The sequence below is a fragment of the Streptomyces sp. NPDC006384 genome (assembly GCF_042870695.1).
GTDB lineage: Bacteria > Actinomycetota > Actinomycetes > Streptomycetales > Streptomycetaceae > Streptomyces.
Genome location: NZ_JBIAHR010000011.1, coordinates 54,641 through 110,973, shown reverse-complemented (window position 1 = coordinate 110,973; position 56,333 = coordinate 54,641). Strand labels below are relative to the sequence as shown.

Sequence of the window (56,333 nt, the reverse complement as noted above, 5' to 3'; positions counted from 1 at the left end):
AGGTCTGCTACGCACACGTCCGGAGACAATGAGCGCGCTCGAGCCGACGCCGTGCGCCATCGCGTATGGAAAACCTCCAGGTCCGGTTCTCGGGTCATCCAGTCCGCGAGAGCCGACCGCAGCAGACGTTCGTCGTGCACCAGAAGTACCCGGATCACGCCCCGTCCTTCGGCAGTTCCCCCTGGACCATCCCCTCGCCCCATGTGCTGCCCGGACTGACGGGTGGTTACCCGCCGCTGCACGTCGGCCAGGGTGCGGTAAGGCCGAGAGTCACCCGTTCGGGTGGTGAGGTGTGCGGTTCGTTGACGAGGGGGTCGCCGGCCGGTGTGGTCTGAGCAGGGTCTGCGGGTGATGTGAGGGACTCGGCCGGGTGGCACAGGTGGTCCGGCTCACTCGGGGCCGCCGCGCTCCGCGACCTATACCCTCCGGTCACGTCCCTTCCGTCTGCCGTTGGATCGTCCTCCAGCGCGGGGTGTCGTCATCGGGGACGTCCGGAGAGGCGAAGTGGAAGGGCACGTGAAGGTGGTCGGCCAGCGTCCGGCCGGCCACGGCGGCGAGACGACCGGGTGGAGGGCCGTCGGGTCGGTGGTGGACGGTTGCCAGGTGGCCCTCCGCTTCCGGGGCGTCCAGGACAGCGACCAGGAGCACGGACCAGTCGTGCACGGTGTCGCCGTCCCAGAATGCCTCCACCGCCGCTACACGGCCTGGGAGGGCGCGGCGCGGGCTGCGAGCGAGGGGAGATCCAGCGGATGGGACGGCGTGCGCTGCACGCGGTCGCCCAGCGCCTCGTAACGCGCCTGGACCACCCGCTCGGCTTCGTGCAGGCCCACTCCCAGCGGACGCAGAGCCTCCTGGACGTGCCTGACCGCCGACAGCCGGCAGTCACGCAGTACGTCGGCGTCCACCTCCCGGCAGGTCCGTTCCTCCAGGTAGGCCCACCAGCCGCTCACCGGGCCACCAGTTGGGTTTTCAGGGTGCGCGCCATAGGCATCGAACATACGGCAGGGGCTCGGTGCCCCTCACTCGGCCGCCCGTCCCCGGACGTACCCCCCGCAGGGAGAACGCCTGACCGGGAGAGCGAGCCCGGAAACCCGCTTCGCGGACTGGACTGGACTGGAAGCCGCGGTATCGCCCTATTTGCCGGAATCTGCAAAAGTCACGGAAAGCGCGCCCCAGTCACCGTAAAATCGCAGGCCAATCAGTCTGCTCCCCGCACCCGCGGGGATGGTCCCATCGCCAAGTCGCGTCCGGAGATCCTCGACCGCTGCTCCCCGCACCCGCGGGGATGGTCCCCTCACCTCACGGTGAGGCGACCACGGCGCGTCCTGCTCCCCGCACCCGCGGGGATGGTCCCCGCGCGGCGACGGCCTGCGCCTCCTCGTTGGGCTGCTCCCCGCACCCGCGGGGATGGTCCCCCCAAGGCGGGTTACTGCCTGCTGACGTTTGTCCTGCTCCCCGCACCCGCGGGGATGGTCCCTGCCCGCCGGGCACACGGCGGAGGCGGGAGCACCAGGCGTTGAAGACCGATCACATCATGATCTTGGACGATCGGATCCCCGCATACTGATGTCCGTGTCGTCAACGATTCCGCCCGAGCCGAAGCGCGCGTCCTTGACGGTGGCCGGGCGTCGCCTGTCCTTCCTCGACTTCGGCGGTCCGGGGAGGCCTCTGTTCGCCCTGCACGGGCACTTCGGAGAAGGCCGCATGAGTCCCTCTGCGGCAGGTGACCGGCGGGCGGTGCGGGAGGCGCTGGGAGCGGCACCCCGGGACCGGCGCCTGGGAGGTCGTCGGCATCGACGAGGGCCTGCGCCGCCACTTCTCCCGCGACCGGATCGCCACCCACCTTGTGGCTGTCCGCCGACGCCGTCGAGAACGACGAGACCCGCCGCCGCCTCGGCGAGGCCCGCAGCGACCGGGAGCTGCTCGACCGCGCGGTCGCCGCGTACGCCGCCTCCCTGGAGCGCGACCACGACGACCGCCTGCTGCAGCCGCACCCCGGTGAGGGTCATCGCGGCGCCTGACCACGCCCGGCGAACGTTGCCGGGTCCACCGGCTGTTGCGCCTTCGGGAGATTGGCGACCACCAGCAGATAGGAATCGGTCACCAGCTCCTCGATCAGGCTGCGATCGAGGGAGCCGCCGCCCTCCAGGGTGATCCAGTGCTTCTTGTTCATGTGGTAGCCGGGGGTGATCTCGGAGTGCTGCTCGCGCAGTGCCGCCGCCTCGTCGGGGGCGGATTTGACGATCACCATCGGCTTCCCGGTGACGTCGGTGATCAGCATGAAGACCTTGCCGCGCACCTTGTGCACGTCCCACTCCGGACCGAAGGGATGCTCCAGTGCGGTGCCGGGCAGACCCTCGGCGCACTCGGCGGCCAACTGCTGCAGCTTCCTGCCGTTCATGATGTTCAGCTCCTTGCTCCGTGTACGACGGGCCCCGCCCTCGGCGGACCGCCGCGCCCGCTGTCCCGGACCCCTCTTCCGAGACGCTCACGAGGAGTCCCCTGCTGCGCCGCAGAGGGGCGCGCCGGCGGCCTGACGCCCCCTCGGTCCCTCCCGGTCAGGAAGCGATGTTTTCCGTCACGGTCTGGGCGAAGGCCCAGTTGGAGTGTACGATGCGCCACTGGCCGTCGATGAGCTTGTAGCCGTGGGTGGCGTTCCAGGCGCGCAGCTGCTTCTCCTTGCCGTTCTCGTCGAGAACGAAGGTGTTCAGGTTGTACGCCAGGACGGCGAGGTCACCGCTGTCGCTGACGTGAACCTGCGGGTTGAGGTACTCGTTGCGGACGATGTTCGGGTTGGAGTAGATGGAGTCGATCCATGCGATGACCTTGTCCCGGCCGACCAGGATGTTCTCGAGAACCGGGTCGAAATAGCTGACCTCCTCGGCGAACGCGTCGAGGTAGCCGCGGTTGTCGCCGACGCTCCACCGCTCGTTGAAGGACTTCTCCAGCTCGATGACGGTCTTGCTGATCTCTTCCTTGTCGACGCTCATCCGGTGTCCCTTTCAAGGGTGCTGTCACCGGCCGCATCCGGCCCGGTGCTCCTGGTGGGTATCCCCGGCGCCGTGCGGCGCCGGCGGCCCGGTTCACCGGGCCTCACCAGCCATGATTCCCTGAGGCCGGGCATTTCGGACGGTAGGCTGCGGACACATGATGGTCAGTAGCGGACAGACGAGCAGGCCTGAGGCAACCGCTCCTCCCTCAGGCGCGCCCACTCCGCTGTACGGCTTCCAGCCCCCGGTCGGCACCCCGTACAGCCTGGAAGTCACCACCGTCGAGGACTTCCACGCCCACCACGACGACTGGCCGTGGAACCCGCCCCTCCCCGGCCGGGCCACTTTCCACTACCTCATCCTCGTGACCTCCGGCGTCCTCGAGCACGACGTCGACCACGTCACCCGCACCGTCACCCCAGGCCAGTGGCTGTGGGTGCGGCCCGGCCACACCCAGTGCTGGCACCCGCCCGGCACCGCCACCGGCCCCTTCATCCTGTTCGAGCCCGCAGTCCTACGCGCCGAGACAGCCCGCCTGCTCACCACCGTCACCGCACACGTCGCACCCGCCGTCCTGACCCCGCACCCGGATGACGCCCCCTGGGCCGAGCGCACCGCCCTCCAGCTCCTCGACGAACACCGGGCCCTGGGACGACGCCCCCTCGACCACCACCACGCCCTGCGGCGCAACCTGCTGGAAGCCCTGCTGCTCCGCCTCGCCCACAGCCCGGGCAGCGCCCCGCCGCAGCCCGACGGCCGCGGTGGCGACCGGCGCGCCACGGTCCACCGGCGATTCCTCGACGCGCTGGAACTGCACTTCCGCGAGCTGCACCACGTGGAGGACTACGCCCGCCTGCTCGGCTGCTCGGTCCGCACCCTCACCCGCGCCGCACAGGCCGCAGCCGGCGCCGGAGCACGGCAGGTGATCGACGAACGCCGACTGCTCGAAGCCCGCCGACTGCTCGGTCACAGCGGCTGGACAGCCCGCGCCGTCGCCGCCCACCTGGGCTTCCCCGACGCCGCCGGCTTCGGCCGCTTCTTCCGCAGCCACACCGGCCTCACCCCTGCCGCCTACGCGGCGCGGAAAGAGCACCAGGAAGCCTGATCCGGTCCACCTCAGACCGGCATCGATCTTCAAAGAACCTCGTTTTCCGAAGACCCTCTCCAGCGGAACCGGCCCGGCCTGCCCAGGGCTTTCGGAACGAGTCAGGCGCCGGTGGCCGCGACCAGTCGGGCGAGCGAATCGCGGGTCAGGGCCAGGCGGTCCATCTCCTGGTCCACGCCGCGCAGTTGCTCGAGGAGCAGCGGGCTCAGGCAGGGTTCGATCTCCGCGTCGCTGCCGCAGACGCAGCTGAGGATCTCGCCGATGATGCGGGTGGACAGGCCCGCGTCGAGGAACTGGCGGATACGCCCCACGATCCGCGGCGCGTCGGCGTCGTACACGCGATGGCCGCCCGGTGTGCGCGCGGAGGTGAGGAGCCCCTGCTCCTCGTAGTAGCGCAGGAGCCGTACGCTCACGCCGGTCGTGGCCGACAGCTCACCGATCTTCATCATCCGCGCGGCCCCACCCGGCGCCTCACTCGGCATCCCGCTCAATGTGATCCCCCTCACGGCGACTTGAACCTCACACCGGTGTCAGCTCGTAGCGTCGCTGCCATGACGAACGACACGACGTACACCGTAACCACCGCCCCGCGGTTCAGCCCGGTCTTCCCGGTGGGCGGCGACCTCGAGATCCGGCGTATCGGATACGGCGCCATGCGGCTCGCGGACGCGCCCGACAGCCCCGGCGGCACGGCGGCGCCGATCTGGACCGCGCCGGCCGGGCGGACCAAGGCGATCGAGCTGCTGCGCGAGGCCGTCGACCTCGGGGTGAACCTGATCGACACGGCCGACGCCTACGCCCTCGGCGCGAACGAGGAACTGATCGCCGACGCCCTGCACCCCTACCGCGACGATCTGGTCGTCGCCACGAAGGTGGGCGTGGTGCGGCCTTCGCCCGGCGAGTGGGTGCCGCTGGGGCACCCGGCCTACCTGCGGCAGCAGGCCGAGCTGAGCCTGCGCCGGCTGCGCACCGACCGGATCGACCTGCTCTATCTGCACCGCCTCGACCCGGACTTCCCCGTGGCCGAGCAGATCGGCGCGCTCAGGCGGCTTCAGGAGGAGGGCAAGGTACGGCACATCGGTCTGTCCGAGGTGTCCGTCGCGGAACTGGAGGAGGCCGAGCGGACCGCGCCGATCGCGGCCGTGCAGAACATGTACAACCTGGCGGACCGCACGCACGAGCCGGTCCTGGCACACACCGCGGCCAGGGGCATCGCGTTCGTGCCGTTCTTCCCGATCGCCACCGGCACCCACGCGCAGCAGGAAGGGCCGTTCGCCGAGGTCGCCGCCGAGCTGGGGGCCACGCCCTCGCAGACGGCCCTGGCATGGCTCCTGCACCGCTCCGCGCACGTCCTCCCGATCCCGGGCACCACCTCGCCCGCCCATCTCGCCGAGAACGTCAAGGCACTCGAGCTGCGTCTGACGGACGAGCAGTTCACCCGGATCGAGGAGGCGGCCGGCGCCTGAGGCGTCCTGCACCCCCTCGACGCGCAACGCGGCCCTGTTCTCCCGAAGTTACGGCGAAGTCGCCCCGAGCACGCTCGTCGGTATCGGGGTCCGCACGGTCATCCTCGACACCGTCGGCTGCTTCGAGCCGTGCGAGCGCTTCAACGGCGGGCGCTTCCTCCCCCACGTCCCCGATGCCGGTTTCGAGCACGGCGGCTCGGTGCTGCGGACGGCGGACCTGATCGCTGCCGACGGCTGGAAGGCCGACCTGCCGTTGTGGGCGGACGCCGCCGCGTGCGGTCCCTGCCGTCCCGGCAGCGACTCGTACTGATCCCGCACGGTGACCACAGGCCCCGGCCGGGCGCCGGGGCCTGCCGACCGGGGTGCGCCGGCCGGAGCCTGCCGGCACATCCGCGGATGACATTCCGCCGAACCGGCCCGCCGGCCGCCGGCGCCCGCCAGGATGGGCGGGGTGACCACCCCCACCGCAGACCTCTGGCACCACTACGGCCGCACCCGTCACGCCACCGACCGCGCCGTGCCCGGCCGCTTCTCCTGGAGCTGGGGCCAGGACAGCGGACCCGGTGCCGAAGCCCTCGGCGACCTCACCGGGCGCCGCGTCGACGACCTCGGCGCCGGGGCCGCCCGGCACGGCCCCGGACTCCCAGCTCTGCCCCCAGGGGCAAAGTAGCTACGGGTGATGCTCAGGCCGTGAGTCGACGAGGGCGTTGACGCGGTTCTCGTACTCGCGGCGGGCCTTGCGCTGGGCGGGGATCGCCCCGACGCCGTCGAGGACCTGGCAGCGGGCGAGGAGTTGGCGATGGACCGCGGGCACGGCGGTGACGCGGAGGGTGTAGCCCGTGCCGCGTCGTACGGCCTGGCCCTCGTCGAATGCGGCCCGCTCGGCGTCGTCCAGCTCAGCGGTGCGGAGGAAGTCGGCGACCTTGCCGGGCATGTCGAGGGTGACGAGCAGCTCCGGGGCCGGGGCAACTTCGTCGGCGACGTGCTCGGGCAGAAGATGGGCGATGGCGGTGCGCACGGCGCCGCGGCTGACGCTGTGCTCGCGGGCCAGGGCGGCGATGGACTGGCCCTCCAGGTAGGCGGTGCGCACGTCGGCGATCGTCTCGCCCGCGAGGGCGGGGCGGCGTCCGCCCTTGTTGCCCTTGGCCTCGGCGGCCCGTAGTCCGTCGTACGTCAGCTCCCGTTGGCTCTCGCGCTGGTTCTCGCAGGCGTGCCCGCAGAAGCACGCCCCGCCCGGCGCGAGAGGCTGGACGTGCTCGGCGCCGTCCTGGCAACCGGTGGAGCCGGGCTGCTGGTGCTCGGGGTTGTCCGCACCGACACCCAAGGATGGGCTTCCCCTGCCACATGGGCGGTGCTCGCCGCCTCGGCCGCGCTCCTGGCCGCCTTCATCGTCGCCGAATCCCGGGCTCCCGCACCGCTGCTGCGCCTCGGCCTGCTACGCAGCCGCTGGGTCGCCGGCGCCAACGTGCTGGTCTTCTTCTCCACGGCCGGGCAGTTCGCGGCGTTCTACTTCGTTTCCCTGTACATGCAGCAGGTGCTCGGCATGGGGGCCGCAGCAACCGGCACCGCATTCCTGCCCTTCTCCGCGAGCCTGGTCACGGGCAGCATCGTCGCGACCCGCGTCACCGCGGCACGCACCCCCCGTACATCCCTGGTGCCCGGCGCCCTGCTCGCCGCCGTGGGCCTGGCCTGGTTCGCCTTCATCAGTCCCGACGGCGGATTCCTCACCGACGTACTCGGCCCCTGCATCATCACCGGCATCGGCGTCGGACTGGTCATCGCCCCGATCGTCGCCGCCGCAACCACCGGCGTCGCCCCCCGCGAGGCCGGCATGGCCTCCGGCCTCATGAACAGCTCCCGCCAACTCGGCGGCTGCATCGGCCTGGCCTCCCTGGCCACCATCGCCGCACACCGCACCGGCGCGGCCACCGACCCTGCCGCGCTCAACGACGGCTACGCACTGGGCTTGGCCATCGCCGCCGCCCTCTTCGTGATCGCGGCGGCCGTGGCGATCGGCGTGCTGCCCCGCCGCCGGACCGAAACACCTGCGCCACGACCTGCCACCCCCGCAGAGAACCGACTGGAAGGAACGCCGTCATGACGACGACACCCCTCTCACCCATCGACCTGTTCGCCTCGGCGCTGCACATCCACCCCGACGGCGACGTCAAAGCTGCCGAACGGCGGATGACGAGCAGTGACTCCGGCGCCTGGCAGATCGCGACGTTCCACGTGAAGACCGACGCCGACGTTCACACCGATCACTGGGAGATGCACCCGGAGGCGGAGGAGGCGGTGTGCTGTCTGACCGGCGGCGTCCGCCTCTACTTCCGCGCCGCTGGGCCCAGTGGCGACGAGGACATGGTGCAGTTGCAGGCAGGCACCGCCGTGATCGTCCCCCGCGGCCGCTGGCATCGGCTGGAGCTGGACGCCCCCAGCGACCTGATGTCGATCACCCTTCGCCACGGCACCCGCCTCGAAAAGCGCACTGACACTCGCTGAGCGGAATGTGGCCCGGCAGACACCCTGCCGGGCCACCACAACCTCACCCAGTACGCGCTCAGCCGGGCGTCTCCGCAACGGCCTCGGATCGCGCCTGCCGAGGCAGATTGACCGCAAACCCCAGGTCGAGGCGCTTTTCCATGTCGAGCCGGAAGGTGCCATAGGGGTTGACGTTGGACCAGAACAGCGCGGTCAGTCCGCGCCGGTCCTCGTCCGTCAGCATCTTCGCCCACTTCGGCTCGGCCAGGACCTGCTGGAGCAGCAGCGTGTTGACGTGCACGAGCGCGGATTGGAGCAGGTGCAGGGCGAGCATCGAGGTCTCCGCGTGTTCTTTGTCCGGGCCGGTCAGGGCGCCGTCCTTGCCGTAGTGGAGCACGGTGTTCGCGCTGTTCCAGTTCTCCACGACCTGGAGCCCGCCGTGGATCTCGCGGCGCAGGCCGGGGCTGGCCAGGTAGTCGCAGGCGAAGATGGGGCGCACGGCGCGGCCGAGTTCTTCGAGCGCGGCGTAGGTGGGGTGCTTGGGGCTGCCGCGGGTGAAGCGCCGCAACACCTGCTCGGCCTCCGCAGTGCCCAGTCGCAGGGCGGTGGCGTACTTGACCATCTGGTCGTACTGCTGGGCGATCAGGTCCCACTTGATGGCCCGGGTCGTCAGCGACCCACCGAGTGCCGGCCAGCCGGGCGGGGTGTCGTCCGGCCGGTACAGGCGGATGCTGCCGATGTTCTTCAGCCGGGGCAGCAGGCGGAAGTTGAGCAGCTCGGTGAAGGCGAACCCGACCACGGAGGCGCCGTGGGTGTCGACGTAGTTGGACTCGATCTCGGCGTCCGTGCAGTGCCGCAGCAGGCCCTCGATCATCGCCGCGACCTCGGACGACGAACAGGACTTCAGCTGGGAGCAGATGCAGACGTTCTTCTTCTCGACGTGCCAGTACACCATCACGCCGTTGCCGCCGTAACGGGCGTGGTACTCGGTCATGAAGTTGCTGGACCAGGACCCGAACTTCTTCGAGTCCGACGCGCACGCCGTCCCTTGCCCCCACCATGCGGTGTCCCGGGCGGCGAAGGTGGCGTTCACCAGCTTCGTCACGGCGGCCCGCAGGTTGTCGACGGTGATGAAGTGCCGGCGCACGTGCCGCAGCGCCGCCTCACTCTCGCCGTGCTCGCCGGTCGCCACGATCGCGCGGATGCCCATGTTGGTGCCCAGCGCGAACAAGGCGAGCAGCAGGCGGCGCTGGAGGACGGCCCGGTCGATGCGCTCGTACGCGGCGACCGAGGCGAACTCGTCGGTGAAGCCGGTGAGGAAGTCGGCGTTCTTCAGCACGTCCAGCAGATCGAGCACGCCCCAGCGGCGTACGACCTCGTCCTTGAGCGCCTGGAGGCCGGTGGGCTCGTCCAGCTTCTCCAGCTTCGGCACCTTGATCCACGGTTCCCCGTGCCGGGTGGTGACCTTCACCCCGCCCGCCGAGCCGTCCGCGAGCGCCCCGGACAGCCGGTCGAGGGCCTCGGTCATCCGCCGCTTCAGGTCGGTGATGAACGCCTCGGGGTCCGTGGGCTGGCGGATCGCCGCGTAGTGCACGGTGCGGGTGGCCTCGAAGTCGCCGGGCAGGTCGTCCTCCGGGTTGCGCCAGCGCAGGCCGCCCTCGATGTAGATCTCGTGGCGGCGGATTGCGTCTCGTAGCGCGACCAGGACGCACAGCTCGTACGGGATCCGCTCGACCTTGCCCTTGTCGTCCACGACAGCCTCGCGCCAGTCCTTGCGTACGACGCCGTCCATCGGCACCACGTCGCCGGCGTCGTAGAAGCGCGTCTTGCCGTCGACGCCGGCGTACTTCTCCAGCAGCGCGAGCGCGTCCATCACCGGCCGGTAGGCGGTGTTGTTGCACCTGAAGCCCAGCGTCCTCAGCAGCGGCGGCAACATCTGCCGGTAGTAGTTGCTGTACGACGAACGAAGCGTGGTGCGGACCTTGGCCTTGAACACCTTCTCGTTCGCCTTCGCCTCGGCGGCCAGGTCGCGCAGCGTCTTCTCCCCGACCACCGGGTACAGCGCCGTACGCACCACCTCGTCGGGCTTGTCGATCGCCGCATCAGCGAGCTTGAAGAGGATGCCCTCCTTGCCCCGCACCTTCTTCAGCTCCGCCGTCAGCTGCCTCTCCACCCGCCGCTCGGCACGGGCGTTGATCTTCTGCACCAGGGCAATCAGCAGATCCCCCAGGGCATCGGTGATCTCCGCCTGCCGGGACGAACACAGCGCCGCGAGCAAGGTGATCCGCACCTCCTCGGCAGTGTCGCGGAAGTCCGAGGGGTACATCTTGATCGCCCGCGCCCGCCACGCGGCCAGCAGCTTCTCCTCGTCCGCCCGGGTGGCGAGCCGGAACTTCAGCGCCTCACGGATCTGCTTGCGGTGGTTCTTCACTGACCGGCTGGCCAAGTCGTACTTCGCGAACTCGGCCGCCGGCACCTTCACCAGCCCGGCGACGTACTCCACCGCGGCCTGCGGAACCTCCTCCAGCAGATCCGGGAACCGGCCCTCCGACTCGAAGAACTTCAGCAACAGCGAGAAGCCGAGCCGTGTCGATCCGCTCTTGTTCGCCACCAGGTCCCAGTCGCCGTCCACCAGCGTCCAGCTCGCCAACAGCTCTTCCGGCGACCACTCTTGCCGCACACCCGCCCCTTCCCTCGCCCTGCCCCGGGCTTCACCCGGACGGCCCAATGAGGCGCCCGAGAGCGAGGAAACGGGTCACCTGACTATCCGAAAGCTACCCGCTGGTTACTTTGCCCCTGGGGGCAGAGCTGGGAGTCCGGGGCCAAGTCGTCCGCCACGGGCATCAGCCGGCCGCACGGTGCAGGAGGCGCGCGCCGGCAGCCTGTGGCGGGAGTGACAACTCAACGGCCCTGTTCAGGCGCTGGGCGTGAGGGTGATGGTGAGTGTCGCGCTGTTGTTGACCGCTCCGTTCGACCAGATTGCGGTGCTCGTGTACTGGCGGGTGGGGTCGATGAGTGACTGCCAGGGCCCGAAGTAGAGGTTCCGTTCGAGGAACGGCTGTCCGACCTCCCAGAACACCGCCCTGAACTGCGCGTTGGGGTTCGAGTCCTGCTGCTGGAACTGGTACCCGACGTACCAGCTTCTGCCTTTGGTGGGCTCGTTCGACGGGCCCGGTGCCGTCATCGGGTAGTCGATGATCAGCTGTTTCGTGCTGTCGTTCGGGTCCGGCAGGTAGGAGAAGTTGTTCGGGTTCGTCTTCGGGTCGGCGTTCGCGTTGTCGGCCGCCAGGTCGGCCGTGACGGTGCTCCCGCTGTAGTCCTCGATGGGATTGACGTCGGGGTCGACGGTCAGCGTGTAGCTCCCGGTGGCCGAGAAGACCTCTGCCGACAGTGTCATCGTGCAGTCGCCTGTCGAGAACGGCACGTTGACGGACGCGAGGGTGTCGGCGAGTCCCCTCAGCTCGTACATCGTCTGGCCGGTGAGGGGCGGTGCGTCGCTGGAGCAGGCCGCGAGGTGGAAGCTGATGTTCTGCTGCCAGGTCTGGTCGGCTGCGCCGACCCACTGGTACTCGTAGGTCGGGTCGGTGGTGGTCGGCTGGTTCGTCAGCTGCCAGTTGGTGGTGCCGCCGCTGCCGTCGTCGTCGAAGGTGAGCGTCGGGGCGGCGGACATCCCGGTGCACATCCACTTCGGGAAGGTCAGTTTGAGGGTGGTCGTCTTTTCGCCGGTCTGGAACTGCTTCGACGGCACGTCGTCCCGCTGCGGGCAGGAGATGCTGCCGTGGACCAGGGGATGAGCGGCGTCGGACCCGTCGTACTGCACGCGGGTCTGCAGGTTGGTCGGGGAGACGTTGTACGTGGCGAGGTCGATGCCGCCGGCGGTGGTGATCTGGCGTCCCTTGCGGACGAGGCCGATCGCCAGGTGCAGACCGGCCTCGGCAACGATCCGGAACCCGGTGAGGTACTTCCACACGTCGCTGATGAGGGAACTAGGCTCGGCGGAAGCCCCGGCTCCGGACGGCGGGACATCCGGCACCCATCCGAACAGCTCGATCCGTGCACCGCCGAAGACCAGCGGGATCAGCAGTGGACCGAGCGGCGGCCCCTCGTACCCCACATAGGCCCCGACCAAGTGAGAGGTGCTCTCCGGCGGCAGGAACCAGAAGCTCAGGTCGAACGGGAACGGCGCCGGTGTCGCGCTGTAGCCGATGTCGACCCCGATGGTCTCCGTGTACCAGGCACGACCCACGACCCGGTTGGGCGTCCGGAACGTGCCGACCTTGTAGGGCCACAGCCACACCAGTTCCGCCCCCGCCTGGGCGCCGATGACGACGGCCGCCTCGGCGTTCGCGGTCACCAGCCCCATCCCCTTGCAGCCCTGGCGTGCGGCCGATGCGCCGAGCGCCGCCACTGCCGGCAGCTGAGTCAGGCGCTCGGCCCGTTCCAGTGCTTCGGGTCCGAGCCGCCCGTCCGGGCCGATCCGCAGCGGTTCGAGATCCCGGAGGTCCGGGTGCTGACGCAGCTGCCGCTGGACGGCCACCGCCTCCCTGAGCAGCGGACCGTAGGCGTACTGGAAACGCCGGATCTCCTCCGCCACGTCCTCGACCTGGCGTACCCATGCAGGGTCGCCCGTCGGCACCACCCCGGACCGGACTTCACGGAGAGCTTCTTCCAGTGAGCTGAGCATGCTGCCTGCCTTCCGTGTGCGTGTGTTCGAGTGGCGTGGCCCGCCGGTCACCAGAAATGTCGCTATACGTGGCAACGGGGACAAATTATCCAAAAGTTGAGAACCGGGTGAGCCGTGGAGCCCGAACGGGGAATCGGTGTGCCGGCCGGAGCCTGCCGGCACATCCGCGGATGACATTCCGCCGAACCGGCCCGCCGGCCGCCGGCGCCCGCCAGGATGGGCGGGGTGACCACCCCCACCGCAGACCTCTGGCACCACTACGGCCGCACCCGTCACGCCACCGACCGGGCCGTGCCCGGCCGCTTCTCCTGGAGCTGGGGCCAGGACAGCGGACCCGGTGCCGAAGCCCTCGGCGACCTCACCGGGCGCCGCGTCGGCGACCTCGGCGCCGGGGCCGCCCGGCACGCCGCGCACCTGGCCGTCCACCACCGGCCCGCCCGCGTCGTCGCCGTCGACGCCTCACCCGCACAGCACGCCATGGCCGGCGACCTCTACGGCCATCTCACGCCGCGGCTGCGGCTGGTCCGCTCCGACGCGGTCAGGCACCTGCAGGCGGCGGCCGGCACCTACGACGTGCTCTACAGCGTCTTCGGCGCCGTCGACTTCACCGAACCGCGCCGGCTGCTGCCGGCGGCGGCCGCCGCGCTGCGCCCCGGTGGCCGGCTGGTGTTCTCCACCCTCGCCCACCACCTCGGCGGCGCACCCGCCCACGCCGACGTGCGGCACACCGGGATCGGTGCGAGGACCCCCGACGGCGAGGCGGCCGGCATGCGCCGCTGGGTGCTCCGGGAGCAGGTGTGGAGCAAGCTCCTCGACGAGGCCGGCTTCACCCGGATCAGCACCGGGACACTGCCCGGCGGAACCGGACCGCGCGCCGCCGGCACGCTCCTGGTGACCGCGTTCCGCACGGGCCGGCCCGCCGTGTGACCCGACCGGGTGCCGTCGTCGAGTGCCGGTCTGCCGCAGGGGCTCACGAGCTCGGCGGTGCAGGCCGCCGGCGTGGGAGCGCGGGGCTCACTTCGCTTCGACTCGTCCCACGGAGCGGGGGTCGGCCGTCAGTTCCTCGCACGCGTCCTGCCACGTGCGGGCGCCGGGGTGGAGCCGGGTGTGGAGGTAGGCGGCGGTGAGCCGGGCGAGGGCGGCGACCCGTTCGGGATTCTCGTCGGTGGTCTCGGCGGCGTCGTATCCGGCGATACCGCCGAGTCCGTGCTCCGCGTCGAACAGGGTGAGCAGGGTTTTGGGGCCGGGGGCGAGTGTGTAGGGGTCGGTGTGCCATCCCGGCCCGATGTCCGTGAAGTGCCGGGGGTCGTCCTTGTCGCCGGCGACGACCAGCGTGGGTGCGGCCATGGTGGAGAAGTCGACGGCGCCGATGACCGGCCACTGCTTGGCCATGGGCCCGTTGAAGGAGTCGCCGCCCCTGCCGGGCGCGGCGAGCAGGACGCCGGCCCTGATCCGGGGATCGGCGAGGTGCACCAGGTTCCCGGTGCCGGGATCGGTGAGTCCGGCGCCCAGTAGGAGAGCGGCGGTGAAGCCGCCGAGCGAGTGTCCGGCGACGGCGACCTTGGCGGGGTCGATCCGCCCGGCGAGCTGCGGCACGGTGCGTTCGATCGTGTCGAGCCGGTCGAGGATGTGGGTCATGTCCTCGGCTCGGGAGCGCCAGAAGTCGGGTGCGCCGGGTGCGTCGGCGACCAGGTGGCTCAGTGTCCTGGAGGTGAGGTGGGTGGGCTGGACGACGGCGAACCCGTGGGCGGCCCAGAGGTTGGCGAGGGGCGCGTAGCCGTTGAGCGAGGAGAGGTTGTTCGAGGGCCCGTGACCGTGGGAGAGGAGGATGACGGGCAGGCCGGTCCCGGTGGCGGGTGCGGACACGCGTACCTGGAGGTCTACGGGGCGCCCGGGCACCGGGAGGACCACGGGGCTGTAGGACAGGACCGGGACGGGCGCGTCGAAGACGTCGGCGTCGGCGTCGGTGTATGTGCTCACGAGGGGGTTTCCCTTTCGGTGGCACCTGCCTGCCGCCGGTCTGCTGCGACCGGCGGCAGGCAGGTGCGGGCAGGGGCGAACAGGGGTGGCCGCTTCGGCTAAGCTGAAGCGGAACACTGCTCCATTTAATATTCGGAGCACTGCTCCGTTTTGTCAATCGGTATGAAGGGAGCACGCGGTGACCTCCGACAGCCCCGCGACCTCCGACAGCCCCGCGGGGAAGCCGCCGTCGCGCGGCGAGCGGGCCGACGCCCGGCGCAACCGGGAGACGGTGCTGGCCGCCGCCGCCGAGGTGTTCGTCACCGCCGGCGTCGACGCGCCGATCCGCCGGATCGCCGCCCGGGCGGGCGTCGGCATGGCCACGATCTACCGCCACTTCCCGACCCGGGCGGATCTCGTCACCGCCGTCTACCGCCACCAGATCGAAGCGTGCGCCGAGGCCGGCCCGGACCTGCTGGCCGGTACGGACTCCCCGTTCGACGCGCTGCGCGAGTGGATCGACCTCTTCGTCGACTTCCTCGTCACCAAGCACGGACTCGCCGACGCCCTGCAGTCCGACGACGACCGCTTCGCCGCGCTGCACGACCACTTCCTCGACCGCCTGCTGCCCGTCTGCGCCGAACTGCTCGACGCCGCGGTCGAGGCCGGCGACATCCGGCCCGGTACGCAGCCGTACGAGCTGATGCGCGGCATCGGCAACCTCTGCATCGGGCGCGACGACGACTCCCGCTACGACCCCCGACGCCTGATCGCGCTCCTGCTCCAGGGACTCCGGCAGCCTCACGCGTCCTGACGCCGGCGGGCGGCAGCACCGTGCGACCGGGCAGACGCCCGCCCACCCCACGGCGGTCCTGCGGGCGGAGCAGAACCTGCCGGCCGGGGACCGCGGTGGAGGGGGCGGCGGGGGAGCGGACCCGGCAACCTTCTTCCGCCCGGCGGCAACACCGGACCAAACCGCTCCCGACGGGACGAGGCACTGATGACCGGACCGAGCCGCACACCCCACCGTCGCACTCCTCACCGCCGCCCGCTTCGTCACCCCGGCGGGCTCCTCGCCGCAACGCTCGCCGTGCTCCTCGCCGGCGGCGGCACGCCGGCACTGGAGCACACCGCCGGCGCCGCCGCACCCGGCATCCCGACGCCCGCCGGCCAGGCGACCGAGGCGCTCGCCGCCGCCCGCGTCGCCGAGAGGCTGGACCGCGGCCCCGTCGCCGTCCCCGCCACCGGCGGCGTCCTCGTCAGCTGGCGCATGCTCGGCGACGACCCCGAGAACGTCACCTTCCGCGTCTACCGCGACGGCACGCGCGTCCACGAGACCGCGAAGACCAACCACCTGGACCCCCAGGGCACTTCGACGTCCCGCTACGAGATCCGCGCCGTCGTGAACGGCACCGAGTCCCCCGGCGACACCGCCCGCGTCTGGGCGGACGGCCGCCTCGACATCCCCCTGTCGAAACCCGCCGGCGGCACCACCCGCGACGGCGTCGCCTACACCTACTCCGCGAACGACGCGAGCGTCGGCGACCTCGACGGCGACGGCGGCTACGAACTGGTCCTCAAGTGGGTCCCGTCCAACGCCACCGACGTCGCCGACTCCGGCACCTGCACCGGGCCGACCGTCTTCGACGCCTACGAACTCGACGGCACCCGGCTGTGGCGGATCGATCTCGGCACCAACGTCCGCAGCGGCTCCCACTACGACTCGTTCCAGGTCTACGACTACGACGGCGACGGCGGCGCCGAGATCGCCGTCCGCACCTCCGACGGCACCCGCGACGCCGCCGGAACGGTCATCGGCGACCCGGACGCCTCCCACCTCGCCGCCAACTGCGCCGTCCTCAGCGGCCCCGAGTACCTGTCCGTGTTCAACGGCCGCACCGGCCGCGTCATGGACTCCGTCCCCTTCGAACCGGCCCGCGGCGCCGTCTCCGACTGGGGCGACACCTGGGGCAACCGCGAGGGCCGCCTGCTGTCCGCCACCGCCTACCTCGACGGCACCCGGCCCGGCATGGTGTTCAGCCGCGGCATCTACGAGCGCATCGCGCTGGCCGCCTACACCTGGAACGGCACCGACCTCACCCGCGTCTGGAAGTTCGACACCAACTCCTCCACCAACTACGGCAAGGGCTACGACCGGCAGGGCAACCACAACCTCGCGGTGGCCGACGTCGACGCCGACGGCAGGGACGAGATCCTGTACGGCGCGATGGCCGTCGACGACAACGGCCGCGGCCTGTGGACGACGAAGCTGGGCCACGGCGACGCCCTGCACGTCGGCGACCTCGACCCGGCCCGCCCCGGCCTCGAGTCGTTCAACGTCCACGAACACACCGACGCCGCCCACGGCTTCGAGATGCACGACGCCCGCACCGGGCAGATCCTGTGGGGACAGCGCACCGGCACCGACGTCGGACGCGGCATCTGCGCCGACCTCACCCGCGACCACGCGGGCGCCGAGTGCTGGTCCAGCGGCGGAGGCCTCTACACCGCGAAGGGCACGAAGATCAGCGACGGCGTGCCCGCCTTCGGCGGCGCCGCCTCCTACAACTCCGCCCTCTGGTGGGACGGCGACGCCCACCGCGAACTCCTCGACCACCGCTGGTCCGGCAGCGCGGGCACCGGCTACGCCCAGATCCTGAAGTACACCGGCGCCACCGAACTGACCCGCCTCTGGTACGACCAGGACGCCAAGTCGAACAACTGGACCAAGGGCAACCCGGCCCTCACCGCCGACCTGCTCGGCGACTGGCGCGAGGAGATGCTCTGGCGCAACGCCGACTCCACGGCCCTGCGCCTGTACTCCACCCCGTATCCGACCGACTTCCGCCTGCCCACGCTGATGAGCGACCCGGTGTACCGGCTCGGCGTGGCCTGGCAGAACACCGGCTACAACCAGCCGCCGCAGGTGAGCTACTACCTCGGCACCAGGTAGCGCGGGAGCCGACGGGGCCTGTCGCACAGGGAAAGGCGGCGACCGGCGATGCCGACGAGCCCGAACCGCACGTCGGCACGGGAACTCCCGCCTCCTCGCCGCCTTCGCTCCCGGCTTCCGGGGCCGCTTCCGGCCAGGGCTCCCGGGCCCCGGCCTGGAGCGGCGTGATCACCTCGCCGGAGGCCACGACGGCCGGGCATTTCTGCCAGACCTCGACCGGCGGCCCGCCGCTGCGGACGGGCTCAGGCCGCGGCTTCGCCGTGAGGGCCGGACGCGAACGCCAGGACGTGAGGCACTGCCTCGCGCAGACTGGCGAAGTGACGGTGCACGCCCTCCACAGCGACGGCGGCGTTCACCCCCCACACCGTCATCCCGGCGCGTAGCCCGGACCGCACTCCGGACGGGGCGTCCTCGATGACCAGACAGTCCTCCGGCTCGGCCCCGAGCCGCTCGGCGGCCAGCAGATACGGGACCGGGGAGGGCTTGCCCTCCTCGACAACGGCCGCGTCCACGATCAGGCTTGGCACCGGCAGGCCCGTTCGCAGGAAACGGCCGCGGACCCGGTGCTCGTAGTTCGAGGTCACCAGCGCCCACGATCCCGGTGACAGGCCGTGCAACAGCTTTGACGCCCCGTCGAAGGCCGTATAGGCGCCCGATCGGACGTCTTCGTCCTCCAGCTCGTGCAGCGTGGCCAGGCACTCGTGCGGATCTCGGTCCGCAGCGACCTGGGCGAACGTCTCCAGCGGCCGCGTTCGCAGAGCCACCCGGTAGACCTCGTCCGCGTCCAGCCCATACCGCTTCGCCCAGGTTTCCCAGACTCGACGCTGGTTGCTCACCGCGTCTATCAACGTGCCGTCGACGTCGAAAAGCACGTACTTCTTGCGGCCTGGCCGCAGAGGTGCATCGGTCACCCGTCGATCATGTCAGACGGCCGACAGGCGATTGCGGAACAGCTCTTGGCCCGACTCTGCCGGGGATCGGTGACCTGGTGTCCACGTGCGGCCTGTTCCGGGTGAGGCAAGGAGATGCGGTTGCTGCCGATCAGGTGCCCGGCGGGCGGCAAGCCGCGGCGGCGCGGACAGTCCGGTGGCACGGAAGAGTACGGCGACGATCCTGATGCATGTCGCCGGCTACCGGTCCCTGACGTCGAGGCCGACGAGTCTGGCCAGCGCCGGCGCGAGTTCCACCATCTGCGCGCTGGTGACGGTCGCCCCTTTCAGGGCGTCGAAGCCGTCGGTGATGCCCAGGCTGGTCACCTGCCGGAGATCGACGTTCCTCATCCGTGCCTTGGTGAACCGGACGTCGTCCAGATCGGCGCCGGGGAAGGACACGTCCTGCAGTCCGGCGCCCGCGAAGTCCACGTCCCGCAGGAGGCAGTCCACGAAAGCGACATCGTGCAGGGTGGTGGCCCGCATGTTGACCGAGTCGAACTTGCAGTCGCGGAAGACCACACGCCGCAACCGGGCGCTGAAGAGTTCGAGGCCCGCGAAGTGCCCGGCGGTGACTTCCACGTCCCTCCAGTCCGTCTCGGACAGATCGGTTGCCACCCACCGGACGGTGTGCATCCACACGTCGTTGAAACGGGCGCGACGCATCCGTCCGGCGGCGAACTGCACGGAGGTCAGAGCGGACTCCAGGAACCGGATGCCACCGAGGTCCGCGCCCTCGTAGGAGCGGCCGTCGATGTGCACCGTGTCGAGGTCGTCGGCGCGTTCGAGATCGCGGAGCAGCGGCACAAGGTGACCGGCGTAGGGAAGGTCGGACAGGTCTCGTGGAGCCGGCATGGGGCCTCAGTTCGGTCGAGGGGGCGCTGCGGACCGCGCGGACAGCGCAGCGCTGAGCGAGAGTCGGTGCCGACAATGGCACAGCGCCAGGAACGGGGGAGTGGACTCCGGCCCGGTGCGCCCACGCACTGCCCGAGCGGGTGCAGAAGCGGGAACAGCGGTGCACCGGACGGCGGACCCGGCGGACCCGGTGGGCAGGCCACGGCGATGTGTCGTGCGGGCGGGGCGGGGCCGGGAGGCGGTTTCAGCGGGCGAAGAGCGTGCTGGCGAGGTTCACGTGGGTGGCGGTGCCGCCGAGGATGCTCGGCAGGGCGTCGCGGTGCCACAGGTGCAGGCCGACGGTGACGGCCAGGGCGCTGAGCACGGCCAGGACAAGGGTGGGCGCATCGCCCCGCAGGTCCCGGACGGCGTCGAGGGCGAGGACGGTGAACAGAGCGGTCGGCGCGAAGTCCAGGCCGGTGACGCTGTCGGGGATGAGGGAGCCGAGCAGCGCTCCGGCCGTCGAGCTGCCCGCCCAGTACAGGTGCAGGAGGAACTGCAGCCACAGGATGCGGCGGCCGGACCAGGTGCGGGCCTGCTCGCCGGTGGCCAGCGCGTACGCCTCGTCGCACATCGCGTAGGTGCTGTACGCCTTGCCGAAGCGGCCGCGCACGCGGTGCAGGGGGAAGGACAGTGTGTAGAAGACGTGCCGGACGTTCACCAGCAGCGCGGAGAGCGCGATCGTCGCGAGCGGGGCGGAGGCGGTGACCATGCCGATGAGCAGGAACTCGAACGATCCGCCGAAGACCACCGCCGCGGACAGTCCCACCCGCCATCAGTCCGGGCCCGACTGCGTCACCAGCGCCCCGTAGGCGAGCCCGAGCGGCAGGAATCCCAGCCCCACGCCGGCGGAGTCCTTCAACGCCGCGCGGATCTCGGACCATGCCGGGGGAGCGGGCGCGGGGGCGGGACGAGGCCGGCCCTCGGCGGCGACGGGGGTTATGTCCATGGAGAAATCCTGGGAAGAACGCCACCTCCCATGGTTGCCGCCTGTCGCCGTACGGTCACGACATGGGCTGTGAACCTCCTCTCGACGCCATCGACCGTGAAATCATGTTCCACCTGCGTCGGGATGTCCCATGCTTCTGATGGGCGCGTTGCTGATCGCGGGTACGGTCACTGCGGCAGCGGGCATCTTCACCGTCCTCGTACTGCTGAGCCACCCGCCTCTGTCTCTGTCTCTGTCCAGAATCTATGCGTTTGTCGCTCTGGTCCTGGTTTCCTCGACAGTGGCCTTGTACTGCTACGGGTGGTTCTCCGTCAGCCTGGGAGGGCCCTTCCCGGAATTGTGCCAGGACGAGAACGGCACCGGCGCCGAGCTGACAGCCATGGTGCAGCAGTACTGGCCCCTCCGGAGCGCCTGCCTGTACTCCGACGGATCGTCCGTGGAGCACGTCTCGATGTGGGCCAACGTGTTCGTGTGCCTGTCGGCAGGCGCCGCCCTCGTCTCGACCGGCGCCTCCGTATTCCTGAACAGGCGCGCCGGAGTCCCTTCCGGAGCCACCTCATGAGCACCGACAGCACCGACAGCACCGACTTCGCGCGAGGCGACAAGTGACGACGGAAACCGGACTCGCCGCTCCGTGTGAAGATCACGCCGTGAAGGACCTCCGTTTCCGGCTCGCCGACGATGCCGACCTCTCCGCCGTCGTGCGTCTGCGCGACGCCGCCGCCCACTGGATGCTCGCCCGGGGCGTCAGCGGTCAGTGGCGGCCCGGCGAGCTGGGCGAGGACCACTTCCGCCGGGTCAGGGAGACCGGCGAGGTGTGGCTCGCGGAGGCCGCCGGGCGCGTGGCCGGCGCCTGGGAGCTGTGGTGGGAGGACGAGGACGCCTGGGGGCCGCAGCCGCCGACGGCCGGCTATGTGCACCGGCTGATGGTGGACCGCACCAGTGTCCCGCCCGGGACGGGACGGCGGCTCCTGCGAGCCGCGGAGCGCCGCGTGGCCGAGGCAGGCCGGCCGTTGGTACGCCTCGACTGCCTGGCCGGCAACGCACGCCTGAACGCGTACTACCTCGCCGCCGGCTACCGGGTCGTCGGACGCAAGGAGGGCAAGCCGCAGCCGGGCGGCACGCCCAAGTCGTTCACGCTCCTCGAGAAGCCCGTACGGGACGGAGAGGCTCAGCCCCTTGCGTGACGGTCTGCCGGTGAAGACGGCGGACCGTCACACCCGCCGGCCCCAGCCGCTTCGACCAGCTTCACGAGGGGCGTCAGGAACCGGTGCAGGTCGCCCCCGGAGGTGAGCACCGTCCGGTCCTGCCAGGTGTGTTCCGTCGCGGAGTCGAAGAAAAGCAGCGAGGCGGCACCCGACTCCCACAGGAACACCTTCCCCGTGCGCTCCTCCGATTCCAGCGTGAGGCTCACCGCCGTGGCCTTCGGCCGCCCTCGTGACGGGATTCCCGGGACGGGCCGCTTCACCACGGAGCTGATCCCACGGGAGCGAAGACCGTGTTCATGCGCGGCGTGCCAGTCCTCGAGCCACTGGAAAATCTCCGGCATCACGCCTCCCGCATGAACCTCGGACAACCGCCGAACCTGATCATAGAATCGGCAACCACCGGACGCGGGAGCGGACTTCGTCTGTCCATGCGCTCCGTCCGGGCACGAGGTTAGGGTGCCCGGCATGAACGCCATAGACCTGCGCGGTACCACGATCCACTACGACGACTCCGGGCCCTCGGACGGGCCGCCGGTCCTGCTGGTCCACGGGCACCCGTTCGACCGCACCCTGTGGGCCCCCCAGGCCGAGGCGCTGAGCGAAGCCGGATACCGGGTCGTCACCCCGGATCTGCGTGGTTACGGCCGCAGCGGCGTCACACCCGGGAAGGTTCTCCTCAGCGACTTCGCCGACGACCTCGCCGCGCTCCTCGACCACCTGGGCATCGGGCAGGCGGTGGCCGGCGGCGTGTCCATGGGCGGTCAGATCACCATGGAGCTCCAGCGCCGCCACCCGCGGCGGGTGCGCGCCCTGGTGCTGTCCGACACCTCCGCCCCCGCCGAGACCGACGAGGGCAAGGAGTTCCGCAACCGCCTGGCCGACCGGCTCCTCGCCGAGGGCATGGACGGCTACGCGGACGAGGTGATCGACAAGATGCTGGCCGCCTACAACGTCACCGCGATGCCGGAGGTCGCCGGGCGGGTCCTGGCGATGATGCGCGCCACGGACCCCCGGGGCGCCGCGGCGGCACTGCGCGGGCGGGCCGAACGCCCCGACTACCGGGACACGTTGGCGGCCGTGCGGAAGCCGGTGCTGATCGTCGTCGGCGCGGACGACGTCTACACGCCCGTCGCGGACGCCGAGGCGATCCACGGCCTCGTCCCCCACGCGGTCATGGCCGTCGTCGACGGGGCCGGGCACTTGCCCGGCGCCGAGCAGCCCGAGCGCTTCAACGCCGTCCTGCTGGACTTCCTCACCACGCAGGTGACCGCCCATGACTGAGCCGCACCCGCTCCTGGCCCGCTCCACCGGCGCTTCCGGCGGCAGGTTCCCGCCCGTCACCGCCCGTACGGGGAACGATCTCCAGGGGTTCCGAGGAGCACCGGGTCGCAGCCGGCCGTGAACGTTTCGGCGGGGGCGTCGTAGACCAGGGTGTAGCGCCAGAACAGGCGGCGGGGCGGTGGCGCGGGCCGGGTGCTTGGCCAGCCCCACGAGCGGGTTCGCGAGCGTGGCCGGCAGGGCGGCGAGCCGGTCGGCGAGACCGGCCTCCCGGTAGCAGCCGACGACCACCAGGCGCCCGCCCGGCGCGAGACAGCCGCGCAGCTCGCGCAGGGCGGTCCTCAGCGGGAGGTGGTGCAGAACGGCGACGAGGGTGACGGCGTCCCAGCGCCGCTGCCGGTCACGCCCGGCGAAGTCGGTCCCGACGATGGTGACCGCGGGGTCGTCGGCGAAGCGTTCCGCCGCGGCACGGGCGGTCCCGGGGTCGGGTTCGAGACCGGCGACGGCGATCGCACTGTGGCCGACGGTGATCACGATCAGCATCGACGACCGCGACACGAGGACCGCGACACGGTCGGACGCCGCGTCGACAAGACCGAGAAGCGGCGGGGCCCGGCCGGCCGCTGCGGCAGGACACCGAGCAGCCGCCACGCCGGGCTCCGCCTCCGTGTCCGGGCCCCGCCCCGGGACCCGGACACGGAGCCCGGCCCCGGAAGTCCTACTTCCACGGGTCGGTGAAGGACCGGCCGGGTACCGGCTTGGCGATGAGCGAGACGGGGACGAAGAAGTTGACCTGGCCGATCGCGAACATCAGCGTGGCGAGCGCCTTGGGCTCGTAGTGCTCGGCGGCCTGCGCGTACAGCTCGTCGGAGACCCTCTCGCCGCCCGCGGACGGCTGGAGCACGGCGTCCACCAGTGCCAGCGCGGCACGCTCGGCACCGGTGAAGTACGGCGAGTCCTGCCAGGACGCCACCGAGGTGATCCGCTCCTCCGACACCCCGGCCTTGCGCAGGAAGCCCGTGTGCAGAACGGTCAGGTAGGTGCTGCCGACGATCTGACCGGCACGCAGATGGACCAGGCTGATCGTGGAGCGTGGCACCGAACCGTTGCCGGTGACCCTGAACAGCGCCGCCGAGACCTGTGCCAGCTCGGGGACGAGCCCGGCGGGGTCCTCGGACATCCGCGGGGCCATCGGGACCTCTGCCGTGATCGAACGTGTTTCCATGACCGTCTCCTTCATGCTTCATGTCGCTGTCACTGTCACTGTCACTGCCCTGACGGATCGCGGCGGGGAAAGGTGACGCGGAAGCCAGACGTTCTCGGTCAGGCGGAGGACCGGTTCCAGGCCGTGCCCGCCGGTGGAGCCGCGGACGAGCCGCCGACCGTCTCGCGCGCGGGCCCCGGTCGACGCCGGGAGCCCGCACGCTGTCCGGCCGGCCGGCGCGCCGGGGGCCGGCGTCCTCGCCTCCGTGCCGGAAGCGCCGCCCGGACCGCACGGTCCTCGCGTGCGTGAAGACGGGAAAATCCTGAACGTCTGAGCAGGTGCCCCGCATCGGACGGTGGTCCCGGGCCCCTGCCGTCCGTGCCGCCGCGGCCGGAGAGCGCTGACACTCCGAGACCGGGACGCACGCCTCGAGCAGCAGCGCGCCCTTCGCACCGGGGCGGGTCTGGGCCAGCTTCTGCGCCGGCAGGACACCGAGCGAGAACCCGGCGTAGACGAGCTCCGCGGGCAGCCCTTCGGCGGCGGCGCTTCCGCGCTCGGTGAACGTACGGAATCCGGTGGGGTGCGCCCCCGGACTCCCGCGGACGGACGCGCGTGCCCGCTTCGGATCGTCCGGCCGCGCCCGTACGTCCGCACGCCGCCGCACCGGACCGGCCGCGGACGGCGGACCGGGCCCCTGTGCCGGGCAACGGCGCGTGACCTGTGCGGACTTCGGCCGTTGTCCTGGGCAGGGCACTGTTCCGGCCCGTCCGAACATCCGCGTTCCTGTTGGGGAGACACCCGCCGTCATGACCGTCCGTCGTATCCGCCGGCGCGCTGTCGCCACCGTCACCGGGACCGCGTGGCCCGGCCGGTGCGTCACCGCCCGGCGGCACCTTCTGTGCGAGGTCCCCCGTGTCCGGTGATCCCGCTCTCGCGCCGGCCGGCGTCCTCGCGGACCTGGAGCCGGTCGTGGCACGGCTGCTCGACCGCCACCTCGACGCCGCCAGGCCCTGGTTCCCGCACACCTACACCCCCTGGAGCGGGGCCACCGACTACGACGGCCCGCTGGACGGCGAACCCTGGCGGGAGGGCCAGTCCGTGATGTCCGCCGCCGTGCGGGACTCCTTCACCGTCAGCCTGCTGACGGAGGACAACCTTCCCAGCTACCACTTCGAGATCGCGACGCTCTTCGGCCGGGACGGCGCCTGGGGCACATGGGTGCACCGGTGGACGGCGGAGGAGGACCGGCACGCCTACGCGCTGCGCAGCTACCTGCACGCCCGCCGCGCCCTCGACCCGGTGCTCCTGGAGGAGCAGCGCATGGAGCACGTCTCGCGCGGCTACGCCGGCCACCACCCCGGCGTGCTGCACGGCCTGGCCTACGTCACCGTGCAGGAGATGGCCACCCGGGAGGCCCACCGCAACACGGGCAGGGCGTGCGGCGACCCGCTCGGCGAGAAGCTGACCGCCCGCATCGCCGCGGACGAGAACCTGCACATGCTGTTCTACCGCGACCTCTACCGGGCCGCCCTCGACCTCGCCCCGGACGCCGCCGTCACCGCCCTGGCCGATGTGATCTGCGACTTCCAGATGCCGGGGGCCACCCTGCCCGGCTTCCAGCAGCGGTCCCTGCGCATCGCCGCGGCCGGCATCTACAACCTCGACGTCCACCGCGAGCACGTGCTGCTGCCGCTGCTGCGGACCCTGAACGTGCAGGACCGCACCGACTTCACCGCCGCCGGCGACCGGGCGCGCGAGCGCATCGGACTGCACCTCGAACAGCTGGAGAGGAACGCGGCCCGGTTCCGCGCGCTGTTCGCGAGGATGGACCTGGACGGTGCCGCCACGGTGTGACGTTCCCCGCCCCGGTCCTGCACTCCTCCACCGGCCCGCCCGGCAGCGGCTCCTACGGCTCGCGGGACGGGCCCAGCGCCTCCCGCAGGTCCCGGGCGAGGCTGTGGGCGATGTCGGGCCACCGGTCGTCGATGTAGAAGTGGCGGCCGGGATAGACGCGTGTGCGGACGCGGCCGCGGCTCAGGTCCGCCCACGCGCCGAGGGCGCCCTCCCGGGCGATGGAGTCCTCGCGCCCGCCGAACACACTGATCGGGCAGTCCAGCGGGGCCTCCTCCTCGTGCCGGTAGCGCAGGTAGACGCTCACCTCGCGCTTGAGGACCGCATTGGCACTGGACCGGTGCAGCGCGTGCTGCGCGGCGAGTTCCCGGAACAGGGGCATCAGGCGGTGCAGGGGCTGCGCCCGCAGTTCGGCGGTCATCAGGTGCCACCGGTGGGGCGGGTGGGTGGCGGAGACGGCGAGCAGCGCCGGCTGCGGACGTGCCCCGCGCCGCAGCTGTCGCGCCGCCTCGAAGGCGAGGAGCCCGCCGCCGCAGTGGCCGAAGAAGGCGAACGGGCGGCCGGCCGCGTCCCGGTGGACCGCCTCGGCCAGCGACCGGGCCAGCTCCGGGACGTTCCGCATGGCGGGCTCCCGCAGACGGCGTCCGTAACCGGGCAGTTCGACGGGGCACGGCTCCACCCAGTCGGGCAGTTCGCGCACCAGAGGCAGGAAGAAGTCGGCGGGCCCGCCCAGGAACGGCAGGCAGTACAGGCGTGCCGCGGCGCCCGGGCGTCGTACGGCGCCCGAGGTCCACGGGCAGGGGGCCGCGGCTTCCGCGCCGTCGTACGTGATCACCTCGAAAGTCCTTCCGGTCGGCAACGGGGATGAGGACCGCCGCGGGGGAGGCGGTCCGGTTCCCGGTGCCCGGGCCCGCAGGGCGGATCCGGGCACCGGGAAGCGCTCACGGCCGTGCGGCCGGTGCGGTGTCCTGCCGGGCTCCGGTCTGCTGGGCCGGCAGGGCCGCGGCGACGGTCCGGGACGCCTGCTGCCTGAGGACGAGGTCGGCCAGCGCGGTCAGGGTGGGGTTGGCGACCGCTTCCATGGTGGGGATCTCGCAGTCGAAGTGGCGCTGGACCAGGACCGCGAGCTCGGCGGCCATCAGCGAGTCCATGCCGAGTTCGCCCAGCGGCCGCTCCATCGGCACCCGTTCCGGCGTGGTCTGCAGGACGGTGGCGGCCAGCTCCGCCAGTGCCTGCAACACCAGCTGACGGGCCTCCTGCGGTGGCAGGGTGGCCAGTTGCCGGCGCAGGTCGTCACCGTTGTGCCCGGCCACCTCCTTCGCGGGTGCGAGGACCAGGCTCAGCCGGGGGGCGTCCGCCGCGGGGCAGAACGAGCGCAGCGCCTCCCACGTCATGCGGGCCACGGCGACGACCTCGACCGGGTGGGCGAGGAGCCGGTCCAGGTGGGCGTGCGCCTCGCGGGGGGCGAGAAGACCCATGCCCTTGCTCCGCAGCATGTCGGTCAGACCCAGCCGCGCCACATAACCGGCCTCGTCGATGCCGCCCCACTGCACGGCCAGCGCGGTCTCCCCCCCGCCGGCGGCGGGCCCGGGCGAGGGACTCCAGGGCGAGGTTGGCACCGACGTACGGGGCCTGGTGGGGGTTGCCGATGAGCGCGGCGGCCGAGGAGTACAGGACGAACAGGTCCATGTCCCTGCCGCGGGTCAGCTCGTCGAGAACGAGCGCTCCGGCGATCTTCGGCGTGAGGACCGCCGCGACGCGCGCGTCGTCCAGGCCGGCGAGGGGAGCGTCGTCCAGGTGCATCGCGGCGTGCACGACACCGCGCACCGGGTGTCCGCGGTCGTCGGCGTCCTGGAAGACGGCGCGCATCGCGTCGATGTCGGCGGCGTCGGCCGCGTAGGCCGTCGCGTGCACGCCCCGGGCGCGCAGTTCTTCCAGCAACCGGGGCGCACCGGGCGTCCGTGTGCCCCGGCGTCCCACCAGGGCGAGGTGACGGGCGCCGCGCTCGGCGAGCCAGTGGGCGGTGGCCGCTCCGAAGCCACTGAGTCCACCGGTCACCAGATAGGTGCCCTCCGGGTCGAGCGGCCGCCGCTCCGGATACGGGGTGAGGGGCGGCGGCTGGTCGAAGGTGAGGACGAGCTTGCCGATGTGGTGCGAGTGCTGCAGCAGCCGGAAGGCCTCCGCGGCCTCGGCGGCGGGCCGCACCCAGTGCGGCCCCGGCCGGACGTCGCCTGCGGCGATGCCTTCGGCGAGCCGCTCGACGTGGCACCGTGCCCGGTCCGGGTCCTCCAGGACCATCTCGTTGAGGTCGACGGCGGAGAAGGTCAGGGCCCGTTGGAACGGACCCAGCAGCAGGCGTTCGTTGGCGTGGAAGTCCCGTTTGCCGAGTTCCACGAAGTGGCCCCCGGGCCTCAGGAGTTCCAGGCCGCGGGTGACGGCCTCTCCGCTGAGCGAGTTCAGGACCACGTCGACGCCCCGCCCGTCGGTGACGTCGAGAACCCGTTCGGCGAAGCCGAGCGTGCGCGAGTCGTGGACGTGCTCGACGCCGAGCAGGCGCAGCAGGTTCCTCTTGTGCGCCGTCCCGGCGGTGGCGATGACGCGGGCGCCGACCCGCTGGGCGTACTGGACGGCGGCGAGGCCGACGCCTCCGGCGGCCGCGTGGACGAGGACGGTCTGTCCCCGGCTCAGCCGGGCGACGTGGCGGAGGCCGTACTCGGCGGTGAGGTGGGCGAGCGGGACGGTGGCCGCCGCGGTGAGGTCCATGCCGTCCGGGACGCGGCACACGACCCGCGCGTCGACGGTCAGATGCGAGCACAGCGAGCCGCGGGCGATGGCCCAGACCCGGTCACCGGGGACGATGCCGGACACCTGTGCGCCGACGGCGGTGACGATCCCCGCGCACTCGTAGCCGACGGGGTGCTCCCGGGTGCCGTCGGTATCGGGCTGCGGCGGCAGCACGGCCTGTGCCTGGAGGACGTCCCGGTAGTTCAGGCCGGCGGCGCGGACCTCGACGGTCACCTCGCCGGGACCGGGCGGCGCGGGCGGCGCCACGGGGCGCCACACCAGGTCGTAGGCGGGTCCGGGGCGCCGGACCCGCAGGGCGTAGGCGCCCGGTCGCGGCGGTGCGGCCGCCGCGGGCACGCGATCCGTCACGCGGGACACGAAGCGGCCGTGGCGGGTGGTGACGATCTCGTCCTCCTCGCCCGGGTCCAGCAGTTCGGCCGCGATCCGCCGCGCGGCGTCCGCCGTCGTACCGCCGTAGTCGGCGGCGAGCCGGCGCACCGTGATCCGGGCGTGCTCGTTGGCGAGGGAGCGCGCCACGCCCCAGGCCGCGGCGGCGGGCACGGTCGCGGGCTCGGGGGCGGGCGTGGCGCCGTCGGTCGGGGCCACCAGCCACAGTGAGCAGGGGGCGTCCGCGGGCAGGCGGGACAGCATGGCCGACGCGTCCCGCAGGGCCGCCGTGTACCGCACGGAGCGGGTGGTGGCCTCCCGCGCGGTGAGCGCCGACGCGCCGGGATCGGTGTCGGTGACCAGGACGACGGTGACCGGCGAGGCGGCCGGGCCGCCGGGCGGCAGAGCGGACCGGTTCCCGGCGGCGTCCGTCCCGGTGTGCCGCACCGTGCCGCCGGCCGCGGTCAGCGCCGCGGCCAGCTCGGCCGTCAGGGCGCAGTCCGGCTCTCCGGCGACGACCCACACGGAGCCCGTGGGCGCCTGCGGCGTCGGGGGCGCCGCGACGGCACCGGGGCGGGGGGTGCGCCGCGCGCGGAGCACGGAGGCCACCCGGGCCAGGTCGCCGCCGGCGTCGGCGTGTGCGATGTCGCCGAAGCCGGTCTCCTCCAGCAGTTCACGCCAGCGCGACTGCGGCAGCAGCGGGGTGCGGGGGCGTTCCGCCAGGTCGGTACGGTTCCAGAAGCTCTTCAGCACACCGAACACCAGGGCGCCGGCCGCGGTGTCGTGCATCTCCTGCACCAGCAGGTGACCGCCGTCGGCGAGCAGGAAGGACAGGCGGGCCAGTGTGGCGCGGACGTCCCCGGTGGCGTGCAGGACGTTGGAGGCGAGGACGAGGTCGAACGCCCCCTCCGCCCAGCCCTGTTCCCGTGGATCGCGGTCGAGGTCCAGCACCCGGTACTCGACGAAGTCGTGGGCGTCGAGCCGGGCCCGGGCCCGGGGGAAGAAGGACTCCGAGACGTCGGTGAAGACGTACTGGGTGCGCCCCCGCGGCAGATGGGGCAGGACCACCCGGCTGGTCGCACCGGTGCCGGCGCCGACCTCGAGGACGCGCAGCGGGCGGTCGGCGGGCCAGGCCCCGGCCAGGGCGCGCACGCAGGACCGCATGGCGCGGCCCGCGACCTCGGACTGGATCGAGGAGGCGTACAGTTCCTCGGTCACGTACCGGCCGGACTCGGAGAACAGCAGTTCCAGCGGGTCGCAGCGCCCCGTCAGGATGTCCGGCAGCCGCCGGCCGCACATGCCGTACGCGGTCAGTTCCGGACCGCGCCGCAGGGGCCCGGCCGCCAGGGAGCGCACCGTCTCCCCGGGACGGCCCGGAGCGAGGACCCGGCAGGCGCCACCGGACCGGAAGGCGTCCGCGTCCGCCACGAGGCGGTACTCCTCGGCCACTTCCAGCAGGACGCCGAGCAGCGGTTCGTACTCGGGCAGGACCCCGGCCTCGCTCAGCTCGGCCCAGGTGAACCGCGCCGCGCCCGGCAGGAGCTCCGCGACGGCGTGTACCGCGAAGTGCGCCGTCACCCGCTTCAGGGCGTCCACCAGCTCCAGCCCCTGGCGTGCCTCCGACTCGGACATGACCACGGTCTCCGGCAACGCGGACGCCATCTCGGCGGCGGACGCGCGGGGCGCCGGGAGCGCCGCGCCGGCGTGGCCCGGACGCGGGGCGACGCACAGCTCGCTGACGTACGCGCCGACCGCGGTTCCGGTCCCGGCGTCGAAGCGGCGCAGCCGGCAGCCGAGGAGTTCCACGCAGACCGTGCCGTCCTCGTCGACGAGGGTGACGTCCCAGACGGCCTCGGCCGCGGTGGCCGACCGCCCGCGCACCCGGACGTGGCCGGTGACGCCGACCGGTCGCCAGGCGCGGACCGTGTCGACGGCCGCGGGCAGGAACGTCGCGCCGTCCGCGACGTCCAGCAGCACGGCACCGGCCTGGAGGGCGCCGTCGAGGATCGCGGGGTGCGCCAGGTAGCCGGCGGTCTCCACGTGGTCGGCGCGGTAGCGGGCCACCGCCTCGCGGCCGTCGGTGCGGACCTGGTCGAGCACGCGGAAGCAGGGTCCGTAGTCCAGGCCGCTGCGGCGGGCGCGGTGGTACACCTCGTCCGCGTCGGCGCCGTGCGGGAACTCCCGGCGCAGCACGTCGTCGCCGAGTGGTTCGGGGGCCCGGCCGAGCAGGCGGCGCACCCGGCCGCGGGCGTGGGAGCGCCAGGGCTGTCCGGGGCCGCCGGCCCGGCTCGCCACGCGCACCACTCCGTCCTCGTCGGACAGGGAGGTCTGCAGCCAGACGTTCATCTCCGGGTCGTCCCAGGGCAGAGTGAGCGGCTGGAAGGTCAGCGCGGTGACCTCCACGGGCGCGTCGAAGGCCCGGGTCCCGGCGGCCAGGGCCGCCTCGATGTATCCGGCGGCCGGCATCAGCACCGCGCCGCCCACCTTGTGGTCGGCCGGCCACGTCAGGCGGGCCGGGTCGATGCGCTGGTGCCAGCTCGGGTCCGGGGCGGCGGCCCGTTCGCCGAGCAGGGGGTGGTCCAGGGTGCCGTCGCCGCAGGTGCGGTCCCACGTCGCGGCCGGCGGCATCGGGAGGGTCTCGCGCTGCCAGGTGCGCGGCGGCAGGTCGGTGACCTTCCCCGGCACGGGGAAGAACGCCGTCCAGTCCCCGGCCCCGGCGGCCAGGGCGCCGCCGACGGTCTCCTGCAGCGCGTCGGTGCCCGGCCGGTGGCGGCGCAGGGTGGGCAGGACCACGGCCGGCACCCGGGCCGTTTCGGCCGCCCGGCGCAGATAGGCCGTGAGCACCGGGTGCGGGCCGATCTCGACGAACGTGCCGCAGCCCTCCTCCAGCGCCGCCGCGGCGGCCTCGGCGAACAGCACGGGACGCCGCAGGTTGTGCCACCAGTACTTGGCGTCCAGGCCGGTGCCGTCCTGCCCCTGCCGGAGCCGGCCGGTGACGGTGGAGGCGAACGGCAGGCGCAGCGGGCCCGGACGCAGGCCGGCCAGCGCCGCCTTCATGGGCTCGGCGAGCGGGTCCATGAGCCGGCTGTGGAAGGCGTGGTCCAGCTCCAGCGGGCGGAAGAAGACGTCACGGCCGGCCAGATGGTGGGCCAGTTCCTTCAGCGCCTGCTCGTCCCCGCTGACGGTGACGTCGTGCGCGCTGTTGACGGCGGCGATCTCCAGTCTCCCGCCGTACGGCAGGAGCAGGGCGCGGGCCTCCCGCTCGGGCAGGCCCAGTGCCGCCATGCGGCCGCTGCCGGCGGTGGTGCCCTGGAGCCGGCTGCGCTCGGCCACCACCCGGGCGGCGTCGGGCAGGTCCAGTGCGCCGGCGACGCAGGCGGCGGCGATCTCCCCGACGCTGTGCCCGAGGACCGCGTCCGGGCGCACCCCCTGTCCGTCCAGTGCCGCGACGAGGCCCAGTTGCAGCGCGAACAGGGCGGGCTGTGCGATCTCGGTGCGGTCCATGCGGGAGGGGACGCCCGGTGCGGCCAGTTCCTGGGCCACCGACCATCCCAGCAGCGGTCCCAGGGCGGCGTCGGCCTCCCGCACGGCGGCGCGGAAGGCGGGCACCGCCGCCATGAGGTCGGCCCCCATGCCGTGCCACTGGGACCCGTTGCCGGAGAAGGCGAACACCACCTTGCCGTTCACGGCCCGTCCGGTGCCGGAGGGCGGCTGAACGGCCGGGGAGGCGGCCCGTTCCCGCAGCCGGTCGGCGGCCTGCTCCGGGGTGCGGGCGAGCACCACCGCGCGGTGCGGGTGGTGGCTGCGGCGGCGGCAGGCGCTCCAGGCGGTGTCGTAGAAGGCGTCCGGTGCGACGCCCTCCAGATGGTCGGCCATCCGGTGCAGGGCACTCGTCAGGGCGTCCTCGGTGTGGGCCGAGACCAGCAGGGGCAGCGCCGTGCCCTGCGGCCGGGCGGCCGGCCCCTCCACCGGGGCGGGAGCGGGCGGGGCGCCGAGCAGGACGTGGGCGTTGGCGCCGCCGAATCCCATGGAGCTGACCCCGACCAGGCCGTCCCCCTCGCAGGGCGGCACCGGCCTGGCGGTGACGGCCGGTTCCAGCCCGAGTCCGGCGAAGTCGATGTCGTCGGCGAGCGGTTCGGCGTGCAGGGTGGCGGGGATGCGCCGGTGCCGCAGCACCAGGCACGCCTTCAGCAGGCTGGGCATGCCCGAGGCCGCCTCCAGGTGCCCCAGGTTGGTCTTGACCGACCCGATGGGCAGCGGCCCCCGGGTGCGGGCGGTGGCGAGCGCCCGTCCGACGGCCCGGCACTCGGCGCGGTCCCCGGCCTGCGTGCCCGTGCCGTGCGCCTCGAAGTAGACCAGTTCGTCGGGGGAGACCCCGGCGTCCCGGTAGAGCCTGCGCAGCAGTTCTTCCTGCGCCTCGCTGCTGGGCAGGGCCATCCCCCGGGTGTGCCCGTCGCTGTTGACGCCGCTGGACCGGATCACCGCGTGCACCCGGTCGCCGTCGGCGAGGGCGTCGGCGAGCGGTTTGAGGACGACCAGCCCGCCGCCCTCCGCCCGTACGAAGCCGTCGGCGGCGGCGGAGAAGGTCCGGCACCGGCCGGTCGGGGACAGCAGCGACGCCTTGGAGAACCCGATGTAGGGGCGGGGGTCGAGCAGCAGGCCGATGCCGCCCGCGAACGCCATGCTGCTGTGCCCGGTGCGCAGCGCCTCGCAGGCCTGGTGCACCGCGATCAGGGACGACGAGCAGGCGGTGTCCACGGTCATGCTCGGACCCCGCAGGTCGAAGATGTACGACAGCCGGTTGGAGAGGATGGCGTCCGCCCCGCCGGTCATGGTGTAGGCGTCCATCTTCTCCGGCAGGGTGCCCTGCATCGCGAGGGCGGCCGAGCCCGAGCAGCCGACGAAGACGGCGGTGTCCGACCCCGCGATCCGGTCGGCGTCCATCCCGGCGTCGTCCAGCGCGTCGACCGCCATCTCCAGCAGCAGCCGCTGCTGCGGGTCCATGCCGGCGGCCTCGCGCGGGGAGATGCCGAAGTAGTCGGCGTCGAACCGGTCGTACTCCCGGAGGAACCCGCCGGCGACGGTGTAGGTCTTGCCCGGGCGGCGGGGGTCCCGGTCGAAGTACCGGGAGGCGTCGAAGCGGTCCGGGGGCACCTCGGTCACCAGGTCCCGGCCTTTGCTCAGGGCTGCCCACAGCTCGTCCAGCGAGGTGATGCCGCCGGGCAGCCGGCAGGCGGCTCCGACAAGGGCGATGGGCATGTCGTGCCGTGGAGGGGGCGGTGTGCGCAAGACGGTCTCCTTGCGGTCGTGGCGGTCGTGGAGGGGAGGGCGGGTGCGGCCGTTGCGGAGGGGGACCGGCCGGTGACGGGAGGGCGGGACGGTGGTCCCGTGCGGGGGAGCGGGAGGACGGCGGCCGCGGACCTGCGCGGGCAGCGCGCCCCGTGTGTCCCGTGGCCCCGGCGGGCGGGGGAGGGGGAGGGGGGAGCACCGGGGCGGCCGGGGGGAAGGCCGGTGGTGTCGGCGAGGGCGCTGAGCACCACGGTCATGAGCGGGTCGCGGCGGATGACGGCGGGGTGGACGCGCGGCCGGTGGCACCGGTGCCGCCGGCGACCGCGGTCAGCGTGTACGCCCCGGCCGCGGTCGCGGGGCCGGCGAGGCGGCCGGAACGGGTCCGCGGCTCCCGTACGGGGCACGGGGAGGCGGAGGGGAGGGGGTCTCACGGATCACGCGTCGGACAGTAGCCGACCGATCGCACGGGGTAGTACTCGCCGGGGGCGTTCACCCGCGGGGGTGAGGGCCGCGGCGCCGGGCCGCGGACCCGGCGTCTTCCCGGGGCGGTCGTCCGGCGGGAGCCGCCGTCAACGTCCCCCGCCCCGCGCCCGCATCACTCGTTCGAGTCATGGCGGCCGCGCGCCCCGGAACGCGGCACACCGCGTACCGCCCGGCCGGCGGGGTGCCCGGCGGCCGGCAGGCGGTCGCGGCGACCGCGATGCCCCGGCCCGTCCGTGATAGCCAAAGGGCCTTCGACAGCGCGTGGGTGAGGGAGGTATCGATGCGCCGCATCGGAACGGTCGTGGTGCGGTACCGCTTCGCGGTGATGTCCGTGTGGCTGGTGCTGGTCGTGGCGAGTCTCGCCGTGCTGTCCGCCGTCCCCCGGACACTGCAGCCGCCGGACGTCACGGTCGACCGGTCGGCCTCGGCCGCCGCCGCGGACCTCGTCGCCGACCGGTTCCCCGACATCGGCACGCGGCAGGTGATGCTGGCGTTCACCTCCCGCACGCTCCCGGCCGACGATCCGGCGTACGGGCGCGCCAAACAGGCCGTCACCGCCGCGATGAGGAAGCAGCCGGAGGTGGGAGTCGTCCTGCCGGTGCCCCGCACCGAACGGCAGGACCCCCGCCACTCCTACGTGATGCTCGGCGTCCGCGGTGACACGGACACCGCCCGGCGGGTGCTGCCGGAACTGGCCGACCGGGCCCGGGAGACCGTCCGCGAACACTCGGACGGCAGGGTGTCGGCAGCCCTCGTCGGCCTGGACCCCGTCCTGGCGGAACTGGCCCGCGCCACCACCCGGGAGGTGGAGGCCGCGGAGGTGTTCACGGTGCCCGTGGCCGCCCTGCTGCTGGCGGTGGGGCTCGGCTCCCTGGGGGCCGCCGCCCTGGTGCTGCTGCTCGCCGGAACCGCGATCGTCCTCAGCCTGGCCGTCCTGACGCTGACCGGGCTGTCCCGGGGCGTGGACGCGACCGCGGTGGCCGTGGTCGCCACCGTCGGACTCGGCGTCGGCCTGGACTACGCGCTGCTGCTGACGCTGCGTCACCGCAGACGCCGGGCCACCGGCCTGCCGCCCCACCGGGCCGCCGAACAGGCCACCGCCACCGCCGGCGCCACGGTCCTCCTGGCGGGCACGGCCGTCGTCGCGACCGCCACCGGTCTGCTGCTGACGGACATCGCCTACATGCGGGCCCTGGCGCTCGCGGCCGTCCTGGCCGCGTCGACCGCGACCCTCGCCGCGCTCACCCTGATGCCGGCCCTGCTCGCCTCCTGCGACCGGGCCCTGGGATGGGCCCCGATGCCCTGGAAACGGCCGGGACGGCGCCGCACGAAATCCGGGCCCTCCGCCTGGGAGCGGTGGACCGCGCACCTGATGCGGCACCCCGTCCGCCACGCCACGGCCGCGACGCTGCTCCTCCTGCTGGCCGCGTCCCCCGTGCTCGGACTGCGCACGGCGCTGCACTTCGACCGTTCCCTGATCGCCGGCACCGACACCGGCGCCGGACTGGCCAGGATGGAGGCCGACCGGATCGTCAGCCTCACCCTGGTGGCCCTGCCCCACCCGGCGGGTGCCGGGCCCGTCGACACCCGGGCGCTGTCCGGCGCGCTGGGCGAGGACCACCGGGTCGCCGCGGTGGCCCCGATCGACAACGGCCGCGACCTGACCCTGCTGCTGATCGGCGAGGCGCAGGCACCGGACACCCCCGCCGCGACCGCCCTCCAGCAGCGTCTGCGCGAGGACCTCGTCCCGCGTCTGCTGCCCGCCGGCCAGCCCGTGCGGATCGCCGGGCCGTCGGCGGCCGTGCACGACCTGGGCGCCGAGGCCGGTGACCGGGTGTGGTGGGTGCTGGCGGTGATCAGCTGCGGCACCTTCGTCCTGACCTTCCTGGTCTTCCGCTCGGTGCTCGTCCCGCTCAAGGCGATCGCGATGAACCTGCTCTGTGTGGCAGCCGCCTTCGGACTGCTCACCCTGGCCACTCCGGCGCTCGGCCACGACGCCGTCAACCCCCTGCTGCCCCTGATCGCCCTCAGCCTGGTGTTCGGCCTGTCGATGGACTACGAGATCTTCCTCGTCCACCGCATCGCCGAGCACTACCGGGCCCACGGCGACAACAGTGCGGCCGTGCTGTACGGTCTGCGCCGCACCGCACTGCCCATCAGCCTGGCCGCGGGCGTGCTCGTCGTGAGCCTCACCGGGCTGCTCGCCACCCACCGGCAGGACCTGCGCCAGCTCGGTTTCGTGGTGATGACCGCCGTCGTGCTCGACGCCACCGTCGTCCGGATGGTGCTGGCGCCCGCCCTGATGCGGCTCATGGGCCGTGCCAACTGGTGGCTGCCCGCCCGGCTCGGACGTCTGCTGCCGGCCCGCGACGGCGAGGTGCGCCTTCCGGCACAGGCCGGCGCCGAACCCGCGGCCGACCACCCCCGGGTGTGACCCGTGCCGGCCCGGCCCTTCCGGGCCGGCGGGACCCGAGAACCCGCGCGCTCACCCGGCCGCGGGCCTGCCGCCCTCCCCGCTCCCTCCGCCCCCGGGACGGTGCCCCAGGGCGGCGCGGAAGTAGCGCGCGTCGAGAGGCGGCGGCGGCGCGACGCCGGCGGCCGCGTCGGCCGCGTCGAGGGCGGGACGGTCGTAGCGGCGTGTGAGCCGGCCGTAGTGGTCGCCGGTCGGGGTGAGGCGGGACAGGAAGCTCTCCAGAGGGCCGAGCGGCACCGGCTCCGGCTCCCGGACCAGACGCACCCACGGCAGCGTCGAGACCACGGCGGGCAGCCACACGTCGTTGGGGGTGTCGACGGGGTGCACGACGTGGCAGGTGCGCACACCCGGCGGGGGCGCGGCGGCGAGCCGGACCATCGCGTCGGCGGCGTAGTCCACGGGGACGAAGTTCATCGCGGAGCCGTGCGGGAGGTGCAGACGCAGCGTGAGGGTCTCCTCCCCCGGCGCGAGGGGGGCGCCGGTCAGTCCGGCCAGCCGCCGCGGGCCCTGCCGTGCGGCCAGGGCGAGCTGCACGCCGATGGCGCTGAGCGGGTGATGGGGGCAGCCGGGCGGCACGCGCCGGTGGCTGATCAGCACGCTGGGCCGCAGGACGGTGACGGCGGCGCCGGTCCGGTCCGCCCACTCGCGGACCAGATGCTCGGCCAGGTGCTTCGTGGCCTCGTAGGGCAGGGCGAAGCCGTGGGAGTCGTCGAGGCGGTCCTCCGCGACGGTGCCCGCCGGCCGTGCTCCGGCGACGAAGGCGGTGCTGATGTGGACCAGGCGGGCCGGGCCGCCGGGCCGCCGCGCGGCGAGTTCGAGGACGTGGCGGGTGCCGTCCACGTTCACGGGGGTGAGGGCGTCGAGGGACGCCCGCAGGTCGATGCCCGCCGCGCAGTGCCAGATCTCCTCGGCCCGTTCGGCGAGGGCGCGGTGGGCCACGGCGTCCAGCCCCAGAAGGGGGCGGGTCACGTCGCTCCGGACCAGGCGCACCCCGGGCAGCGCCGCGAGATCGTCCTCGCCGGCGCCCGCGGCCGCGAGGGCCCGGGCGAGCCGCTTCCGTGCGGCCGCCGGGTCCTGGCGGACCAGGGCCGTCACCCGGTGACCGCCGCGCATCAGGCGCAGCAGGAGATGGGAACCCAGGAAACCGGTCGCGCCGGTGATCACCGTGGTCACTCGTGCTCCTCGCACTCGCTCAGGCCCGGTCGAAGACCAGGACCGCGTTCTGACCGCCGAAACCGAAGGAGTTCGTCATGGCGGCGTCCAGACGCGCCGGGCGGGGAGCGCCGGTGACGATGTCCAGCTCGCGCCCCGCGTCCTGGCGCCGGAGGTTGGCGGTCGGAGGGATCTCCTGGCGTTCCAGGGCCAGTACGGTCAGGGCGGCCTCGATGGCCCCCGAGGCCCCGAGACTGTGGCCGAGGACGCTCTTGGGGGCCGTGACCGGCGGCGCATCCGCGCCGAAGACCGCCCGCAGGGCCAGCGCCTCGGCGGTGTCGCCGGCCACGGTGGCGGTGCCGTGGGCGTTGACGTGGTCGATCCGGCGGGGCGTGCGGCCCGCGGCCGCGATGGCCTGCCGCATGGCCTGCGCGGCACCGGTGCCGTCGGGACGGGGCAGGACGGGGTGGTGCGCGTCGCTGCTGAAGGCGTGCCCGCGCAGCACCGCGCGGGCCGTGGCGCCCCGCCGCCGGGCGTGTCCGGGGTCCTCCAGCACCAGGATCGCCGCCCCTTCGGAGAGCACGAGACCGTCGCGGTCGGTGTCGAAGGGCCGGCACGCCTCGGCCGGCCGGTCCGTGCGGCGGGAGAGGGCGCCCATCTGGTGGAAGCAGGTCGCGCTCATCCGGCCGCGTGCCGACTCGGCGCTTCCGGCCAGGACGACGTCGCAGACCCCGGAGCCGATGAGACCGGCGGCGACGCCCAGCGCCATGGCCCCGGAGGCGCAGGCGCCGGCGACGGTGAAGCCGGGCCCTCGGGCCCCCAGGTCGATGGCCACCTCGGCGGCGACCATGTTGGGCACACTGCGGGTCAGGGCCGTGGGGGAGACGAGGTGGGGCATGTCCGCGTCGAGGTGGCGGAACTCCCGGGCGTAGGTGTCCAGGCTGTTGCCCCCGATGCCGAGGACCACCCCGACCCGCGGCGCGTCCCAGGCGCCCGGGGCCAGCCCGGCGTCGGCGACCGCGTCACGGGCGGCGACCAGCGCCAGATGCGCGAAGCGGTCGAGCCGCCGGGCCGTCCGCCGCCCGAGCGCGGCGACCGGGTCGAAGCCGGTGACGGGACAGAAGATGTCCACCGGCAGTCCCGCGAGGGCCGGGTCCCTGACTGCCAGTCCGGCGCCCCGGCCCAGCACCCGCCAGCATTCGTCCGGCCCGCGCCCCGCCGGGGTCAGCAGCCCCATGCCGGTGACCGCCGCACCGCGGGGCGCGGGGCGCCGCCGGACGCGGGGCGGCTCCGGTGCCGCGGCCTCGGTGCCGGACGTCGGATCGAGGGGCATCGTGGGACCTTCCGGACGAGGACGCGGGAACCGGCGGGAGCGGTCCCGGACGCGGTGCGGGGAGCGGCGGGCGTCAGGCGGTCGCCGCGGGGGTGCCGCGCGTGACGGCCGCCTGGAACGCCTCCGCGAGTTCCCCCAGGGTGCTGTCCAGGCTCAGACCGGCGTCGAGGTCGTCGAGCCTGACGCCCGTCTCCTCGGAGACGATCACGGCGATCTCCGCGAGCATCAACGAGTCGACGTCGAGGTCCCGGACCCCGGCCTCCGGCCGTACGACGTCGGCGTCGACGCCGAACTCCTCGATGAGCAGGGTGGCCAGACGGTCGTACATGGAAGCAGCTCCTGGTTCTCACGGCAGGTGCGCGGACCCGCTCGTCCCCGCCCGCAGACGTCACCGCCGTCAGCGGGGCAACGACCGGGGGCATCCGGGGTCACGGGCCGGCGGCGGCCGTCGCGCGAAATGGTGGGCGCTCCCGCCGTCCCCGCCCGGACGGGAAGGGGCCCCGTGACCCCGGCGCCGGGCCGTCGTTGCGCAAGCGGGGCGCGGACCGCGGCGGATTCCTGACCGGGCCGCACGGGAGGTGACCGTACGCGAAGCGGGCGGCGGGGGCGCCGGTCGTACGGGAGGCGGCGTGCCGCGTCCCGGGCCCGCGGGGTGATGCGCGCCCGCACCGACACGGAGGTGGGAGATGGCAAGCCGGACCCGAAACCGAATCCGGACCTGGGCCGCCGACGCCGGCCGGGACCGTTCCCGCGCGCGCCCGGCGGGCCGGGGTCCGGAACATGGCTGACGTCGCCGTGACCGGCCTCGGCATGATCACACCGGCCGGACGTACCGCGCCCGACACCTGGCGCACGGTCTGCGAGGGGAGGGGACTGGCCCGACCCGACCCCGAACTCACCGGACTGGACGTCGACATCTCCTGCCGCGTCGACGGCTTCGACGCCGACCGGGAGCTGGGCCGGCCGCTCGCCCGCCGCCTCGACCGCTTCACGCACCTCGCCCTCGTCGCCGCGCGCGAGGCGGCCCGGGACGCGGGTCTCGCGCCCGGCCGGTGGACCGCCCCGCGCGTCGGCGTCGTCCTCGGGGTCGGCAGCAACAGCCTGGCCACCTACCTCCGGGAGTTCGGCAGGCTCCAGCAGGGACAGGCGGAGCTCGTGTCACCGCTCGCCCTTCCCCGCAGCGTGCCCAACATGGCCGCCGCCGAGATCGCCCTCGACCTGGAGGCCACCGGCCCCAACTTCACCGTCTCCAGCGCCTGCGCCTCCGGGGCCACCGCCGTCGCGGTCGCCGCCGCCCTGCTCGACTCGGGTGCCTGCGACGTCGTTCTGGCGGGCGGTGCGGAGTCCGGCCGGTCCCGCATGACCGCCACCTGCTTCGCCCGGCTGCGGGCCCTGTCCCGGCGCACCGCCGAACCCGAGCGCGCCTCGCGGCCCTTCGACGCCGACCGCGACGGCCTGGTCCTGTCCGAGGGTGCGGCGGTCCTCGTGCTGGAGCGGCCCGGGCACGCGCGCCGCCGGGGAGCGGCCGTACGCGCCCTGCTGCGGGGCCACGCCGTCGGATGCGACGCCCACCATCCCGTCGCCCCCCACCCCGACGGCGCGGGGGCGGAACGCGTCCTGCGGGCCGCCCTCGCCGCCGCGCGCCTCGCCCCGCGGGACGTCCAGCACGTCAACGCCCACGGCACCGCCACCCGGGCCGGCGACGCCGCCGAGGGCCGGGCGCTGCAGCGCGTCTTCGCCGGCGCCGTGCCGCCGGTCACCGCCGCCAAGGGCGTCCTCGGTCACGCCCTCGGCGCCGGCGGGGCGATCGAGGCGGCGCTGACCGTCCTCACCCTGGAGCACCAGCTCATCCCGCCCACCGCCAACCTCGGCCTCCAGGAGGCCGGGCCGCAGCTGGACATCGTGACCGGGCGGCCCCGGCCCGCGGCCGTGCACACCGCGGTCTGCAACTCCTTCGGTTTCGGAGGGCAGAACGCGGTCCTCGTCCTCAGCACCCCGTGAACGGGGCCACCTCCCGGAAGGGCACACCCATGCACACCGACGGATCCCCGGACGACGCCCGCGTCCTCCACGACCTGGAGCCGGTCGCGGCCGACGCGCTCGACGACCACCTGCGCCACTGCGGGGACTGGCTCCCGCACGAGTACATCCCCTGGAGCGAGGGACGCACCTTCGACGGAGTGCTCGACGGCGAGCCCTGGCGTCCCGAACAGGCACGCCTCGCTCCCGAGGTCCGGGACGGCCTGGTGCACAACCTGCTCAGCGAGGACAACCTCCCGAGCTATCACCGCGTCATCGCCCGCATGTTCACGCTCGACGGCGCGTGGGGCACCTGGGTGAACCGCTGGACCGTCGAGGAGGGCCGGCACGGCATGGCGATCCGCGACTACCTCCTCGTCACCCGCGCCACCGACCCGGCCGCCCTGGAGCGGGCGCGCTCGGAACACGTGCAGAACGGCTACGAACTCGACCAGAGGGACGTCCTGTCGTCCCTGGTGTACGTCACCCTCCAGGAGCTCGGCACCCGGGTGTCCTACACCAACATCCAGCGTCTGTCGGACGATCCGGCGTGCGTCAGGCTGCTCCGGCGCATCGGGCAGGACGAGAACCGGCACATGCTGTTCTACCGGACGATCCTGAGCGCGGCCGTGCGCATGTACCCCGACGACACGCTCCGGGCGGCCGCCGGTGTGCTCTCGTCCGCCCGGGCCCCCGGCCACCGGGCGCCCGGCTACGAGCGGATGGCCGCCTCCATGGCCTGGTCCGGGATCTACAGCCCGGTCACGCACTACGAGTCCGTCCTGCTGCCGCTGACCCGCCACCTCGGAGCCCTGGAGGCCACCGGGCTCGGCCCCCGGGGCGCGCGGGCGCAGGAGGACATCGCCGCGCTCCTCGACACGGCCGCGCGGCGTGCCGCGAAGTTCACCGCGCTGCGCGAGCAGTTGCCCCCGCCGCGGTGAGCGCCGTCCCGCCGGTCGCGCCAGGCACAGAGTGCCCGGCGCGACCGGCGGCTCCGTCAGGCCGTCCGGAGTTCGCCTGTGACGGGGACGTCGGGGGCCTGCGTGTTGGTGACGACGGCGAGGCGGGGGCCCTTGGGGCCGGTGTGCCACTGGCCGCCGGCCAGGCGGAGCAGGGCGATGTTGGGGGTGGGGCCCTTTTTCCAGTCGAGGGTGCCCACGATCGTCGGGAGGGCGGTGCCGGCGATGGCCCGGGCGATGGCACCGCGGTCGGTGGGGTCGTCGGCCGTGCCGAGCGCGTGGTGGGCGGTCTCCACGAGGGCGTGGGCCAGACCGAGCGGCTGCAGCCAGGACTCGCCGGTGTCGCGCTGGTAGGCGTGGGCGAGGTCGGCGCAGGTGGTGCCGTCGAGGCTGGAGCGGTAGGGGTGGTTGGGGCTCCAGTACACGAGGGTGGCGACGCGCGCGTCGGCGAGTTCGGCGTGGATGTCGGGTGCTGCGGTGGTGTGGGTGTGGGGGTAGGTCAGCCACCGCGAGCAGGTGATCAGGCGGGGACGCAGCCCGGCCCGGCGGGCCTGCTGGTGGAAGAGGGCCAGGTCGGCGGCGGTGGCGGCGCTGGTGACGATGCCGGCGCCGTGTTCCCGCATGCGCTCGACCTGTGCCTGGAAGCCGTCCGCCGGTTCCCGGTAGGGGCCCAGCTGGCGGAGCTGGAGGCCTTGGACGCCTACCGGGGCAGCAACTACACGGCGCTGGTGGAGCGCTTCTTCAAGCCGGACCGGCCGACCATGTTCAAGATCGCCCGCCGTCTGTCGTTCACCGCGACCTCGACCGACCGCAGCGTGCTGGACGCGCTGGACCACGTCCTCGCCCACCAGCACCTCACCCGGCCCCTCGTGGCGGACACCCATCCCACCCGCACCGACGAAAACGGGGAGTCGGTACGGCTGGACCTGTCGTTCGCGCCGAAGATGTGGCTGAAGACCGTCTACTCCCGTGAACAGCCGGGGATGCTGGTCCGCCGCCATTTCGAGGCAATGGTGTTCGCCTGTCTCGTGGAGGAGCTGCGCTGCGGTGACGTCGCCGTGATCGGCGCCGAGGACTACGGTGACTGGACCCGCGTGCTCCTGCCTGGGAGCAGTGCGAGCCCAAGCTCGCGCACTTCTGCGAGCAGGCCGGCTTCCCACCCGCAGCGTGCTGGAGCATCTGGCGCGGGCGGCGCACTGGACCCACTGGTGGAAACGGCCCGGCCCGCGCTCAGGCAGCGAGCCGAAGCTGAAGGAGCCACTGCCGCGCTACGTGACCACCGCGTTCGTCTACGGTTCCGGACTCGGCCCCGCCCAGGCGGTGCGCCACATGCGGGGCAGCGTGGCCGCGCACGAGCTCGGCGCGATCGCGAAACGCCACTTCACCATCGGTGTCCTCAACCGGTGCGGAGCCGACGTCGTCAACGCCCACGCCGGCCTGGACCTGACCGCGGCGTGGGGAATGGGTCGGTGGCGGCGGTGGACGGCACCATGATGGACACCGTCATCGACAACCTCCTCGCCGAGACCCCGATCCGCTACGGCGGCTACGGCGGGATCGCCCACCACCTCGTCTCCGACACCTACGTCGCGCCCTTCTCCCGGTTCGTCCCGTGCGGGGTGTGGGAGGCCGTCTACCTCATCGACGCGCTCCTCGCGAACGAGTCGGAGGTCAAGCCGGACACCGTACACGCCGACACCCAGGGCCAGTCCTTCCCGGTCTTCGGCCTCGCCCACCTGCTCGGCATCGACCTGCTGCCACGGATCAGGAACTTCCAGGACCTCACCTTCCACCGCCCCGACCCCCAGGTGCGCTACCGGCATATCGACGCGCTGTTCTCCGCCGACCCACGCACCTGCATCGACTGGCAGCTCATCGAGAACGGCTTCAAGGACCTCATGCAGGTCGGCCTGTCGGTGCGGGAGGGCACCGTGTCCTCCGTCACCCTCCTGCGGCGCCTGAACAACCACTCCCGCAAGAACCAGATCTACCGGGTCTTCCGCGAGGTCGGCCGCGCCGTCCGAACGACCGTTCTGCTCCGCTACCTGTCGGACCCACAGCTGCGGGAGCAGATCACCAGGGCGACGAACAAGGCCGAGGCATACAACGGGTACACGAAATGGCTGCACTTCGGCGGAGACGGCTACCTGCGCTCCCGCGATCCCGAACTCCAGGAGAAGGCCGTCAAGTTCCTCGACCTGATGGCCAGCAGCATCATCTTCTCCACCACCGTCGACATGACCGACACCCTGCGCCAGATGGCCGCCCAAGGCCGGGAGGTGACCCCTGACGACGTCGCCGCGCTCAGCCCGCACCGCAGGGACAACGTGCTCCGCTTCGGCGACTACGACACCGCCACCCTTCACATCCCGCCCGGCCCGTATGAGAGCGCGCTTCGCCTTCCTGCGAATGGTCTCTGAACCGTTCAGGCGAGATTGGCGGCCAACCGGAATACAGCCGGAACGGAATTGCAGCAAATCCGGGCATCTTGGCCCTGTTCTCGTATAGCTACGGCGAACGGACATGTAGCGCAGTCGATCACACGCTCTCTTCCCGACGGACGCAGAAGGCACCCGCGACAGCCGCCAGGACTGCTGCCTCGGCGGCCCGTTCCGGGAGCTGCGGGTCCGGATCGGCGCGTAGGAGCACCATCTGGTGGTAGAGCGGCGCCGTGGCGGCGATCAACAGGCTCCGCGCGTCCGTGTGCTGCGCGGGGAGTTCACCGCGCTCGATGGCGCGCTCGACGAGGATCTCGCACTGGGCGTACCGGTCCGTCCACAGCTGAGTCTGGGCCCGCGCGGCCTGTTCGGAGTGGAACGAGGCGGCCATCAGGGCGACGGCGAGCGACGGCTGTACGACCAGGGATTCCTGGATCTCCTGGTTGAGGGCCGTCAGATCGCCGCGCAGCGAGCCGGTGTCCGGCGGCTGCCAGTCGATCTCGCCGGCAGCGGCGATGACGTCGACGAGCAGGCCGCCGACATCGCGCCAACGCCGGTAGACCGTGGCGCGGTGCACTCCGGCCCGCGTCGCGACGCCCTCCATCGTGAGTCCTTCGTGACCGCGTTCAGCGAGTTCGGCGCGCACCGCATCGAGAACCTGGGCGCGGATGCGGGCGGTGCGACCGCCCGGACGGCGGTCCGACGTCGTGTCCAGTGAGTCTGTCATCGGCAATCAGTATCCGGTTGATCGAGGCGGCAGGGCTGTGCCAGCATCTTAATGCGACAGTTGTCGCCATAGACTCACTGGAGAGGAACCGCCTCCGCGATGCCGCCCGTTCCCGCTGATCCCACCGTGCTCCACCCGATGCCCGAGCACCCGCGCGTGGTTCTGCTCAAGCCGCTCGTGAAGTCGCCGTTGATCGAGGTCGGTGACTTCTCCTACTACGACGATCCGGACGACCCGACCGCGTTCGAGACGCGCAACGTCCTGTACCACTACGGTCCCGAGCGGCTTGTCATCGGCAAGTACTGCGCGCTGGGGACGGGCACCCGGTTCATCATGAACGGCGCCAACCACCGCATGGACGGTCCTTCCACGTTCCCGTTCCCCACCATGGGGGGCTCCTGGGCGGAGCACTTCGACCTGATCACCGACCTGCCCGGCCGGGGCGACACGGTCGTCGGCAACGACGTGTGGTTCGGGCACGGCGCCACAGTCATGCCCGGTGTACGCATCGGTCACGGCGCGATCATCGCCGCCGGCGCCGTGGTCACCGGCGACGTCCCCGACTACGGCATCGTCGGCGGCAACCCCGCCCGGCTCATCCGCACCCGCTACGACGCCGCGGACATCGCCCGGCTCCTCGCCGTGGCGTGGTGGGACTGGCCCGTGCAGCACATCACCAGGCACGTACGGACGATCATGTCGGGGACCGTCGCCGACCTGGAGGAGGCCGCCGCGCAGAACGACCGGCCCTGACACCGCGTCCTCGCCACTCCGCCCGCACCCGCCCCGCGCCAGAAACGAGTGATCACCCATGTCCCGTCGCCGCGCCCATATCGCGATGGTCGGTGTCCCCATCGTCAGCCATGTCCTGCCCAGCCTCGCGCTCATCCGCGAGCTGGTGGCCCGCGGGCACCGGGTCACCTACGCCAACGACCCGTTCGTGGCCGACCGGATCGAGTCCACCGGCGCGGAGCTGGTGCCCTGCACCTCCACGCTGCCCGTCGCGGACAACGACTGGCCCGCCGATCCCATCGCCGCGGCCAGCCTCTTCCTCGACGACGCCGTCCAGGCGCTCCCGCAACTGCGCGCCGCCTACGACGACGATCCGGCCGACCTGTACCTCTACGACATCGGCGCCTATGCCGCGCGCGCCCTCGCCGAAGCGCAGGGCCGTCCCCTCGTGCAGCTGTCCCCGACATTCGTCGGCTGGGACGGCTACCAGGAGGAAGTCGCGGCGCATCTGCGGAAGCTGCCGGGCGCCGACGCGTACCGGGACAGGTTCGCACGGTGGCTCGCCGACTGCGGTGCGACCACCACGGACGTGGACACCTTCTCCGGCCCGCCCGCCCGAGCCCTCGCCCTGATCCCGAGAGCGATGCAGCCGCACGCCGATCGAGTCGACACCGACACGGTGACCTTCGTCGGCCCCTGCTTCGACACCCGAGCGGACACGGACGGCTGGACCCGCCCGGCGACCGCGGACAACGTGCTGCTGGTCTCGCTCGGCTCGGCGTACACGCGCCAGCCCGCGTTCTACCGCCAGTGCATCGCCGCCTTCGGTGACCTGCCCGGCTGGCACGTCGTACTCCAGATCGGCAAGTACACCGACCCCGAGGAACTCGGCACCATCCCGCCCAACGTCGAGGTGCACTCCTGGGTCCCACAGCGGGCGATCCTCGAACAGGCCGACGCCTTCGTCACCCACGCCGGCATGGGCGGCTGCGGCGAAGGGCTCCTCGCCGGCGTTCCCATGATCGCCGTGCCGCAGGGAGCCGAGCAGTTCATGAACGCCGACCGTCTCGTGGAACTCGGCGTCGCCCGCCGTGTGGACACCGCTGACGCCACTGCCGAGACCCTCCGCGCGGCGCTGAACGACCTGCTCACGGATCCGGAACGTATCGGCCGGTCCAAGCAGTTGCAGGCCGCAGGCCGGGCCGAGGGTGGCACCCCGCGCGCTGCTGACCTCATCGAGAACATCCTGGCCGCCGCCGAGGGCCCCGCGCTCTGAGCTTGGCGTTTAACCTCGCTGGGCTTGGTGTTCCTTGATCGATTCGGCGCGTTTGACGGTCTTGCCGACGTCGTAGCGCCTGGCCCTCTGCTTGTTCTACGAGCCGGGAGGGCGTCCGGGGCCTGGTCGGGACGGTTTCGGTGCGCTTGCCGGGCGGGCTGCTGTCGCGCGGACGTTGCGAAACCCCCGACGGACCCGGACTGGGGTGAGACGGCGGGGTTCCGCGGGCCGTTCCCAGGGGCGGCGCAGGTCCTCGGCAAGGGGCCGGGCGAGGCGGAGCTGGGTGTGGGCGGCGATGATCAGCCAGGTCCACAGGTCGGCCGTGTCGGGATTCCTGACCTTCGGGGCGGTCCAGCCCAGGGTCTGTTTCATCAGCCGGAAGGTGTGCTCCAGGTCGAAGCGGCGGAGGAAGGACTGCCACCAGCGGTCCACGTCCGCCGGTGCGGCGGCGGTGGCCGAGCACCACAGCCAGACCGGTTTCGGGTCACGGTCACCGGGCAAGTGCTCGACCTTCAGGCGGATCAACGTGCCGTGAAGGACGGGGAGTTCTTCCTTGGCGTGGTTCAGCCAGGGGCCACGATGGGTGAGCCGGGGGTGCATCCGGTCCCAGGCCGTCGCGGTGGCCGTGCCGTAGCGGGGGGTTGTCCGTGGCGGTCGTGACGTCGGGCTCGTGCCAGCTGTCGGGCTTCTTGAACGTGAGGACGCCGCCATGCCGGCGGGGGCGCCCGCCCCGGGGACCCGGCCGGGCAGGGCCGGGGTCGCGGAGCATGACCCGGTCCGAGCGCAGGCGCCCGACCAGCACGACGGGAAGGTCCGCGAGGCGGCCGGGCGCGAGCCGGAGCCGACCGCCGCGGTGGTCGACTCACAGTCCGTCAAGGGCGACGCAGTCGTTGGCGCCGACAGCCGGGGCTACGACGGCGGCAAGGAGATCAACGGTCGGCGTCGGCACCTGATCTGCGACACGATCGGGCTGCTGCTGGCGATCCGGGTGACAGCCGCCGATGTCACCGACCGCCAGGCCGCCGCCGGGATGCTGCCCGCTCTAAGAACACCGGGGGCGCGTTCGAGTCCACGGTGACCGGCTTCGCGGTGGGCACGGTCTGCCTTCTGCCGATGGCTCTGCTGGAGGGCTTGCTGCCCGAAATGGAGCGTCCGGCATGGACCTTGGGCCTGATCCTCTATTTGGGGGCGGTGCCGACGGCGCTGGCGTACACGTTGTTCTTCGCCGGCCTCGGCGTCGTACGGGCGACCACGGCATCCGTGGTCGCCCTGGTCGAGCCGCTCACCGCGGCGGTCATCGGCGTCCTGGTCTTCGGTGAGCGGCTCAACGCGATCGTCCTGACCGGCACGGCCCTTCTGCTGTTCGCCGTTGTCTTCCTCGCCGCCGACGAGGGGGTCGGCCGAGCGGCCTCCCGAAGGGCGTCCGGTCCAGATGCTGACCACGGTCAGCGCACATCTCCTCCAACCGCCATGTCCACGCCGGCGAGGACGATCCGGCCGCCGGTCGGCCTTCCAGACCGGCCGCGCACCGCAGCAGGGTCGACTTCCCGGAGCCGGAAGGGCCCATGATCGCGGTGAAGGTGCCGCAGGGGAAGCCGAGGGAGACACCGTCCAGCGCGGTCACCTGATGTCCACCGGTGCCGTTGCCGGTTCTGTGGACCTTGCGCACATCGTGGAGCTCGACCGCGTCCCGCACCCCGGTCCGCCCTGCCGTCGTACCCGTCGTCGTCCCTGCCGTCGCCTCTGTCGTCGCTCTTGTCATCGTCATGCCCGGATTCCAGCTCACGTGGGGGGGCGGGGCACTGATCCACCCTCTGTTCCTGGAGGTGGAGGCAGCTCTGCTTCCGTCCGCCCGGGGCCTCTTCCGGGCGGGAAGGCCTGCCTGCTGACCCCTCCCCGCGATTACGTTGATCACCATGCAGCCCACAACAGCCTGGCAGGCCGTGGCTCAGCGCCCTCTGCGCTTTCTGACCTCCAGCTGGCCCTGGCGGTCGCTGGCCTATCTGAGCAGCGGCGTCGTGGTCGGCACGGCGGCCGTGTCGGTCCTCGCCCTGGGACTGGCCCTCGGGCTGGCCCTGCTGGTCGTCCTGATCGGTGTCGCGCCCCTGGCCGGCATGGTGCTGGTCTCCACCCTGGTGGCCCGGGTGGAACGCCGCCGGCTGCGCATCGTCGACCTGGACCGCCTGCCCGACCCGCACCGGGCCCCCGACGCGCCCGGCCTGCGCGCCTGGTCGGCCTCCTGGAACGGGTCGGCCACGACGTCGTGGCCGCGGTCGGGGACGCCGACGCCCTGGTCACGGCGGTCCTCGCCTTCCTGCGGGACTGACGGGACGCCCCGACCCCCCCCGGGTCTCCGTCCATCCGTGGAAGAGTGGTTCTCACTCCGACACCCCCGAGCGACGAGGAGGACGCGTGCGGTTCGCGCTGGACGCACTGTTGGCCGACGTGCCCGAGGAACAGGTCGCCGAGGCGCGTGACTTCTACAGGTCGAGGGCGGCGGGGCGTGGCCCCGGCACCCCGGAGGAGCTCGAGGAGGCACGAGCGAAGAGACCTGCTCCTCGCGCCGCCGTCCCGCCTGCCGTCGAAGAGACGGTCGAAGCCGCGGGAACACGCGTCCCCGTCAGGATCCTCACGCCCGCCGACGGTCCGCCGCAGGGCGTCTACCTGGACATGCACGGCGGCGGCTTTTACATGGACTGCGCGGCGCGAGGAGACGAGCGCAATCGCGCGCTCGCGGACGCCCTCCGTCTCGCCGTTGTCAGCGTCGACTACCGGCTGGCGCCCGAGCACCCTTGGCCCGCGGCACCCGACGACTGCGAAGCGGCGGCGCTCTGGCTCGTGGAAGAAGCCGCCGCCCGTTTCGGGACCTCCCGGCTCGCGATCGGCGGGACCTCCGCGGGAGCCACCCTCGCCCTGGCGACCCTGCTCCGGCTGAGGGACAGAGGTCTCGCCGGCCGGTTCACCGGCGCCGCACTCCGGTACGGCACCTACGACCTGAGCGCACGCACCCCGGCCGGCCGCCGCATCGCGGACGAGTACTTCATCCAGGCGTACGCCGGCCATGTGCAGGACCGCACGGTTCCCGACATCTCTCCCGTCTTCGGCGACCTGAGCGGGCTTCCCCCGACGCTGCTCGTCGTCGGAAGCGCGGACGTACTGCTCGAGGACAACCTGGCCCTGGCCGCTCGGTTGTCGGCGGCCGGCAACGACGTCGAGCTCCGGATCTACCCGGACGCACCGCACGGCTTCACCGGCCACCCCACGACCATGGCCAGGACGGCGCTCAGCGACATCGACTCATGGCTGCGCGACCGGACGACGCGTGTCACCCACCGGGCGTCCGGCGAGACCTCCACGGCCGGCCGGGCCACGACGGCCTGGGAACGTCCGACGGGCTGACCGCGTTCGCCGAGCACGGCCTGGCCCGGTCTGCTCCAGCGCGGGTCCCGGCTGCCCAGGACGTCCAGGAGGGTGGCGCCGTCCGTGCCGGGGGCGTGCGCGGGGTCCTCGGCGGTCTGCCCGCCCTTCAGCGCGAACGCGCGGGTCGGCAGGGCGGCCTTGCCCACCGGGTTGGCGGCGGCGACCTCGTCGGTGTTGCCGGGTGTGCCGCCCGCGGTCACGATCGCCTGGCCCTTTGACCATGCGGGCGGACAGGTCGGCGGCTTCGGCGAGCGCCTCGGTGCTCGTCCCGCAGCTCTCCCGGGCGTCACGGACCGCGAAACCGAAAGCCTGCGGTCGTGGGCGGGGAGCGTTGTGCGGCACCTCGTGATGCCGACAGGCACACCGAAAGGTCCGCCGAAAGCTGACGGGCCCCCACGAGAGGTCGGGGCCAGAGCTCACCTTCCGCACTCCCGGGTCAAAGCCGTCCCCAGCAGCTCGACGCGATGCGAAGTCGTTCGGGCGCTCACACCGAGTATGCCGAAGATGAGATCACGGCCCATCGTCGCGCCCACCAGCGTATTGACCGGGCCGAACGAGGCCGCCATCGGCGTGACCGCGGTCCCGGCCGCGGCCTTCGCCTCCCGCAGCGACGCGAGGAAGGCCGGGACGTCGGCGGGCCGGATCAGCGGGCCGCTCGACCCCACCCGGAGGCCGCAGCCACCCGTGATCATCGACACTCCGCGCTCCAGACACGCCTGGGCGCACAGTTCCGGCAGCGACGCGGGACGGTCGGCCGCCACGACGAGGAACCCGCCTTCGCGCAGGTGCGGCACCAGCGCCTCGCTGGTCACGACGGTCTCCATGGCAGCGGTCGGCTCCGCTTCGGGGAGGCGCTCACGCACCCACTCGCGGGCCACATCGACCTTTGCCCGTCCGACGTCACAACGCCGGTAGAGGTACTGGCGGTTGAGGTTCTCCAGCGCGACCCGGTCGCCGTCCACGAGCGTGAGTCCGCCCACGCCCGCACCCACGAGCTCGGCCAGCACCGCGCCGCCGATGCCGCCGACGCCGAGAACGGTCACGTGCGCCGCGCGCAGCCGTTCCTGTGCCGCGCCGGCGTCCAGGCCCAGGGCCGCGAAGTACTCGACCTGGTTCCGCCAGGCGGACGACTGCCACGAGCGGTCGAACGGTGCGACGACGAGGCGGAGCCGGAGGAGCGTGCGCACGATGGCGTCCGTGTTCCCTCCCCTCGGCACCGGGAGGCCGAGCGGGTCGTCGGAGACCGCTTCGAGCCATGCGAACATCGCTTCGGGGCAGCGCCGGACCAGCAGTACCTCGTCGGAGAAGACGCGCAGCTCGTCGCCGTCGCGGGACCAGGTCGCCGCAGGCGAGAGCACGTAGCGGTCGCTTCCGTCAGCCATCCCTGGCCTTCCTTCGTAGCGAGATCACCCTTTGCCGAGGGTCATGGGGAATCGGCGCTCCAGCTGAACCGGGGAAAGCGCACGGCGTCCATCGACGGCCAGGGCCGGCCCGCCAGTGCCTCTCGCTGCAGCCAGTGGCCCCGGAGCCGCAGCAGCGGCAGGACCGGGCACTGCTCGCGCCCCGCTCGCCGCAGCTCGTCGGCCGCTTCCTCGTCGTCCGGGTCCTCGGACAGCCGGCGCAGCAGCGGCGCGAGGACCGGATCGCGGCGTGCCGGGTCGAGCAGGTCCAGGGCTCCGATCGGATCCTCGAAGAGCGGGCCCCGCAGGGCGAGGAGCAGGTCGAAGGACTGGGCCGAGCCCGAGACGAAGTCGGCGGGTGCCGGCTCGACCTCGACGCCGAGGTTCTCGGTCAGCTGGGCCGCGACCTCTTCGGCCACGTCCAGGTTGGGGTAGTAGTCCCAGTACCCCAGGCGCAGGCGCTCACCGGTGCCGGCGGTGCTGGGCGGTGCCTCGACGTGGTGGTCGGGCGCCGCCGACTCCACGCCGTTCCAGCACCGGGCGACCAGGCGGTCGTAGCGGAGCGCGCCGAGGAGCCTGCGGCGGAACTCCGGGTCGCCCACCGCCGACCGGCTGCCGGGGACGGCCTCCAGGCACATCTCGATTCCGGTCGGCGCCGTGTGGAACGCCCCGCTGTCCGCGAAGTCCGGAACACGGTCGAGCGGAAACGCCGTCGCGCACGTCACGTCGACCTCGCCCCGCCGGAACCGCTCCGGGGCGCCGTGCGGATCCCGGCGTACGAGCACCCGCACGGGGGGCGTGCCGGCCCTGACGGGTTCGAGCCAGTACTCGTCGTCGGAGGTGCGCACGGCACGCTCGTACGCGCCCGAGGACAGCTGTCCGCACGGCGAGACCGGAGCGAGGTCGACGCTCCGGAGCAGGCCGGGGAGGTGCGGCGCCGGGCGGCGAAGCTCGATGACCAGCGTGTCCTTCGAGGTGTGGACCGCGCGGATGTCGATCAGGAACCGCTGGAGCGACGGCACCGTGAGCGCGGTCCGGATCGCCCGGGCGTGATCGCTCGCACGCACCGGGCTCCCGTCGGAGAAGGAGGCGTCCCGCCGGACGCGGTAGTGCTGGCTGAGTCCGTCGTCCGTGCCCCAGAGGAGGTCGAGCCTGCTGTGCTGGCTCGCCGAGGCGAACCAGCGGCTCAGGTAGTCGCCTCCCGTGGGTCCGTGCCACCGGATCGGGTCGTCGTCCACCTCGACGACGACGGGGCGCGGGGCGCTCACGTGGCCGGGAGGGGGCTGTCGGCCACCGGCGGAGTCCGCCCGGGGGCGTCCGGCGAGGCGTCGATCCGGGCGCACAGTCCCGCCACCGCCGTGGCGACCTCGCGCAGCCGTCCGGGGGCGACCTGGGCGAGGAGTGTCTCGCGCTCCTCGGTCCCGCGCGGCATGAGGGCCTTGAACATCTTGGCCTGCCCCGGCGTCAGACGGAGGGTCGACACCTCCGCCTCGCTCGCGCGGTACACGACCACGACGGTCGGACGGTCCAGCTCCGGCTCCCAGGTGATCTCCCGCGGGTCGGAGACCATCGCGACGACGTCGACGTCGAGGTCCGCGGTCAGGAAATGCGGCTTCTCCCCCACGACGGCGGGCCGCCGGTACACGTTGACGAGTTCTTCCTCGACCTCGTCGCCGCGGAACCCCGCGAGCATCGAGTCGTACGTGAACAGCGCCCTGGCGGTGCGCGCGTACGCGCCGTCCAGCTTCGCCAGGATCTCGCCGAGCGCTTCCTCGACCGGCATGTCGGACCGCTCCAGGAGCGCGTCGATGACTTCCACGTACGTGAGCCCCGCGCCCTGCTTCAGGAACCGCAGCAGGTGGTAGTAGCGGCGCGTGAAATACCGCGAAAGGCGCAGCACGTCCTGGTAGTACTCGTATTCCCGGTTTCCGCTGCGGATGAAGCTGAAGCCGGTGAAGATCTCGGCTTCTTCCTTGACGAGCGCGCGGACGTCCGGCGGGAGGAAGGTCCCCATGACGTCGAGTCCGCCCTCGAGCGGTTCGAGTTCGGCCCGGTACTCACCGGTGATCTCGGCGCCGGGGAGCGGCTGGAGCACGCTGAGGTCGCTGTTGACAGCCCCGTAGGCGATCGCGTCGAACACGACCTCCAGGGACTTCTCCAGGTCCTCGGCGGCTTCTTCCGGGTAACCGACGATCGTGTTCGTCTCGAACTGGATGCCGACTTCCTGGGCGGACCGGAAGAACTCGTAGGTCCGCTTCGTCGAGGGCATCTTCAGCATGGACTTGAGGATCTTCTCCGATCCCGCGTCCGTGCCGCAGAAGATGTTGAAGCACCCCGCATCGGCCATACGCCGCAGAAGGGACGGATTGACGTTGTCCGGCCGGACCGCGCAGCCCCACTCGAAGATGTCGTTGTGCTCCGCGAAATAGGAGACGAACTCGTCGAGGTACGTGCGCTTGTTGGCGAAATTGTCGTGCAGGAAGTTGAACTGGGTGACCCCGTAGGTGCGGTGCAGGAACCGCAGCTCTTCGAGGATGACCGCGGGGTCCTTGATCCGGAAGTCGCGGTCCCAGAACGTCGACGTCATGCAGAACTTGCACGAATAGGTGCACCCGGAGCCGATGTGCACATCGAAGATGTGCGGGGTCGAGAGCCGGATGTAGTCGCCCATCGGGACAGCGTCGTACGCCGGCATCGGCACGAGGTTCAGGTTCGTGGTCGGCTGCGGCCCGCTGGACACCACCTGGCCGTCCTTGCACGACCAGAAGCCGCGCACCTCGGCGGGGTCGGTCCCGTCGGCGAGGGCGTCCGCGAGAGCGGTGATCGCGAGCTCTCCCTCGCCGCGGCACACGAAGTCGACGCAGTCGGCGAAGCGCGGGAGGGCGTCGGGGAAGACGCCGAACGTCCCGGGTCCGCCGAGCACCACCGTGACACCGGGCCGGAGCTGCTTGACCCGGCGCCCGACGAGGAGGCACGACGGGAGGGTGTCCGCGAGGCAGGTGAGGCCGAGCACGTCGGGGTCGGCGGCGAGCAGACGCTCACAGGTCTGGTCGAGCCAGTCGGCGTCACCCGGTTCGAAGGCGCCGATCCGGTGCTCGTACTCCAGGTCGACGACGACGGCGGGGTGGCCGTGCGCCCTCAGGGGAGAGGCGATGCAGAGAAGTCCGAGAGGGACGAAGAAAGGGGAATTGATGTCGGAATTGATCAGGGGCCGGCCCAGCGTCACGCGAACATTCCGCGTGGATGTCCGGACCGACACCTGGCCCTCCCCGGCGAACGAGAGGGCCAGTCGTTTCGGAGTCGCCATCGGATGTGTTCAGCAGCGCCGCGCGACGATGGCACCGAGGGTGGCCGACGACAGGGAGATGAGCTCCACGTCGTCGACGAGGTCAAACCCCTCGCCATCGGTGAAAAGCACCATGTCCGGCTCCGCCTCGGTCATCTCGGTCACCGGACGCTCCTGCAGTTCCTGCGTCATCGTTGTCCTTTCTTCACCCGGACTGGCATCGA

At 72.6% G+C, this 56,333-nt stretch carries 47 protein-coding genes, 6 pseudogenes and 1 CRISPR repeat array; of the genes and pseudogenes, 23 read left to right on the top strand and 30 right to left on the bottom strand.

From position 1 onward, the window contains the following. Positions 1-429 precede the first annotated feature (429 nt). Both ACFYOJ_RS17315 and ACFYOJ_RS17310 read right to left on the bottom strand, forming a co-directional pair. Positions 430-690 (bottom strand): hypothetical protein, encoded by a 261-nt coding sequence (locus ACFYOJ_RS17315; RefSeq protein ID WP_356553202.1) that lies wholly within the window; start codon positions 688-690, stop codon positions 430-432. 5 nt (positions 691-695) lie between these two features. Further along, a complete protein-coding gene (locus tag ACFYOJ_RS17310; RefSeq protein ID WP_356553203.1) occupies positions 696-950 on the bottom strand; it encodes a hypothetical protein in 255 nt (84 codons plus the stop codon). Between the two features lie 253 nt (positions 951-1,203). After that, positions 1,204-1,477: a CRISPR direct-repeat array (repeat unit 29 nt; unit sequence CTGCTCCCCGCACCCGCGGGGATGGTCCC). Between the two features lie 367 nt (positions 1,478-1,844). Between ACFYOJ_RS17310 and ACFYOJ_RS17305 the strand changes: the two genes are divergently transcribed. Next, complete coding sequence (locus ACFYOJ_RS17305; protein ID WP_356553204.1) at positions 1,845-2,021, top strand: hypothetical protein; 177 nt, start codon at positions 1,845-1,847, stop codon at positions 2,019-2,021. On the opposite strand, the gene ACFYOJ_RS17300 is transcribed toward ACFYOJ_RS17305, so the two are convergent. Further along, positions 2,006-2,401, bottom strand: a complete 396-nt coding sequence (locus ACFYOJ_RS17300; protein WP_356553206.1) for an MmcQ/YjbR family DNA-binding protein — start codon at positions 2,399-2,401, stop codon at positions 2,006-2,008. The genes ACFYOJ_RS17305 and ACFYOJ_RS17300 overlap by 16 nt on opposite strands. Before the next feature lie 157 nt (positions 2,402-2,558). Continuing rightward, entirely contained in the window at positions 2,559-2,990 is a 432-nt protein-coding gene (locus ACFYOJ_RS17295) for a nuclear transport factor 2 family protein (RefSeq protein ID WP_356553207.1), read from the bottom strand. A gap of 157 nt (positions 2,991-3,147) precedes the next feature. On the opposite strand from ACFYOJ_RS17295, the gene ACFYOJ_RS17290 reads away from it, so the two are divergent. Then, positions 3,148-4,095: an AraC family transcriptional regulator gene (locus ACFYOJ_RS17290; RefSeq protein WP_356553209.1), complete on the top strand. Its 948-nt coding sequence runs from the start codon at positions 3,148-3,150 to the stop codon at positions 4,093-4,095. A gap of 101 nt (positions 4,096-4,196) precedes the next feature. On the opposite strand, the gene ACFYOJ_RS17285 is transcribed toward ACFYOJ_RS17290, so the two are convergent. Further along, positions 4,197-4,577, bottom strand: coding sequence for a MerR family transcriptional regulator (locus tag ACFYOJ_RS17285; RefSeq protein ID WP_356553211.1), 381 nt, complete (start codon positions 4,575-4,577; stop codon positions 4,197-4,199). Positions 4,578-4,646: 69 nt separating this feature from the next. Between ACFYOJ_RS17285 and ACFYOJ_RS17280 the strand changes: the two genes are divergently transcribed. Both ACFYOJ_RS17280 and ACFYOJ_RS17275 read left to right on the top strand, forming a co-directional pair. Beyond that, on the top strand, positions 4,647-5,561 hold the full coding sequence (locus tag ACFYOJ_RS17280; RefSeq protein ID WP_356553212.1) for an aldo/keto reductase: 915 nt from the start codon (positions 4,647-4,649) through the stop codon (positions 5,559-5,561). Between the two features lie 451 nt (positions 5,562-6,012). Continuing rightward, positions 6,013-6,231, top strand: a complete 219-nt coding sequence (locus tag ACFYOJ_RS17275; RefSeq protein ID WP_388597189.1) for a hypothetical protein — start codon at positions 6,013-6,015, stop codon at positions 6,229-6,231. On the opposite strand, the gene ACFYOJ_RS17270 is transcribed toward ACFYOJ_RS17275, so the two are convergent. Next, positions 6,232-6,651, bottom strand: coding sequence for a resolvase (locus ACFYOJ_RS17270; protein WP_388597187.1), 420 nt, complete (start codon positions 6,649-6,651; stop codon positions 6,232-6,234). Between the two features lie 96 nt (positions 6,652-6,747). Here ACFYOJ_RS17270 and ACFYOJ_RS17265 point away from each other — a divergent pair. Both ACFYOJ_RS17265 and ACFYOJ_RS17260 read left to right on the top strand, forming a co-directional pair. Then, a pseudogene (locus tag ACFYOJ_RS17265) lies at positions 6,748-7,662 on the top strand (MFS transporter); the annotation flags it as partial. Beyond that, entirely contained in the window at positions 7,659-8,063 is a 405-nt protein-coding gene (locus tag ACFYOJ_RS17260) for a cupin (RefSeq protein WP_356553213.1), read from the top strand. The pseudogene ACFYOJ_RS17265 and the gene ACFYOJ_RS17260, both read left to right, overlap by 4 nt. Before the next feature lie 58 nt (positions 8,064-8,121). Here the strand turns inward: ACFYOJ_RS17260 and ACFYOJ_RS17255 are convergent, their stop codons facing one another. Then, complete coding sequence (locus ACFYOJ_RS17255) at positions 8,122-10,722, bottom strand: Tn3 family transposase (RefSeq protein WP_356553215.1); 2,601 nt, start codon at positions 10,720-10,722, stop codon at positions 8,122-8,124. Between the two features lie 234 nt (positions 10,723-10,956). Next, the gene (locus ACFYOJ_RS17250; protein WP_356553216.1) at positions 10,957-12,726 is read right to left on the bottom strand and encodes a hypothetical protein; all 1,770 of its coding nucleotides are present in this window, start codon (positions 12,724-12,726) and stop codon (positions 10,957-10,959) included. A 216-nt stretch (positions 12,727-12,942) separates the two neighbouring features. Between ACFYOJ_RS17250 and ACFYOJ_RS17245 the strand changes: the two genes are divergently transcribed. Further along, entirely contained in the window at positions 12,943-13,653 is a 711-nt protein-coding gene (locus ACFYOJ_RS17245; RefSeq protein WP_388597183.1) for a class I SAM-dependent methyltransferase, read from the top strand. 87 nt (positions 13,654-13,740) lie between these two features. Here the strand turns inward: ACFYOJ_RS17245 and ACFYOJ_RS17240 are convergent, their stop codons facing one another. Then, entirely contained in the window at positions 13,741-14,706 is a 966-nt protein-coding gene (locus ACFYOJ_RS17240; RefSeq protein ID WP_356553220.1) for a chlorophyllase, read from the bottom strand. A 178-nt stretch (positions 14,707-14,884) separates the two neighbouring features. On the opposite strand from ACFYOJ_RS17240, the gene ACFYOJ_RS17235 reads away from it, so the two are divergent. Then, positions 14,885-15,499 (top strand): TetR/AcrR family transcriptional regulator, encoded by a 615-nt coding sequence (locus ACFYOJ_RS17235; protein ID WP_356553221.1) that lies wholly within the window; start codon positions 14,885-14,887, stop codon positions 15,497-15,499. Between the two features lie 186 nt (positions 15,500-15,685). Continuing rightward, positions 15,686-17,638: a rhamnogalacturonan lyase gene (locus ACFYOJ_RS17230; protein ID WP_356553223.1), complete on the top strand. Its 1,953-nt coding sequence runs from the start codon at positions 15,686-15,688 to the stop codon at positions 17,636-17,638. A gap of 242 nt (positions 17,639-17,880) precedes the next feature. Here the strand turns inward: ACFYOJ_RS17230 and ACFYOJ_RS17225 are convergent, their stop codons facing one another. From ACFYOJ_RS17225 to ACFYOJ_RS17210, 4 genes are all read right to left on the bottom strand, one after another. Further along, positions 17,881-18,549: an HAD-IA family hydrolase gene (locus tag ACFYOJ_RS17225; RefSeq protein WP_356553224.1), complete on the bottom strand. Its 669-nt coding sequence runs from the start codon at positions 18,547-18,549 to the stop codon at positions 17,881-17,883. Between the two features lie 219 nt (positions 18,550-18,768). After that, complete coding sequence (locus ACFYOJ_RS17220) at positions 18,769-19,422, bottom strand: pentapeptide repeat-containing protein (protein WP_356553226.1); 654 nt, start codon at positions 19,420-19,422, stop codon at positions 18,769-18,771. Positions 19,423-19,666: 244 nt separating this feature from the next. After that, positions 19,667-20,230 carry an AzlC family ABC transporter permease gene (locus ACFYOJ_RS17215; protein WP_388597179.1) on the bottom strand — a complete coding sequence of 188 codons (564 nt, stop codon included), beginning with the start codon at positions 20,228-20,230 and terminating at the stop codon, positions 19,667-19,669. Positions 20,231-20,236: 6 nt separating this feature from the next. Beyond that, positions 20,237-20,410 carry a hypothetical protein gene (locus tag ACFYOJ_RS17210; protein WP_356553227.1) on the bottom strand — a complete coding sequence of 58 codons (174 nt, stop codon included), beginning with the start codon at positions 20,408-20,410 and terminating at the stop codon, positions 20,237-20,239. A 130-nt stretch (positions 20,411-20,540) separates the two neighbouring features. Here ACFYOJ_RS17210 and ACFYOJ_RS17205 point away from each other — a divergent pair, with 130 nt between their 5' ends. The 3 genes from ACFYOJ_RS17205 to ACFYOJ_RS17195 all read left to right on the top strand — a co-directional run bounded on the left by ACFYOJ_RS17205 (position 20,541) and on the right by ACFYOJ_RS17195 (position 22,899). Then, positions 20,541-20,972, top strand: coding sequence for a hypothetical protein (locus tag ACFYOJ_RS17205; RefSeq protein ID WP_356553229.1), 432 nt, complete (start codon positions 20,541-20,543; stop codon positions 20,970-20,972). A gap of 88 nt (positions 20,973-21,060) precedes the next feature. Then, entirely contained in the window at positions 21,061-21,597 is a 537-nt protein-coding gene (locus tag ACFYOJ_RS17200) for a GNAT family N-acetyltransferase (RefSeq protein ID WP_356553230.1), read from the top strand. A 486-nt stretch (positions 21,598-22,083) separates the two neighbouring features. After that, positions 22,084-22,899, top strand: a complete 816-nt coding sequence (locus ACFYOJ_RS17195) for an alpha/beta fold hydrolase (protein ID WP_356553232.1) — start codon at positions 22,084-22,086, stop codon at positions 22,897-22,899. 342 nt (positions 22,900-23,241) lie between these two features. Here ACFYOJ_RS17195 and ACFYOJ_RS17190 read toward each other — a convergent pair. The 3 genes and pseudogenes from ACFYOJ_RS17190 to ACFYOJ_RS17180 all read right to left on the bottom strand — a co-directional run. Further along, positions 23,242-23,439 (bottom strand): annotated as a pseudogene (locus ACFYOJ_RS17190) (hypothetical protein); the annotation flags it as partial. Positions 23,440-23,614: 175 nt separating this feature from the next. Then, complete coding sequence (locus ACFYOJ_RS17185) at positions 23,615-24,121, bottom strand: carboxymuconolactone decarboxylase family protein (protein WP_356553234.1); 507 nt, start codon at positions 24,119-24,121, stop codon at positions 23,615-23,617. Between the two features lie 385 nt (positions 24,122-24,506). Beyond that, positions 24,507-24,689 (bottom strand): annotated as a pseudogene (locus ACFYOJ_RS17180) (dienelactone hydrolase); the annotation flags it as partial. A 323-nt stretch (positions 24,690-25,012) separates the two neighbouring features. Here ACFYOJ_RS17180 and ACFYOJ_RS17175 point away from each other — a divergent pair. Beyond that, positions 25,013-25,954, top strand: coding sequence for an acyl-ACP desaturase (locus tag ACFYOJ_RS17175; RefSeq protein ID WP_356553236.1), 942 nt, complete (start codon positions 25,013-25,015; stop codon positions 25,952-25,954). A 52-nt stretch (positions 25,955-26,006) separates the two neighbouring features. Here ACFYOJ_RS17175 and ACFYOJ_RS17170 read toward each other — a convergent pair whose 3' ends face one another. The 3 genes from ACFYOJ_RS17170 to ACFYOJ_RS17160 form a co-directional block, all read right to left on the bottom strand. Then, on the bottom strand, positions 26,007-26,786 hold the full coding sequence (locus tag ACFYOJ_RS17170) for a thioesterase domain-containing protein (protein ID WP_356553238.1): 780 nt from the start codon (positions 26,784-26,786) through the stop codon (positions 26,007-26,009). 106 nt (positions 26,787-26,892) lie between these two features. Next, on the bottom strand, positions 26,893-27,264 hold the full coding sequence (locus tag ACFYOJ_RS17165; protein ID WP_356553240.1) for an acyl carrier protein: 372 nt from the start codon (positions 27,262-27,264) through the stop codon (positions 26,893-26,895). Beyond that, positions 27,245-34,381, bottom strand: a complete 7,137-nt coding sequence (locus tag ACFYOJ_RS17160; RefSeq protein ID WP_356553242.1) for an SDR family NAD(P)-dependent oxidoreductase — start codon at positions 34,379-34,381, stop codon at positions 27,245-27,247. Before ACFYOJ_RS17160 ends, ACFYOJ_RS17165 begins: the two co-directional genes overlap by 20 nt. A 793-nt stretch (positions 34,382-35,174) precedes the next feature. Here ACFYOJ_RS17160 and ACFYOJ_RS17155 point away from each other — a divergent pair. After that, positions 35,175-37,328: an MMPL family transporter gene (locus tag ACFYOJ_RS17155; RefSeq protein WP_356553244.1), complete on the top strand. Its 2,154-nt coding sequence runs from the start codon at positions 35,175-35,177 to the stop codon at positions 37,326-37,328. A gap of 51 nt (positions 37,329-37,379) precedes the next feature. On the opposite strand, the gene ACFYOJ_RS17150 is transcribed toward ACFYOJ_RS17155, so the two are convergent. The 3 genes from ACFYOJ_RS17150 to ACFYOJ_RS17140 form a co-directional block, all read right to left on the bottom strand. Beyond that, positions 37,380-38,540, bottom strand: a complete 1,161-nt coding sequence (locus ACFYOJ_RS17150) for an SDR family oxidoreductase (RefSeq protein WP_356553245.1) — start codon at positions 38,538-38,540, stop codon at positions 37,380-37,382. A gap of 19 nt (positions 38,541-38,559) precedes the next feature. After that, the gene (locus tag ACFYOJ_RS17145) at positions 38,560-39,756 is read right to left on the bottom strand and encodes a beta-ketoacyl-[acyl-carrier-protein] synthase family protein (RefSeq protein ID WP_356553264.1); all 1,197 of its coding nucleotides are present in this window, start codon (positions 39,754-39,756) and stop codon (positions 38,560-38,562) included. A 169-nt stretch (positions 39,757-39,925) separates the two neighbouring features. After that, positions 39,926-40,180, bottom strand: coding sequence for an acyl carrier protein (locus ACFYOJ_RS17140; RefSeq protein ID WP_356553247.1), 255 nt, complete (start codon positions 40,178-40,180; stop codon positions 39,926-39,928). A 452-nt stretch (positions 40,181-40,632) separates the two neighbouring features. On the opposite strand from ACFYOJ_RS17140, the gene ACFYOJ_RS17135 reads away from it, so the two are divergent. Both ACFYOJ_RS17135 and ACFYOJ_RS17130 read left to right on the top strand, forming a co-directional pair. After that, on the top strand, positions 40,633-41,853 hold the full coding sequence (locus ACFYOJ_RS17135) for a beta-ketoacyl-[acyl-carrier-protein] synthase family protein (protein WP_356553249.1): 1,221 nt from the start codon (positions 40,633-40,635) through the stop codon (positions 41,851-41,853). Positions 41,854-41,882: 29 nt separating this feature from the next. Continuing rightward, a complete protein-coding gene (locus ACFYOJ_RS17130; protein WP_356553250.1) occupies positions 41,883-42,812 on the top strand; it encodes an acyl-ACP desaturase in 930 nt (309 codons plus the stop codon). A gap of 56 nt (positions 42,813-42,868) precedes the next feature. Here ACFYOJ_RS17130 and ACFYOJ_RS17125 read toward each other — a convergent pair whose 3' ends face one another. Next, the gene (locus tag ACFYOJ_RS17125; RefSeq protein WP_388597171.1) at positions 42,869-43,714 is read right to left on the bottom strand and encodes an ABC transporter substrate-binding protein; all 846 of its coding nucleotides are present in this window, start codon (positions 43,712-43,714) and stop codon (positions 42,869-42,871) included. A 196-nt stretch (positions 43,715-43,910) separates the two neighbouring features. Here ACFYOJ_RS17125 and ACFYOJ_RS17120 point away from each other — a divergent pair. After that, positions 43,911-45,250, top strand: a pseudogene (locus ACFYOJ_RS17120) (transposase). A 118-nt stretch (positions 45,251-45,368) separates the two neighbouring features. Here the strand turns inward: ACFYOJ_RS17120 and ACFYOJ_RS17115 are convergent. After that, entirely contained in the window at positions 45,369-45,995 is a 627-nt protein-coding gene (locus ACFYOJ_RS17115; RefSeq protein ID WP_356557678.1) for a TetR/AcrR family transcriptional regulator, read from the bottom strand. A 99-nt stretch (positions 45,996-46,094) separates the two neighbouring features. On the opposite strand from ACFYOJ_RS17115, the gene ACFYOJ_RS17110 reads away from it, so the two are divergent. Both ACFYOJ_RS17110 and ACFYOJ_RS17105 read left to right on the top strand, forming a co-directional pair. Then, complete coding sequence (locus tag ACFYOJ_RS17110) at positions 46,095-46,748, top strand: CatB-related O-acetyltransferase (protein ID WP_356557680.1); 654 nt, start codon at positions 46,095-46,097, stop codon at positions 46,746-46,748. 58 nt (positions 46,749-46,806) lie between these two features. Next, entirely contained in the window at positions 46,807-48,003 is a 1,197-nt protein-coding gene (locus ACFYOJ_RS17105; RefSeq protein WP_356557681.1) for a macrolide family glycosyltransferase, read from the top strand. A gap of 9 nt (positions 48,004-48,012) precedes the next feature. Here the strand turns inward: ACFYOJ_RS17105 and ACFYOJ_RS17100 are convergent. Further along, a pseudogene (locus tag ACFYOJ_RS17100) lies at positions 48,013-48,823 on the bottom strand (transposase); the annotation flags it as partial. Here ACFYOJ_RS17100 and ACFYOJ_RS17095 point away from each other — a divergent pair. Both ACFYOJ_RS17095 and ACFYOJ_RS17090 read left to right on the top strand, forming a co-directional pair. Next, positions 48,713-49,081: a transposase gene (locus tag ACFYOJ_RS17095; RefSeq protein ID WP_388597168.1), complete on the top strand. Its 369-nt coding sequence runs from the start codon at positions 48,713-48,715 to the stop codon at positions 49,079-49,081. The pseudogene ACFYOJ_RS17100 and the gene ACFYOJ_RS17095 overlap by 111 nt on opposite strands. A gap of 35 nt (positions 49,082-49,116) precedes the next feature. Continuing rightward, positions 49,117-49,323: pseudogene (locus tag ACFYOJ_RS17090) on the top strand (EamA family transporter); the annotation flags it as partial. A gap of 4 nt (positions 49,324-49,327) precedes the next feature. Here ACFYOJ_RS17090 and ACFYOJ_RS17085 read toward each other — a convergent pair. Further along, complete coding sequence (locus ACFYOJ_RS17085) at positions 49,328-49,570, bottom strand: hypothetical protein (RefSeq protein WP_388597242.1); 243 nt, start codon at positions 49,568-49,570, stop codon at positions 49,328-49,330. Between the two features lie 349 nt (positions 49,571-49,919). On the opposite strand from ACFYOJ_RS17085, the gene ACFYOJ_RS17080 reads away from it, so the two are divergent. Beyond that, positions 49,920-50,480 (top strand): sensor domain-containing protein, encoded by a 561-nt coding sequence (locus ACFYOJ_RS17080; RefSeq protein WP_356557683.1) that lies wholly within the window; start codon positions 49,920-49,922, stop codon positions 50,478-50,480. Further along, the gene (locus ACFYOJ_RS17075) at positions 50,416-51,402 is read left to right on the top strand and encodes an alpha/beta hydrolase fold domain-containing protein (RefSeq protein ID WP_356557684.1); all 987 of its coding nucleotides are present in this window, start codon (positions 50,416-50,418) and stop codon (positions 51,400-51,402) included. Before ACFYOJ_RS17080 ends, ACFYOJ_RS17075 begins: the two co-directional genes overlap by 65 nt. Positions 51,403-51,839: 437 nt before the next feature. Here the strand turns inward: ACFYOJ_RS17075 and ACFYOJ_RS17070 are convergent, their stop codons facing one another. From ACFYOJ_RS17070 to ACFYOJ_RS17055, 4 genes are all read right to left on the bottom strand, one after another. Continuing rightward, positions 51,840-52,805 carry a ThiF family adenylyltransferase gene (locus ACFYOJ_RS17070; protein WP_356557686.1) on the bottom strand — a complete coding sequence of 322 codons (966 nt, stop codon included), beginning with the start codon at positions 52,803-52,805 and terminating at the stop codon, positions 51,840-51,842. Between the two features lie 41 nt (positions 52,806-52,846). Next, entirely contained in the window at positions 52,847-54,091 is a 1,245-nt protein-coding gene (locus ACFYOJ_RS17065; RefSeq protein ID WP_356557688.1) for a hypothetical protein, read from the bottom strand. Next, on the bottom strand, positions 54,088-56,049 hold the full coding sequence (locus ACFYOJ_RS17060) for a B12-binding domain-containing radical SAM protein (RefSeq protein WP_356557689.1): 1,962 nt from the start codon (positions 56,047-56,049) through the stop codon (positions 54,088-54,090). Before ACFYOJ_RS17060 ends, ACFYOJ_RS17065 begins: the two co-directional genes overlap by 4 nt. Positions 56,050-56,139: 90 nt before the next feature. Beyond that, on the bottom strand, positions 56,140-56,301 hold the full coding sequence (locus ACFYOJ_RS17055) for a hypothetical protein (RefSeq protein WP_356557690.1): 162 nt from the start codon (positions 56,299-56,301) through the stop codon (positions 56,140-56,142). Positions 56,302-56,333: the final 32 nt, after the last annotated feature.

Coding starts and splice junctions, on each gene's coding strand:
- ACFYOJ_RS17070 (WP_356557686.1), bottom strand. CDS start 52,805: ATGGCTGACGGAAGCGACCGCTACGTGCTCTCGCCTGCGGCGACCTGG.
- ACFYOJ_RS17285 (WP_356553211.1), bottom strand. CDS start 4,577: ATGCCGAGTGAGGCGCCGGGTGGGGCCGCGCGGATGATGAAGATCGGT.
- ACFYOJ_RS17105 (WP_356557681.1), top strand. CDS start 46,807: ATGTCCCGTCGCCGCGCCCATATCGCGATGGTCGGTGTCCCCATCGTC.
- ACFYOJ_RS17295 (WP_356553207.1), bottom strand. CDS start 2,990: ATGAGCGTCGACAAGGAAGAGATCAGCAAGACCGTCATCGAGCTGGAG.
- ACFYOJ_RS17195 (WP_356553232.1), top strand. CDS start 22,084: ATGAACGCCATAGACCTGCGCGGTACCACGATCCACTACGACGACTCC.
- ACFYOJ_RS17125 (WP_388597171.1), bottom strand. CDS start 43,714: ATGGGTGTCCGCCACGAGGGGCCGGGTGAGGTGCTGGTGGGCGAGGAC.
- ACFYOJ_RS17220 (WP_356553226.1), bottom strand. CDS start 19,422: ATGCCGGCTCCACGAGACCTGTCCGACCTTCCCTACGCCGGTCACCTT.
- ACFYOJ_RS17135 (WP_356553249.1), top strand. CDS start 40,633: ATGGCTGACGTCGCCGTGACCGGCCTCGGCATGATCACACCGGCCGGA.
- ACFYOJ_RS17205 (WP_356553229.1), top strand. CDS start 20,541: ATGCTTCTGATGGGCGCGTTGCTGATCGCGGGTACGGTCACTGCGGCA.
- ACFYOJ_RS17095 (WP_388597168.1), top strand. CDS start 48,713: ATGCCGGCGGGGGCGCCCGCCCCGGGGACCCGGCCGGGCAGGGCCGGG.
- ACFYOJ_RS17115 (WP_356557678.1), bottom strand. CDS start 45,995: ATGACAGACTCACTGGACACGACGTCGGACCGCCGTCCGGGCGGTCGC.
- ACFYOJ_RS17260 (WP_356553213.1), top strand. CDS start 7,659: ATGACGACGACACCCCTCTCACCCATCGACCTGTTCGCCTCGGCGCTG.
- ACFYOJ_RS17055 (WP_356557690.1), bottom strand. CDS start 56,301: ATGACGCAGGAACTGCAGGAGCGTCCGGTGACCGAGATGACCGAGGCG.
- ACFYOJ_RS17185 (WP_356553234.1), bottom strand. CDS start 24,121: ATGGAAACACGTTCGATCACGGCAGAGGTCCCGATGGCCCCGCGGATG.
- ACFYOJ_RS17085 (WP_388597242.1), bottom strand. CDS start 49,570: ATGGGCCCTTCCGGCTCCGGGAAGTCGACCCTGCTGCGGTGCGCGGCC.
- ACFYOJ_RS17210 (WP_356553227.1), bottom strand. CDS start 20,410: ATGGACATAACCCCCGTCGCCGCCGAGGGCCGGCCTCGTCCCGCCCCC.
- ACFYOJ_RS17140 (WP_356553247.1), bottom strand. CDS start 40,180: ATGTACGACCGTCTGGCCACCCTGCTCATCGAGGAGTTCGGCGTCGAC.
- ACFYOJ_RS17110 (WP_356557680.1), top strand. CDS start 46,095: ATGCCGCCCGTTCCCGCTGATCCCACCGTGCTCCACCCGATGCCCGAG.
- ACFYOJ_RS17250 (WP_356553216.1), bottom strand. CDS start 12,726: ATGCTCAGCTCACTGGAAGAAGCTCTCCGTGAAGTCCGGTCCGGGGTG.
- ACFYOJ_RS17160 (WP_356553242.1), bottom strand. CDS start 34,381: ATGCCCATCGCCCTTGTCGGAGCCGCCTGCCGGCTGCCCGGCGGCATC.
- ACFYOJ_RS17245 (WP_388597183.1), top strand. CDS start 12,943: ATGGGCGGGGTGACCACCCCCACCGCAGACCTCTGGCACCACTACGGC.
- ACFYOJ_RS17130 (WP_356553250.1), top strand. CDS start 41,883: ATGCACACCGACGGATCCCCGGACGACGCCCGCGTCCTCCACGACCTG.
- ACFYOJ_RS17300 (WP_356553206.1), bottom strand. CDS start 2,401: ATGAACGGCAGGAAGCTGCAGCAGTTGGCCGCCGAGTGCGCCGAGGGT.
- ACFYOJ_RS17080 (WP_356557683.1), top strand. CDS start 49,920: ATGCAGCCCACAACAGCCTGGCAGGCCGTGGCTCAGCGCCCTCTGCGC.
- ACFYOJ_RS17155 (WP_356553244.1), top strand. CDS start 35,175: ATGCGCCGCATCGGAACGGTCGTGGTGCGGTACCGCTTCGCGGTGATG.
- ACFYOJ_RS17290 (WP_356553209.1), top strand. CDS start 3,148: ATGATGGTCAGTAGCGGACAGACGAGCAGGCCTGAGGCAACCGCTCCT.
- ACFYOJ_RS17280 (WP_356553212.1), top strand. CDS start 4,647: ATGACGAACGACACGACGTACACCGTAACCACCGCCCCGCGGTTCAGC.
- ACFYOJ_RS17230 (WP_356553223.1), top strand. CDS start 15,686: ATGACCGGACCGAGCCGCACACCCCACCGTCGCACTCCTCACCGCCGC.
- ACFYOJ_RS17145 (WP_356553264.1), bottom strand. CDS start 39,756: ATGGGGCTGCTGACCCCGGCGGGGCGCGGGCCGGACGAATGCTGGCGG.